At 58.6% G+C, this 55,979-nt stretch carries 59 protein-coding genes (1 of these 59 cut by a window edge); 41 read left to right on the top strand and 18 right to left on the bottom strand.

Translation table 11 applies throughout. The features are described from left to right. The 3 genes from CLM58_RS06125 to CLM58_RS06135 all read left to right on the top strand — a co-directional run. On the top strand, nt 1-921 hold a 921-nt coding region (locus CLM58_RS06125), incomplete at its 5' end, for an ABC transporter permease (protein ID WP_233133007.1). Continuing rightward, a complete protein-coding gene (locus CLM58_RS06130) occupies nt 918-2,519 on the top strand; it encodes an ABC transporter ATP-binding protein (protein WP_095595047.1) in 1,602 nt (533 codons plus the stop codon). The genes CLM58_RS06125 and CLM58_RS06130, both read left to right, overlap by 4 nt. A gap of 4 nt (nt 2,520-2,523) precedes the next feature. After that, complete coding sequence (locus CLM58_RS06135; RefSeq protein ID WP_095595048.1) at nt 2,524-3,738, top strand: glycosyltransferase; 1,215 nt, start codon at nt 2,524-2,526, stop codon at nt 3,736-3,738. Here CLM58_RS06135 and hemN read toward each other — a convergent pair. Beyond that, on the bottom strand, nt 3,731-5,086 hold the full coding sequence (gene hemN / locus CLM58_RS06140; protein ID WP_095595049.1) for an oxygen-independent coproporphyrinogen III oxidase: 1,356 nt from the start codon (nt 5,084-5,086) through the stop codon (nt 3,731-3,733). The genes CLM58_RS06135 and hemN overlap by 8 nt on opposite strands. 55 nt (nt 5,087-5,141) lie before the next feature. Here hemN and fnrL point away from each other — a divergent pair, with 55 nt between their 5' ends. Beyond that, nucleotides 5,142-5,891 carry a transcriptional regulator FnrL gene (gene fnrL / locus CLM58_RS06145; RefSeq protein WP_095595050.1) on the top strand — a complete coding sequence of 250 codons (750 nt, stop codon included), beginning with the start codon at nt 5,142-5,144 and terminating at the stop codon, nt 5,889-5,891. Between the two features lie 3 nt (nt 5,892-5,894). Here fnrL and CLM58_RS06150 read toward each other — a convergent pair whose 3' ends face one another. Next, nucleotides 5,895-6,725, bottom strand: a complete 831-nt coding sequence (locus CLM58_RS06150) for a universal stress protein (protein ID WP_095595051.1) — start codon at nt 6,723-6,725, stop codon at nt 5,895-5,897. A 189-nt stretch (nt 6,726-6,914) separates the two neighbouring features. Between CLM58_RS06150 and ccoN the strand changes: the two genes are divergently transcribed. From ccoN to ccoS, 8 genes are all read left to right on the top strand, one after another. Next, complete coding sequence (ccoN, locus tag CLM58_RS06155; protein WP_095595221.1) at nt 6,915-8,513, top strand: cytochrome-c oxidase, cbb3-type subunit I; 1,599 nt, start codon at nt 6,915-6,917, stop codon at nt 8,511-8,513. Between the two features lie 11 nt (nt 8,514-8,524). Beyond that, nucleotides 8,525-9,250 (top strand): cytochrome-c oxidase, cbb3-type subunit II, encoded by a 726-nt coding sequence (gene ccoO / locus CLM58_RS06160; RefSeq protein ID WP_095595052.1) that lies wholly within the window; start codon nt 8,525-8,527, stop codon nt 9,248-9,250. Between the two features lie 11 nt (nt 9,251-9,261). Then, nucleotides 9,262-9,459 carry a cbb3-type cytochrome c oxidase subunit 3 gene (locus tag CLM58_RS06165; protein ID WP_095595053.1) on the top strand — a complete coding sequence of 66 codons (198 nt, stop codon included), beginning with the start codon at nt 9,262-9,264 and terminating at the stop codon, nt 9,457-9,459. After that, entirely contained in the window at nt 9,456-10,322 is an 867-nt protein-coding gene (ccoP, locus tag CLM58_RS06170) for a cytochrome-c oxidase, cbb3-type subunit III (protein ID WP_095595054.1), read from the top strand. The genes CLM58_RS06165 and ccoP overlap by 4 nt, the downstream gene beginning before the upstream one ends. 314 nt (nt 10,323-10,636) lie before the next feature. Then, the gene (gene ccoG / locus CLM58_RS06175; RefSeq protein WP_095595055.1) at nt 10,637-12,067 is read left to right on the top strand and encodes a cytochrome c oxidase accessory protein CcoG; all 1,431 of its coding nucleotides are present in this window, start codon (nt 10,637-10,639) and stop codon (nt 12,065-12,067) included. Continuing rightward, nucleotides 12,067-12,522, top strand: a complete 456-nt coding sequence (locus tag CLM58_RS06180; protein WP_095595056.1) for a FixH family protein — start codon at nt 12,067-12,069, stop codon at nt 12,520-12,522. Before ccoG ends, CLM58_RS06180 begins: the two co-directional genes overlap by 1 nt. 3 nt (nt 12,523-12,525) lie before the next feature. After that, nucleotides 12,526-14,709 carry a heavy metal translocating P-type ATPase gene (locus CLM58_RS06185; RefSeq protein WP_095595057.1) on the top strand — a complete coding sequence of 728 codons (2,184 nt, stop codon included), beginning with the start codon at nt 12,526-12,528 and terminating at the stop codon, nt 14,707-14,709. Nucleotides 14,710-14,713: 4 nt separating this feature from the next. Further along, the gene (gene ccoS, locus CLM58_RS06190; protein WP_095595058.1) at nt 14,714-14,872 is read left to right on the top strand and encodes a cbb3-type cytochrome oxidase assembly protein CcoS; all 159 of its coding nucleotides are present in this window, start codon (nt 14,714-14,716) and stop codon (nt 14,870-14,872) included. On the opposite strand, the gene CLM58_RS06195 is transcribed toward ccoS, so the two are convergent. Continuing rightward, nucleotides 14,869-16,257: a D-alanyl-D-alanine carboxypeptidase family protein gene (locus CLM58_RS06195; protein WP_095595059.1), complete on the bottom strand. Its 1,389-nt coding sequence runs from the start codon at nt 16,255-16,257 to the stop codon at nt 14,869-14,871. The genes ccoS and CLM58_RS06195 overlap by 4 nt on opposite strands. Before the next feature lie 191 nt (nt 16,258-16,448). Then, nucleotides 16,449-17,153, bottom strand: a complete 705-nt coding sequence (locus CLM58_RS06200; RefSeq protein WP_095595060.1) for an HAD family hydrolase — start codon at nt 17,151-17,153, stop codon at nt 16,449-16,451. 114 nt (nt 17,154-17,267) lie between these two features. On the opposite strand from CLM58_RS06200, the gene clpS reads away from it, so the two are divergent. The 3 genes from clpS to CLM58_RS06215 are packed head-to-tail and all read left to right on the top strand — an operon-like array spanning nt 17,268 to nt 19,439. Then, nucleotides 17,268-17,597, top strand: coding sequence for an ATP-dependent Clp protease adapter ClpS (gene clpS / locus CLM58_RS06205; protein ID WP_095595061.1), 330 nt, complete (start codon nt 17,268-17,270; stop codon nt 17,595-17,597). Nucleotides 17,598-17,606: 9 nt separating this feature from the next. Next, on the top strand, nt 17,607-18,599 hold the full coding sequence (locus tag CLM58_RS06210; RefSeq protein WP_095595062.1) for a class I SAM-dependent methyltransferase: 993 nt from the start codon (nt 17,607-17,609) through the stop codon (nt 18,597-18,599). Nucleotides 18,600-18,629: 30 nt separating this feature from the next. Then, nucleotides 18,630-19,439 (top strand): SDR family NAD(P)-dependent oxidoreductase, encoded by an 810-nt coding sequence (locus CLM58_RS06215; RefSeq protein ID WP_095595063.1) that lies wholly within the window; start codon nt 18,630-18,632, stop codon nt 19,437-19,439. Here CLM58_RS06215 and CLM58_RS06220 read toward each other — a convergent pair. Further along, complete coding sequence (locus tag CLM58_RS06220; protein ID WP_095595064.1) at nt 19,436-19,831, bottom strand: hypothetical protein; 396 nt, start codon at nt 19,829-19,831, stop codon at nt 19,436-19,438. The genes CLM58_RS06215 and CLM58_RS06220 overlap by 4 nt on opposite strands. A gap of 128 nt (nt 19,832-19,959) precedes the next feature. On the opposite strand from CLM58_RS06220, the gene hemF reads away from it, so the two are divergent. Next, the gene (hemF, locus tag CLM58_RS06225) at nt 19,960-20,850 is read left to right on the top strand and encodes an oxygen-dependent coproporphyrinogen oxidase (protein WP_095595065.1); all 891 of its coding nucleotides are present in this window, start codon (nt 19,960-19,962) and stop codon (nt 20,848-20,850) included. A gap of 13 nt (nt 20,851-20,863) precedes the next feature. Here the strand turns inward: hemF and CLM58_RS06230 are convergent, their stop codons facing one another. Next, nucleotides 20,864-21,127, bottom strand: a complete 264-nt coding sequence (locus tag CLM58_RS06230) for a hypothetical protein (RefSeq protein WP_095595066.1) — start codon at nt 21,125-21,127, stop codon at nt 20,864-20,866. 189 nt (nt 21,128-21,316) lie between these two features. Then, nucleotides 21,317-21,631, bottom strand: coding sequence for a divalent-cation tolerance protein CutA (gene cutA, locus CLM58_RS06235; protein ID WP_095595067.1), 315 nt, complete (start codon nt 21,629-21,631; stop codon nt 21,317-21,319). A 93-nt stretch (nt 21,632-21,724) separates the two neighbouring features. Here cutA and CLM58_RS06240 point away from each other — a divergent pair, with 93 nt between their 5' ends. The 5 genes from CLM58_RS06240 (at nt 21,725) to CLM58_RS06260 (ending at nt 24,088) form a co-directional block, all read left to right on the top strand. Continuing rightward, the gene (locus tag CLM58_RS06240) at nt 21,725-22,198 is read left to right on the top strand and encodes a DUF2938 domain-containing protein (protein ID WP_095595068.1); all 474 of its coding nucleotides are present in this window, start codon (nt 21,725-21,727) and stop codon (nt 22,196-22,198) included. 78 nt (nt 22,199-22,276) lie between these two features. Next, the gene (locus CLM58_RS06245) at nt 22,277-22,705 is read left to right on the top strand and encodes a thioredoxin domain-containing protein (RefSeq protein WP_095595069.1); all 429 of its coding nucleotides are present in this window, start codon (nt 22,277-22,279) and stop codon (nt 22,703-22,705) included. 64 nt (nt 22,706-22,769) lie between these two features. Further along, nucleotides 22,770-22,973 (top strand): YgaP family membrane protein, encoded by a 204-nt coding sequence (locus CLM58_RS06250; RefSeq protein WP_095595070.1) that lies wholly within the window; start codon nt 22,770-22,772, stop codon nt 22,971-22,973. Between the two features lie 126 nt (nt 22,974-23,099). After that, nucleotides 23,100-23,483, top strand: coding sequence for a BrnA antitoxin family protein (locus CLM58_RS06255; protein WP_095595071.1), 384 nt, complete (start codon nt 23,100-23,102; stop codon nt 23,481-23,483). 59 nt (nt 23,484-23,542) lie between these two features. Continuing rightward, nucleotides 23,543-24,088 (top strand): REP-associated tyrosine transposase, encoded by a 546-nt coding sequence (locus CLM58_RS06260; protein ID WP_095595072.1) that lies wholly within the window; start codon nt 23,543-23,545, stop codon nt 24,086-24,088. A 73-nt stretch (nt 24,089-24,161) separates the two neighbouring features. Here the strand turns inward: CLM58_RS06260 and CLM58_RS16990 are convergent, their stop codons facing one another. After that, entirely contained in the window at nt 24,162-24,713 is a 552-nt protein-coding gene (locus CLM58_RS16990; RefSeq protein WP_143226531.1) for a hypothetical protein, read from the bottom strand. 53 nt (nt 24,714-24,766) lie between these two features. Next, nucleotides 24,767-26,422 carry an energy-dependent translational throttle protein EttA gene (ettA, locus tag CLM58_RS06275; protein ID WP_095595075.1) on the bottom strand — a complete coding sequence of 552 codons (1,656 nt, stop codon included), beginning with the start codon at nt 26,420-26,422 and terminating at the stop codon, nt 24,767-24,769. Between the two features lie 72 nt (nt 26,423-26,494). On the opposite strand from ettA, the gene CLM58_RS06280 reads away from it, so the two are divergent. Continuing rightward, nucleotides 26,495-26,965, top strand: coding sequence for an MOSC domain-containing protein (locus CLM58_RS06280; RefSeq protein ID WP_095595076.1), 471 nt, complete (start codon nt 26,495-26,497; stop codon nt 26,963-26,965). A 61-nt stretch (nt 26,966-27,026) separates the two neighbouring features. Here CLM58_RS06280 and CLM58_RS06285 read toward each other — a convergent pair whose 3' ends face one another. Beyond that, nucleotides 27,027-28,496 carry a serine/threonine protein kinase gene (locus tag CLM58_RS06285; RefSeq protein ID WP_143226532.1) on the bottom strand — a complete coding sequence of 490 codons (1,470 nt, stop codon included), beginning with the start codon at nt 28,494-28,496 and terminating at the stop codon, nt 27,027-27,029. A gap of 170 nt (nt 28,497-28,666) precedes the next feature. Next, complete coding sequence (locus tag CLM58_RS06290; protein ID WP_095595078.1) at nt 28,667-29,542, bottom strand: bifunctional helix-turn-helix transcriptional regulator/GNAT family N-acetyltransferase; 876 nt, start codon at nt 29,540-29,542, stop codon at nt 28,667-28,669. A gap of 76 nt (nt 29,543-29,618) precedes the next feature. Between CLM58_RS06290 and CLM58_RS06295 the strand changes: the two genes are divergently transcribed. The 4 genes from CLM58_RS06295 (at nt 29,619) to CLM58_RS06310 (ending at nt 33,221) form a co-directional block, all read left to right on the top strand. Then, a complete protein-coding gene (locus CLM58_RS06295; protein ID WP_095595079.1) occupies nt 29,619-30,227 on the top strand; it encodes a nicotinate-nucleotide adenylyltransferase in 609 nt (202 codons plus the stop codon). A gap of 57 nt (nt 30,228-30,284) precedes the next feature. Beyond that, on the top strand, nt 30,285-31,781 hold the full coding sequence (gene dacB, locus CLM58_RS06300) for a D-alanyl-D-alanine carboxypeptidase/D-alanyl-D-alanine endopeptidase (RefSeq protein WP_095595080.1): 1,497 nt from the start codon (nt 30,285-30,287) through the stop codon (nt 31,779-31,781). Between the two features lie 339 nt (nt 31,782-32,120). Beyond that, on the top strand, nt 32,121-32,600 hold the full coding sequence (locus CLM58_RS06305; RefSeq protein WP_095595222.1) for a peptidase associated/transthyretin-like domain-containing protein: 480 nt from the start codon (nt 32,121-32,123) through the stop codon (nt 32,598-32,600). Nucleotides 32,601-32,609: 9 nt separating this feature from the next. Continuing rightward, the gene (locus tag CLM58_RS06310; RefSeq protein ID WP_143226533.1) at nt 32,610-33,221 is read left to right on the top strand and encodes a ferric reductase-like transmembrane domain-containing protein; all 612 of its coding nucleotides are present in this window, start codon (nt 32,610-32,612) and stop codon (nt 33,219-33,221) included. Nucleotides 33,222-33,231: 10 nt separating this feature from the next. Here CLM58_RS06310 and CLM58_RS06315 read toward each other — a convergent pair whose 3' ends face one another. Next, entirely contained in the window at nt 33,232-33,654 is a 423-nt protein-coding gene (locus CLM58_RS06315) for a tellurite resistance TerB family protein (protein ID WP_095595081.1), read from the bottom strand. Nucleotides 33,655-33,770: 116 nt separating this feature from the next. On the opposite strand from CLM58_RS06315, the gene CLM58_RS06320 reads away from it, so the two are divergent. The 3 genes from CLM58_RS06320 to CLM58_RS06330 all read left to right on the top strand — a co-directional run bounded on the left by CLM58_RS06320 (nt 33,771) and on the right by CLM58_RS06330 (nt 38,302). Beyond that, nucleotides 33,771-35,417, top strand: a complete 1,647-nt coding sequence (locus CLM58_RS06320; RefSeq protein ID WP_095595224.1) for a lysine--tRNA ligase — start codon at nt 33,771-33,773, stop codon at nt 35,415-35,417. A 66-nt stretch (nt 35,418-35,483) separates the two neighbouring features. Then, a complete protein-coding gene (locus CLM58_RS06325) occupies nt 35,484-35,867 on the top strand; it encodes a DUF4864 domain-containing protein (protein ID WP_095595082.1) in 384 nt (127 codons plus the stop codon). A 143-nt stretch (nt 35,868-36,010) separates the two neighbouring features. Further along, nucleotides 36,011-38,302, top strand: a complete 2,292-nt coding sequence (locus CLM58_RS06330; protein ID WP_095595083.1) for a glycosyl hydrolase family 28-related protein — start codon at nt 36,011-36,013, stop codon at nt 38,300-38,302. 12 nt (nt 38,303-38,314) lie between these two features. On the opposite strand, the gene CLM58_RS06335 is transcribed toward CLM58_RS06330, so the two are convergent. Further along, the gene (locus CLM58_RS06335; protein ID WP_095595084.1) at nt 38,315-38,974 is read right to left on the bottom strand and encodes a hypothetical protein; all 660 of its coding nucleotides are present in this window, start codon (nt 38,972-38,974) and stop codon (nt 38,315-38,317) included. 138 nt (nt 38,975-39,112) lie between these two features. On the opposite strand from CLM58_RS06335, the gene parA reads away from it, so the two are divergent. From parA to CLM58_RS06350, 3 genes are all read left to right on the top strand, one after another. Beyond that, a complete protein-coding gene (gene parA / locus CLM58_RS06340) occupies nt 39,113-39,745 on the top strand; it encodes a ParA family partition ATPase (RefSeq protein WP_095595225.1) in 633 nt (210 codons plus the stop codon). Between the two features lie 63 nt (nt 39,746-39,808). Next, complete coding sequence (locus CLM58_RS06345) at nt 39,809-40,216, top strand: universal stress protein (RefSeq protein ID WP_095595085.1); 408 nt, start codon at nt 39,809-39,811, stop codon at nt 40,214-40,216. A gap of 60 nt (nt 40,217-40,276) precedes the next feature. After that, nucleotides 40,277-40,594 carry an antibiotic biosynthesis monooxygenase family protein gene (locus tag CLM58_RS06350; protein WP_095595086.1) on the top strand — a complete coding sequence of 106 codons (318 nt, stop codon included), beginning with the start codon at nt 40,277-40,279 and terminating at the stop codon, nt 40,592-40,594. On the opposite strand, the gene CLM58_RS06355 is transcribed toward CLM58_RS06350, so the two are convergent. Together CLM58_RS06355 and hemE are read right to left on the bottom strand one after the other, a co-directional pair. Beyond that, nucleotides 40,588-41,157: a CatB-related O-acetyltransferase gene (locus CLM58_RS06355; protein ID WP_095595087.1), complete on the bottom strand. Its 570-nt coding sequence runs from the start codon at nt 41,155-41,157 to the stop codon at nt 40,588-40,590. The two genes, CLM58_RS06350 and CLM58_RS06355, sit on opposite strands and share 7 nt — an antisense overlap. Nucleotides 41,158-41,170: 13 nt before the next feature. Next, complete coding sequence (gene hemE / locus CLM58_RS06360) at nt 41,171-42,199, bottom strand: uroporphyrinogen decarboxylase (RefSeq protein WP_095595088.1); 1,029 nt, start codon at nt 42,197-42,199, stop codon at nt 41,171-41,173. A 103-nt stretch (nt 42,200-42,302) separates the two neighbouring features. On the opposite strand from hemE, the gene hemC reads away from it, so the two are divergent. The 9 genes from hemC to sseA all read left to right on the top strand — a co-directional run bounded on the left by hemC (nt 42,303) and on the right by sseA (nt 52,698). Then, nucleotides 42,303-43,247, top strand: coding sequence for a hydroxymethylbilane synthase (hemC, locus tag CLM58_RS06365; RefSeq protein ID WP_095595089.1), 945 nt, complete (start codon nt 42,303-42,305; stop codon nt 43,245-43,247). Between the two features lie 104 nt (nt 43,248-43,351). After that, a complete protein-coding gene (locus CLM58_RS06370; protein ID WP_095595090.1) occupies nt 43,352-45,124 on the top strand; it encodes a sensor histidine kinase in 1,773 nt (590 codons plus the stop codon). Beyond that, nucleotides 45,121-46,347, top strand: coding sequence for a sigma-54-dependent transcriptional regulator (locus tag CLM58_RS06375; RefSeq protein WP_095595091.1), 1,227 nt, complete (start codon nt 45,121-45,123; stop codon nt 46,345-46,347). Before CLM58_RS06370 ends, CLM58_RS06375 begins: the two co-directional genes overlap by 4 nt. Before the next feature lie 238 nt (nt 46,348-46,585). Continuing rightward, nucleotides 46,586-47,587, top strand: coding sequence for a TRAP transporter substrate-binding protein (locus CLM58_RS06380; RefSeq protein ID WP_095595092.1), 1,002 nt, complete (start codon nt 46,586-46,588; stop codon nt 47,585-47,587). Nucleotides 47,588-47,678: 91 nt separating this feature from the next. Next, nucleotides 47,679-48,365: a TRAP transporter small permease gene (locus tag CLM58_RS06385; protein WP_095595093.1), complete on the top strand. Its 687-nt coding sequence runs from the start codon at nt 47,679-47,681 to the stop codon at nt 48,363-48,365. 5 nt (nt 48,366-48,370) lie between these two features. After that, the gene (locus CLM58_RS06390) at nt 48,371-49,765 is read left to right on the top strand and encodes a TRAP transporter large permease (RefSeq protein WP_095595094.1); all 1,395 of its coding nucleotides are present in this window, start codon (nt 48,371-48,373) and stop codon (nt 49,763-49,765) included. A gap of 180 nt (nt 49,766-49,945) precedes the next feature. Beyond that, nucleotides 49,946-51,226: a serine aminopeptidase domain-containing protein gene (locus tag CLM58_RS06395; protein ID WP_095595095.1), complete on the top strand. Its 1,281-nt coding sequence runs from the start codon at nt 49,946-49,948 to the stop codon at nt 51,224-51,226. An 82-nt stretch (nt 51,227-51,308) separates the two neighbouring features. After that, the gene (gene smpB / locus CLM58_RS06400; protein ID WP_095595096.1) at nt 51,309-51,785 is read left to right on the top strand and encodes an SsrA-binding protein SmpB; all 477 of its coding nucleotides are present in this window, start codon (nt 51,309-51,311) and stop codon (nt 51,783-51,785) included. Nucleotides 51,786-51,849: 64 nt separating this feature from the next. Further along, entirely contained in the window at nt 51,850-52,698 is an 849-nt protein-coding gene (gene sseA / locus CLM58_RS06405; protein ID WP_095595097.1) for a 3-mercaptopyruvate sulfurtransferase, read from the top strand. 100 nt (nt 52,699-52,798) lie between these two features. On the opposite strand, the gene CLM58_RS06410 is transcribed toward sseA, so the two are convergent. The 3 genes from CLM58_RS06410 to CLM58_RS06420 form a co-directional block, all read right to left on the bottom strand. Next, nucleotides 52,799-53,587 (bottom strand): DUF6782 family putative metallopeptidase, encoded by a 789-nt coding sequence (locus tag CLM58_RS06410; protein WP_143226534.1) that lies wholly within the window; start codon nt 53,585-53,587, stop codon nt 52,799-52,801. Between the two features lie 58 nt (nt 53,588-53,645). Continuing rightward, entirely contained in the window at nt 53,646-54,464 is an 819-nt protein-coding gene (locus CLM58_RS06415) for a DUF2189 domain-containing protein (protein WP_095595099.1), read from the bottom strand. A 234-nt stretch (nt 54,465-54,698) separates the two neighbouring features. Continuing rightward, nucleotides 54,699-55,979, bottom strand: the 3' portion of a protein-coding gene (locus CLM58_RS06420; RefSeq protein ID WP_095595100.1) for an ammonium transporter. The gene runs 48 nt beyond the window's last position; only the last 1,281 of its 1,329 coding nucleotides appear in the window; its start codon lies off the right edge, out of view; its stop codon occupies nt 54,699-54,701.

Here is a 55,979-nt window from a genome sequence, read left to right on the forward strand (position 1 = left end):
CCGGAAACCACCTTTGGCGGTGACTTCAAAACCGAAGCTGTCTATGCCGATGTGGAAGTGCAATGCCTGATTATTTCGGGTGGGCTGGAAGATTGTTTCGACGATCCTGAAGACATCATCGAAGACGCGCAGGATGGCGAGGTTCTGGGCGAGCAAATCCTGAAGGGCAGCCTTCTGTGGCCGCTGATCCCTTATAGCTATAACACGATTGTCGATACGGGCGGAGTGGCACCGGGCCCACCGTCCGAGAAGAATATTCTGGGCACCGACGATACCTCGCGCGATGTGCTGGCGCGGGTGATCTATGGGTTCCGACTGTCAATCCTGTTTACGCTGATGGTGACCACGTTGGCCTCGGTCATCGGGATCATAGCAGGGGCCATTCAGGGCTATTTCGGTGGCAAGACAGACCTGATTTTCCAGCGAATTATCGAGATCTGGGGATCCACCCCGCAGCTCTATATCATCATCATCCTGTTCGCGATTTTGGGGCGCAGTTTCTGGTTGCTTGTCTTCCTGACGGTCCTGTTCGGTTGGCCTGCGCTTGTGGGCGTGGTGCGCGCCGAATTCCTGCGCGCGCGCAACTTCGAATACGTCCGCGCCGCTCGCGCCCTTGGGGTGTCGAACCGCGTGATCATGTTCCGGCACATGCTGCCCAACGCGATGGTTGCGACGCTGACCATGCTGCCCTTCATCGTGACCGCCACGATCGGTACGCTCGCCAGTCTCGACTTCCTTGGCTACGGGTTGCCGTCTTCCGCACCGTCTCTGGGGGAGCTGACCCTACAGGCGAAGCAGAACCTGCAAGCGCCCTGGCTGGGCTTCACCGCGTTTTTCACCTTCGCCATCATGCTGTCGCTTCTCGTCTTCATTTTTGAAGGCGTACGCGACGCCTTTGACCCAAGAAAGACCTTCCAATGAGCGTGCTTGAGGTCAATAACCTGTCGGTCAGCTTCCGTCAGGACGGGGCAGAAACGCACGCCGTGCGCAACGTGTCCTTTGACATCGCCAAGGGCGAGACTGTGGCGCTGGTGGGGGAATCCGGCTCTGGTAAATCCGTGACCGCCTTGTCGACCGTGGCCCTGCTGCCCGACAGCGCGACGATCTCTGGGTCGATCACCTATCACGGCGCGCAGATGGTGAACGCTGACGAAAAAGAACTGCGCCGGGTGCGCGGCAATGACATCAGCTTTATCTTCCAAGAGCCGATGACCTCGCTAAACCCCTTGCACACACTGGAAAAGCAGCTCAGCGAAAGTATCACGCTGCACCAAGGCCTAACCGGCTCTGCCGTGCGCGAGCGTATCCTCGAACTGCTGAACAAGGTCGGCATTCGCGATCCCGAAACACGGCTGTCGTCCTATCCACACCAATTGTCCGGCGGGCAGCGTCAGCGCGTTATGATCGCGATGGCTCTGGCAAACGGACCCGAGTTGCTGGTGGCCGACGAACCCACGACCGCTCTGGACGTGACCATTCAGGCGCAGATCCTTGAACTGCTGGCCGAGCTTAAGCGCACCGAAGAGATGAGCCTTCTTTTCATCACCCATGACCTTGGCATCGTGCGCAAATTCGCGGACCGGGTTTGCGTGATGAAAGACGGTGAGATTGTCGAGACCGGCCCCGCGACCGAGGTCTTCGCCAACCCGCAGCACCCCTATACCCAGATGCTTCTGGCGGCAGAGCCGTCGGGGCACCCAGATCCGGTTCCGGAACAGTCAGAAGAAGTCGTTTCCACAAAGGATCTGCGCATCTGGTTCCCCATCCACCGCGGGTTGATGCGTCGGACCGTGGGCCATGTGAAAGCGGTCAATGAGGCCTCGATCAGCGTGCGCTCGGGCGAGACGCTAGGGATCGTTGGGGAATCGGGCTCGGGCAAGACGACGCTGGCTTTGGCGATCATGCGGCTGATTAGCTCGCAGGGGGGCATTCACTACAAAGGGCAGAATATTCAGGGTTGGAAGTCCCGCCAGTTGCGCCCCTTGCGGCGGGATATGCAGATCGTGTTCCAGGACCCTTATGGGTCGCTGTCGCCCCGGATGACCATCGAGCAGATCGTTGCCGAAGGGCTGGGGGTGCATGGTGTGGAGCCGGGCAAGGACAAGCGCCAGATGGTGGCCGATATCCTTGAAGAGGTGGGCCTTGACCCCGCCATGATGCACCGCTATCCCCACGAATTTTCTGGTGGTCAACGCCAGCGGATCGCGATTGCCCGCGCCATGATCCTGCGGCCCAAGCTGATGGTTCTGGACGAACCAACCTCTGCATTGGATATGACCGTGCAGGTTCAGATCGTGGACCTGCTGCGTGAACTTCAGCGCAAATACGGGCTGGCCTATCTGTTTATCAGCCATGACCTGAAGGTGGTGCGCGCGCTAAGCCATAAGGTCATCGTGATGAAGCAGGGCGATATCGTCGAAGCGGGAAGTTCGGATCAGATATTCAACGACCCGCAGACCGATTACACCCGTGCGCTGCTGGCCGCAGCCTTCGATCTGGCCGAGCACCCTGCGGCCTGATCCAGTGAAGGTCCTTTTTGTTCATCAAAACTTTCCCGGGCAGTTCCCGCATCTGGCGGCCGAACTTGCACAACGTGGGCATGAGATTACCGTCATCACCCGGGCAAACAACGGACGCCCAATTCCCTACCCGACCTACCGTTATCGCTATGACGAGCCTGACCTGAACGTCCTTGGCAGCAACTATGCCAAGATGGCGATGCGCGGCGGCCGTGTGGCGGGGTTGGCGGATCGGATGCGCGAAGAAAAGGGCTATGTCCCCGACGTGATCGTAGGCCATTGCGGGTGGGGCGAGACGCTGTTTCTTAAAGAGGTCTGGCCCGAAGCGACATTGCTTGTCTATTCAGAGTTCTTCTATCGGACGCGTGGTCTGGATGTCGGGTTCGACCCCGAATTTGCGGACGAACGGCTTGAAAAACGCGTGCGCTCGGTCGCCAATCAAGCGCATCTTGCGCATGCGCTGATCAATGCAGATGTGATCCTCTCACCGACCAAGTGGCAGGCCAGCACGCATCCCCAGCCATTCCGCGACCAGATCAATGTGATCCATGACGGTGTGGATACGGATCTCGTTTGCCCGAACCCAAAGGCGCTCGTGAAGCTGGGTGAGGACGGGCCCGAGTTTCGTGCCGGAGATGAGGTCCTGACCTTTGTCAGTCGCAAGCTAGAGCCTTACCGCGGGTATCACAGTTTTATGCGCGCCCTTCCGAAGGTGCTGAAGGCTCGCCCGAACGCGCAGGTCGTGATCGTCGGCGAAGATGGGCGCGGTTACGGGCCAATCCGGGTCAATACGGGCGGATGGAAAGACGAGTTCTTCGCCCCGCTGAAAGACACACCCTTGGCCAAGCGGATCCATTTCACGGATCGTGTAAGTTACGCCGATTACCTAAGCATTCTACAGGTCGCACGTGTTCACTGTTATCTGACCTATCCGTTCGTTTTGTCCTGGTCGATGTTGGAAGCGATGAGTGCAGGCGTGCATCTAGTCGCGTCGGCCACACCGCCGGTTGAAGAGGTCATTACGGATGGGATGAACGGGACCTTGGTCGATTTCTTCGACACAGACCAAATCGCAGATGCCCTGATCGAGGGGCTCGCCAATCCGCAGGCCTTTGACTCTTTAAGGCAGACGGCAATAAAAACCGCGCAGGATCAATATGATCTGCGCGGTCAATGTCTGCCCAAGCTTGTGCAGCTTTTGGAAGGGTTGGCTACATAGCGGGGCTGTGCCCCGCTTTGGACAGATTATAAGCGTCGAAGGTTCTTGCGATCATGCGTGTCAGGGCTTGCCCTTTCTTTTTGATCTGCAATCCGGCTGGGGAAATCTCCAGCATATCGGGAAACGCGGCGCTAACCTCGGCGAACAAGGCATCCAGTTGACCGGGCTTGGGGTTGAAGTCACGCAAGATCTCGGCGCGATCAATCTGGAAGTCGCACATCAGCGCCTCGATCATTCGGGACCGCATCAGGTCTTCGCCAGCAAATACGTGGCCGCGACTGGTTGCGAAGCGTCTTTCTTTTACGCGTTTCACATAGTCGGCTGTCGCGGGGGCGTTTTGCGCAAACCCTTGGGGGAATTTCGAGATTGCCGAGGCTCCTAGACCGATCAGCGCTTCGGCTGTGTCATCGGTGTAACCCTGAAAGTTCCGACGCAGTCGGCCTGTGCGTTGCGCGATGTCCAACCCATCGCCGGGCTTGGCGAAATGGTCGATCCCGATCTCGCGATACCCGTCCCACAGGAACAGGCGCCGCGCGGTTTCGAACAGCTGCAACCGCTGAACAGGGGTGGGCAGCGCGTCGGTCGGGATCAATTGTTGACGCTTGGCCATCCACGGGACGTGCGCATAGCCGTAAAGCGCAACCCGATCCGGGGACAGTGACAGAAGTTTCTGAACCGATTCCGCGATTCGCTCTTTCGATTGGTGCGGCAGACCAAACAGGATATCGGCGTTCACGCTGCGAATGCCTCGGTCACGCAGCATGTCGATGACATCACGTGTGATTTCGAAGCTTTGGATACGGCCGATGGTTTTCTGGATATCGGTGTGAAAATCTTGAATGCCAACCGATGCACGGGTCATCCCCTTGCGCATCAGGGCGTCCAGCCGGGCCTCGTCAATCTGGTTGGGGTCAATCTCGACCGAGAACTCGGCCCCTTTGGACAGCGGTAGAATTTCGAAGACCGCGTCGGCAAGTTCTTCGATCATATCCGGGGCCATCAGCGTTGGTGTGCCACCGCCCCAGTGCATTCGGCTAAGCGTGATTCCCTTGGGAAGATTTTGGCCCAAAAGGGCGATTTCTTGCTTCAGATGAGTCAGATATCCGCGAACGGGAGAATCTGTTTGAGTACCTTGCGTGCGACAGGCGCAAAACCAGCACAAGTTCCGACAAAAAGGGATGTGCAGGTACAAAGATACCTTGCCCCCGTCGGGAAGTGCTGTAACCCATTGCTGAAAATAGCTATCTTGCACCGCGTCAGAAAAATGTGGCGCGGTCGGATAGCTAGTGTAACGTGGTACGCGTGCGTCGAATAGGCCCAGTTTAGCCAGTTGTTCCTGATGTTCCATGGACCTAGCTATAGGCGCGCGACGGAAACGCGACTTTGATTGAGGTCAAAAAGTAATGACTGCCCCGGGAATGATTTTCACGCACGTTGACTGTGCGAGTTGTCCAATTCGCCACCGTGCGGTTTGCGCGCGTTGCGATGCAGACGAATTGGCTGAGCTGGATTCTATTAAGTACTACCGAACGTTTGAAGCTGGTCAAACCGTGGTCTGGTCCGGTGATCAGATGGACTTTGTGGCCTCTGTCGTCGACGGAATCGCAACACTGAGCCAAACGATGGAGGACGGGCGCACCCAAATGGTCGGTCTGCTATTGCCGTCCGATTTCGTGGGCAGGCCAGGCCGTGAAGAAGCGGCTTATGATGTTACGGCGACAACCAAGTTGACCATGTGCTGTTTCCGTAAGGGCCCGTTCGAGAAGCTGATGGTGACAACGCCTCATATTGCGCAGCGCCTTTTGGAGATGACCCTTGACGAACTGGATGCGGCACGTGAATGGATGCTGCTTCTTGGGCGCAAAACCGCGCGCGAGAAGATTGCCAGTCTGCTTTCGATCATCGCGCGGCGTAACGCCAATATCAATGCGCCGGGTGGTGGGCTACCGGGGGTCACTTTTGACCTGCCCCTGACCCGAGAGGCGATGGCAGACTATCTTGGACTGACTCTGGAAACGGTCAGCCGTCAGATCTCGGCGCTGAAGAAGGATGGCGTCATTCATTTGGAAGGCAAGCGTACAGTCACCATCCCCGATTTCGATCGCTTGTTGGATGAAACCGGGGATGACGCAGACGGTGGTATCCTTGCCTAGCCACTAGTGGGCTAGGAAGACCGGAACTTCCGACGCTTCCAAAGTGTGGCGGGTCGCTCCGCCCAGAATTGCTTCGCGGAAGCGCGAATGGCCGTAGGCGCCCATTACAACCAAATCCGCACAGATATCAGTTGCGTGCCGTGCCAGCACATCGGCGACGCGGGGCATTGTCTTGGCCAGCACAGAGATTTCGGGGTGCACGCCTTGGCGCGACAGCCATTGCGACAGCGCTCCTCCGGGGTCCGACCGTTCCGGCCCATGGGGCGGCGGGTCGATGATGGCGATGTTCACCATGTCGGCAGCCTGTAACAGGGGCAGGGCGGCTCGAATGGCTGTCATTGCCTCGTTGCTTTGGTTCCACGCAACGACGACGTTTTTTCCGAAATTCGTGTTCGAAGGCAGGACAATCACAGGGGCCTGACCGTCGAACATGGCGGCTTCGATGATGGTCTCATCTTCGGGGCCGCAGTTTTCGCCATAGGGTTTGGGAAGAATCACTAGGTCCGAAAAACGGGCCCGTTGCGACACGATGTGCCCCATCCCACCAAGCTGCGCGACGATGGTCTCGCTGCTCCAAGGGATTGTTTCGCCCTGCATCCGAGCTTTGATCGCCGTTTCGATCGCCATCGCCTCGTCCTGCGCGCGGTGCAGGTTTTCCTGCATTACGACGGCGTTCGCCCCGGCATAGTAATAGCCCATTTGGGTCTGATCGACGCCAATAGCCAAAATATCCAGATGTGCATCCATTTTGGCAGCAGCCTGAATCGCGGCGTCCAGCGCCGAGGTGGCAAGGTCCACCCGATTGACGATTGTTAGAAGTGACTTGAAGCCCATCGGTGCCTCCTTTCGGTGAGTGATGAAAAAGAGCGGCGACTCCGCTCGTTGTTCACAGTGTGCGCCAAACCGAATTTGTGCGTCTTGACTTGGATCAAGGAAGCGCACGCCGCAACGCCGCATACCGAACCTGCCGAACTAGGAACCGCACGGTCGATTCGTGTTGGAACAAAAGAAGGGGACGCAGGAATGTGGGACTATGTAAGGATGGCCGCCTTTGCGGTAATCGCGCTTCTGGCAGCGATTGCAGCAAACTATGCGCGCGACGCGGCTTATCTTGTAAATGCGCTAACTGTCATGCTGGTGGCTGCCGGCATGTTTGTCTGGGAGCTTCGCCGTGCCGGCGAGCCGCGCCCAGCACCTGAAACGGGATATATGGACGGTGTCGTCCGAGCAGGTGTCATCGCCACCGCCTTCTGGGGCGTTGTCGGTTTCCTTGTCGGGACGTTCATCGCCTTTCAGCTGGCGTTTCCGTCGCTGAACTTTGAATGGGCTGAAGGCTATGCAAACTTCGGTCGCCTGCGTCCGCTGCACACGTCAGCGGTCATTTTTGCCTTTGGTGGTAACGCGTTGATCGCAACGTCGTTTTACATCGTGCAGCGTACCTCGGCCACGCGACTGTGGGGTGGGAACGCTGGCTGGTTTGTCTTCTGGGGCTTCCAACTGGTAATCATCCTGGCTGCAACCGGCTATCTTCTGGGGGCGACCCAGTCGAAAGAATACGCAGAGCCTGAGTGGTATGTTGACTGGTGGCTGACCATCGTTTGGGTCGTCTATCTGCTGGTTTTCCTTGGTACCGTCATGAAGCGGAAAGAGCCGCACATCTACGTGGCAAACTGGTTCTTCCTTGCGTTCATCGTTACCGTTGCAATGCTGCACGTGGTGAACAACCTGTCGGTTCCGGTCTCGATCTTCGGATCAAAATCGGTTCAGGTTTTTGCTGGTGTTCAAGACGCGATGACGCAGTGGTGGTATGGCCACAACGCTGTGGGCTTCTTCCTGACTGCGGGCTTCCTGGGCATGATGTACTACTTCGTGCCGAAACAGGCTGAACGTCCGGTCTTCTCGTACAAACTGTCGATCATCCACTTCTGGGCGCTGATCTTCCTGTACATCTGGGCTGGTCCGCACCACCTGCACTACACCGCGCTGCCGGATTGGGCTTCGACCCTTGGCATGGTGTTCTCGATTGTCCTGTGGATGCCGAGCTGGGGTGGCATGATCAACGGTCTGATGACCCTGTCTGGTGCCTGGGACAAGCTGCGCACCGACCCGATCATCCGTATGATGGTGATCTCGATCGGCTTCTACGGCATGTCGACCTTTGAAGGCCCGATGATGTCCATCAAAGCCGTGAACTCGCTGTCGCACTACACTGACTGGACCATTGGTCACGTGCACTCTGGTGCGCTTGGTTGGAACGGTATGATCACCTTTGGTGCCTTGTACTTCCTGGTTCCCAAACTGTGGAACAAGGAACGCCTGTACAGCCTGAGCTTGGTCAACTGGCACTTCTGGCTGGCGACCATCGGTATCGTTCTTTACGCATCCTCGATGTGGGTGACCGGTATCATGGAAGGCCTGATGTGGCGCGAAGTTGATGCGCAGGGCTTCCTTGTGAACTCTTTCGCAGACACTGTTGCCGCGAAATTCCCGATGTATGTCGTACGTGGTCTGGGCGGTGTCCTGTTCCTGAGCGGCGCAATCATCATGTGCTTCAACCTCTGGAAAACTGTCACCTCGGCACCGGCGAAAGCCAGCGACGCGGCTGCAGTTCCTGCTGAATAACGGAGGCGATTATGGGAATCCTTGATAAACATAAGATCCTGGAAACCAATGCCACGCTTCTGCTGGCAGGAAGTCTTCTGGTGGTCACGGTCGGTGGCATCGTAGAGATCGCACCGCTCTTCTACCTCGAAAACACAATCGAAGAGGTCGAAGGCGTGCGCCCCTACTCGCCGCTGGAGCTGGCTGGACGTGACATCTATCTGCGCGAAGGCTGCTATGTCTGCCACAGCCAGATGATCCGTCCGATGCGCGACGAGGTCGAGCGTTACGGTCATTACTCACTGGCGGCAGAGTCGATGTACGACCACCCGTTCCAGTGGGGTTCGAAGCGGACAGGTCCTGACCTGGCGCGCGTCGGTGGCCGTTACTCGGACGACTGGCACATCCAGCACCTGCGCGACCCGCAGTCGGTGGTGCCAGAGTCGGTGATGCCGAAATATGCCTTCCTCGAAGATAAGCTGATCGACGGGGAATACATTGAAGATCTGCTGAAGACCCACAAATTCGTGGGCGTGCCCTACACCGATCAGATGATCGAGGCCGCCTATGAAGACTTCCACACCCAGATCGACCCTTGGGCCGATACCGATGGGCTGCTGGAACGTTACCCGGGTGCTCAGGTTCGGAACTTCGACGGCAATCCGGGGATCTCGGAAGCAGATGCTCTGATCGCTTACATGCAAATGTTGGGTACTCTGGTCGACTTCTCGACCTTCGAACCTGACCCGAACCGCTAAGGGAGGTCGAGATGGACACATACACGATCACCCGCGCATTCGCAGATAGCTGGGGACTGCTTGGGCTGTTCATGTTCTTCATTGGTGTCATCCTTTGGGTTTTCCGCCCGGGTTCGACCAAAGAATACCGTGATACAGCTGGCATTCCGTTCCGTCACGAGAACGCCCCTGCCGACGATCAAATCAATGCAAAGGAGGTGCAGGCATGAGCACCGACGACAACAAAGATCCGAACGGCGTCGGCACCACGGGCCATTCGTGGGACGGCATCGAAGAGTATAACAACCCGCTTCCGAAATGGTGGCTGTATACTTTCTACGCCACCATCGTCTGGGGCATCGGTTATACCATTGCCTTCCCGGCATGGCCGATGATCAGTCAGGCAACACAAGGTGTGCTGGGTTACGATACCCGCGCCGAGGTTGCTGCCGACATCCAGCGTTACGAAGACGCAAACGCCGGTCTGGTTGCTCAGCTAGAGCAGACAGAACTGACCGAAATCGCGGCAGACCCTGCGCTGCACAACTACGCGGTTCAGGGCGGTGCGGCGGTCTTCAAGACCTGGTGTGCCCAGTGTCACGGGGCCGGTGCGGCCGGGGTTCAGGCCTCGGGGTATCCGAACCTGCTGGACGATGACTGGCTGTGGGGTGGCTCGATCGAAGAGATCCACTACACCGTCTCGCATGGTATCCGGAACGACAGCGACGATGCCCACTACTCCGAGATGCCGGCTTTCGGTGAGATTCTCGAAGAAGAGGAAATCGGCCAGGTGGTCAGCTATGTCATGACCCTTGCTGGTCAGGACGCTGACGCAGAGATGGCAGCTGCGGGTGAGGCTGTTTTTGCCGACAACTGCTCGTCCTGCCACGCCGAAGACGGCACTGGCGACCGCTATCAGGGCGCTCCGAACCTGACGGATGCGATCTGGCTTTACGGCGGTGATAAGGATGCTCTGACCGAGACCGTTACCAACTCGCGCTTCGGCGTGATGCCCAACTGGAACGAACGCCTGACAGAGGCCGAGATCCGGGCGGTCACCTCGTATGTCCACCAGCTTGGTGGCGGCGAATAAACACAAGGCTTCCGGGGCAGTCTCTGCCCCGGTTGACTGCACCGGCGCCCTTTCCTGTTCGCGCGTTTCCAAAAAGGGAGCCGGTGCTTTTAACTCCCCCTGAAATTTCTACGATTTCCCGCCCCCGTCCCAACTTTCCGGGTGCCGCTGGACCGATAATTTCTCAGCGGTTTACTGCGTCACCTACGGGCAAGGACAGACCGCACAAAGTTTTCCTGCATTTCCGGTATAGGTTTGATCCACGTCAAAGTGGACGCGAACCCTCTCTGCGACAAGGATCACAGAATTCTACCTAGTGACCGGAGCTTTCGGCTATGTCCTCTCAGGATCAAACACCTCCTGAACTTTATGCCTCGCGAGAGCCTATCTTCCCCCGTCGGGTAAGTGGTTGGTTTCGCAACCTAAAATGGGGCATCATGATTGTGACCCTTGGCATCTATTATCTGACGCCTTGGATTCGCTGGGACCGGGGCCCGAATCTGCCGGATCAGGCGGTTCTGGTCGATCTTGCAGGCCGCCGTTTTTATTTCTTCTGGATCGAGATTTGGCCGCACGAGTTTTATTTCGTCGCAGGCTTGCTGATCATGGCCGGTCTTGGGCTGTTCCTGTTCACATCGGCGCTTGGGCGAGTCTGGTGTGGCTATGCCTGTCCGCAGACCGTCTGGACCGACCTGTTCATCCTTGTTGAGCGTTGGGTAGAGGGTGACCGCAATAAACGGGTAAAGCTTTGGAACGCGCCGATGAGCGCCCGCAAACTGCGGCTTCGGATGACAAAGTGGACCCTTTGGTTCCTGATTGCCGTCGCAACCGGCGGCGCTTGGGTCTTCTACTTTACGGACGCGCCGACGTTGTTCGTCGACCTGTTCACTCTGAATGCACATCCGATTGCCTATACGACCATCGTCGTTCTGGCGGCATTTACCTTTGTCTTCGGTGGCTTCGCGCGCGAGCAGGTGTGCATCTACATGTGCCCGTGGCCGCGCATTCAGGCCGCGATGATGGACACCGACACGTTGACGGTTGGCTATCGTGATTGGCGCGGCGAACCGCGGGGGAAACACCGCAAGGCTGCCGGGGCCGAGAACCTTGGCGACTGCATCGACTGTAATGCTTGTGTGAATGTCTGCCCGATGGGTATCGACATCCGCGACGGGCAGCAGTTGGCCTGTATCACCTGTGCTCTTTGTATTGACGCTTGCGACGACGTGATGACCAAGATCGGCAAGCCTCGTGGCCTGATCGACTATATGGCCTTGTCCGACGAACCGAGGGAGCGTGAAGGCAACCCGCCCCGCCCAATTTGGAACCATATCTTCCGCGTGCGGACGATGCTTTACACCGGGCTTTGGTCGGCTGTCGGGATTGCGCTGGTGGTGGCCCTGTTTATCCGCCCGGACATTGACCTGACGGTCTCGCCGATCCGCAATCCGACCTTTGTGACCCTGTCGGATGGGACCATCCGAAACACCTATGACGTCCGGCTTCGAAACAAACACGGCGAAGCGCGCCCCTTCCGCATCACGGTGCACGGAAGCGACTTCCTTCATGCAGAACTTGAGGGCTCTGTGTATGAATCTGTCGAAGTTCCGGCGGATACCAGTAAACTGCAGCGTGTCTATGTGATGGCGCCGCCCTCTTCGGAACCTGCCAATAGCGACCGCACAGAATTCCGCTTCTGGGTCGAGGATCTGTCGAACGGCGAACGGGCCTATGCAGACAGCGTATTTAACGGAAAGACGAACTGATGACCAAAGAACTGACCGGACGCCATGTTTTCCTGATCACCGCCACGGCCTTTGCCATAATCATCGCGGTTAACGTGACTATGGCTGTGAACGCCGTGAAAACTTTCCCGGGACTTGAGGTGAAGAACTCTTATGTCGCCAGCCAGCAGTTCCAGACGCGTCGTGACGCGCAAGAGGAACTGGGGTGGGCGGTTCGCCCAATCTATGAAGGTGGTTACCTGACCCTGGCCTTTACCGATGCCGAGGGGCAGCCAGTAAACGTCGAGAACCTGCAGGTTCTGGTCGGCCGAACCACCGTATCGCAGGACGACGTCGAGCCAGAATTCCATATGGAAAGCGGCCGCTATGTTACAGAGCTTGAGCTGGGGCAAGGCATGTGGATGTTGCAGGTTCAGGCCGAAGCTGCGGATGGTACGCTGTTCCAACAACGCCTTGACCTGCAGGTGCGGGGCTAGGCGATGACGATGGTGGAACACGCGCGTCCTGCGGCTTGTCCTGCGTGCTCGGTCTCTGGGCTGGCCGAAGATGTGGCGCAGGCGGATCTGGACAAGGGGCAAATTCTGCTGTCCTTGCCGACGATCCACTGCGCGGCCTGTATCTCGGCGGTCGAGCGTGGGTTGTCCGGCGTTCCCGGTGTCAAATCGGCGCGTGTGAACCTGACGTTGAAACGCGCCAGTATTGAAGCTGCAGCCAATGTCACCACCGAACAATTGATCGATGTGCTGGATGGGCTTGGCTACGAGGCGCACGAACTGGACGCCGGCCTTCTGTCGACCACCGCATCTGAAAAAGCGGGCAGGGACCTTTTGCTGCGTCTGGCGGTCTCTGGTTTCGCCATGATGAACGTGATGCTTCTGTCGGTATCGGTGTGGTCTGGAGCGGTCGATGCGACCCGCGACCTGTTCCACTGGATTTCGGCTGCGATTACCCTGCCGACAATTGCCTTTTCGGCGCAGCCATTTTTCAAGAACGCGTGGACGGCCCTGTCCAAGGGGCGTCTGAATATGGATGTGCCGATCTCCTTGGCGATTGGCTTGGCGGTTGTCACCTCGCTTTGGGAGACGATGCTGTCTGGCGAACATGCCTATTTTGATGCGGCCCTAGCGTTGACCTTCTTCCTGCTGACAGGTCGCTATCTTGATTATCGCACCCGGTCGATTGCGCGCTCTGCAGCAGAGGAACTGGCGGCACTTGAAGTGCCGCGCGCGTTTAAACTGGTGGATGGCGAACCGATCGAGACACCGATTGCCGAATTGACCGTGGGCGATCATATCCTTGTTAAACCCGGCGGGCGGATGCCTGTGGATGGTGAGATCATCGAGGGTCAGTCCGAAATTGACCGCTCGCTTCTAACCGGGGAAACCCTGCCGGTTTTCGCTGAGCAGGGTTTGCAGGTAAGCACGGGTGAGATCAACCTGACCGGTCCCCTGATCATCCGCGCCACCGCGGTCGGCAAGGAAAGCAGTCTTTACCGGATGGCAGAGCTTGTCGCGGTCGCGGAAAGCGGTCGCAACCGGTACACCTCGCTGGCGGATGGGGCAGCCAAACTATACGCGCCGGGGGTTCATATCCTTTCTGCGCTTAGTTTTGTGGGCTGGTACCTTTATTCCGGCGACATGCGCACCGCGTTGAATATTGCTGCGGCGGTTCTGATCATTACCTGCCCCTGTGCCCTTGGTTTGGCCGTTCCGGCGGTGACGACTGCGGCCTCTGGCCGTTTGTTCAAGAAAGGGATGCTGATCAAGGACTCCACCGCACTGGAACGTATGGCCGAAGTGGATACGGTTGTCTTCGATAAGACCGGGACCCTGACCTCGGGCTTCCCCGTTTTGCAGGACATTGGCACCTATGGTGATCAGGACTTGTCCGTGGCCATGGCGCTTGCTTCCGGGTCCAGTCACCCTCTGGCCAAATCGCTGGTCGAAGCATCAAAGCAGTCCGGTCTGACGCCTGCATCGGTTGAGGATCTGCGCGAAGTTCCGGGCTACGGGACCGAGGGTCTGCTGAACGGCCAGCGTGTGCGACTGGGGCGTGCTGTTTGGGTTGGTGCCAAGGCACTGCCGACCACGGCGACCTACTTGCAGATCGGGGATGCTGCACCTGTGGCCTTCCGTTTTGTGGATGCTTTGCGTCCCGGAGCGGCCGAGACCGTTGCTTCGTTGAAAGCTGCGGGCAAGGAAGTGATCTTGCTCTCGGGCGACACTGCGCCCGCAGTCGAAGCGCTTGCCACCCAATTGGGTATCGACCAATGGGCGGCCGAAGCGCTGCCGGAAGACAAGGTGAACCGCGTTCAGAACCTGTCGTCCAACGGCAAACATGTTTTGATGGTTGGGGATGGCTTGAACGATACTGCCGCCTTGGCGGCCGCGCATGTTTCGATCTCGCCGGCAACCGCGCTGGATGCCGCGCGGGTGGCTGCAGATATCGTCCTTCTTGGCAATGATCTGGAGCCGATCGCCGAGGCCGTTGAAACTGCGAAATCAGCGACCCGACGTATCCGAGAGAACTTCCAGATCGCGACGGTCTACAATGTCATCGCGGTGCCGATCGCGATCATTGGTCTGGCGACACCGCTTGTTGCTGCATTGGCGATGTCGGCCAGTTCGATTACAGTTTCGCTGAATGCGCTGCGGCTGAGGTAACCCTATGGAAATGCTTGTCTACCTGATCCCGATTTCGCTCTTTCTGGGCGGGCTTGGTCTGTTGGCATTCTTGTGGACGCTGAAGAACCGGCAATACGAAGACCCCGAGGGCGACAGCCAGCGGTTCCTCAGCGGTGATTGGGACGATAAGCCGAAACCTTAAGAGGGCGGGCCAACCTGCTTGCACAGGTTGCCGCGCGATTCCAGGCGGCGACAGGCCAAGGCGGCCTCTTCTTGGGTCATTCCAACAAAGTTCGCAGACCAGCCACGGCTGTTCTTGGTGACCTTGCGCAGCGCGCTGTCGAGCGTTCCCAACTCGCGCAAGGCGGTTTGCAACAGGACACGTTCGGCTTCGTACTGCGTGGTGAAGTGGCCGATGTTTACACCCCAGTGACGCCCACCGGACGAGGACATGCGGGTCACGACCTCTTGGACGGGATCGCCGTTCAAATCGGTATCAAGCGTGGCGTAACGCGCCGGGCGTGGCGTTGGGCGGATGTCAGCGTAGATCGACGCATTCACAGGTGCCAATCGAGCGACCACCGGTTCCTCTGCCGGGGCTTCGGTTTCGGGTGCCGTTTCAAGCTCTGCCAATTCGGTTTCGGCTTGGGGCACCTGCGCTTCCTGCAATGCTTCCTCAACCCCTTCTTTCAGGGCCAGAAGCAACTCTGTCGATGGGGTCGCCAGGTTGGCGGGGCGCGCTGTGGGGCGGATGGAAACGGTTACGATGTTCCCACCGCCAGTGCGATAGTTCGGCTTAGAGGGTTTGCGGACCGCGACCCGCGACGGCGCGCGGTTGAACCCCATGTTAAGCAACTCGGCCACGCGGGCGTTGCGGGTGGCCGAAGACCGCCCGCCAAAGACGGTGGCAATGATCCGTTCCTGACCACGCTGAGCCGAGGCAACAAGGTTGAACCCCGCCGCCCGGGTATAACCGGTCTTGATGCCATCCGCGCCGCGATAGCTGTTCAGCAGGCGGCGGTTCGTGTTCGGAACGTTCTTGATCCCCGCATGTGTCGAAAGCCGAGAGAACAGGTTGTAGTACTCGGGGTAGTCATAGAATAGGTGCCGCCCCAATGTGGTCATGTCGCGGGCCGTGGACATATGGCCGCTTTCCGTCAGACCGTGCGCGTTCTTGAAGGTCGTGCGGCTCATCCCCAAGGCCTTGGCTGTGCGGTTCATACGGCGGGCAAAGGCGGCTTCGCTGCCCTCCAGCGCTTCGCCGATCGCGGTGGCGGCGTCGTTCGCAGATTTCACAGCGGCGGCGCGGATCAGGTACCGGAAGGCAATCCGCTGCCCAGAGCGCAGGCCGAGCTTTGACGGCGGTTCAGCGGCGGCTTTCTTGGAAATCCGGACCTTCGTATCCAGCGAAATTTCACCATTCTCCACCGCTTCAAAAGCGATGTAGAGGGTCATCATTTTGGTCAAAGAGGCGGGGTGAAGCCGCGTATCTGCGTTTCGAGAATGCAAAACCTCGCCCGAACGGGCGTCTATCACCATCGCCGCATAGGGAGCCGCCTGCGCTGTTGTCGCGATGGACGCCAGCATCAAAGCCACTACAAATACCCCATGTCGGACGTACTGCCCCAAGATGTGCACGTCGCTAACCTTTACTCTGCCTCATGCCCCCGGATTTTTCCGGTGAGCTTTTTAATTATTGGGCAAGGGTAACATAGCGCACCCATTCCGAGAACGCCTAATTTCAACAAGATAGCGATTTTTCTTAATGTGTGCTGGGTCTAGCTTTCGATCTGTTGCAAAAGATCGGGCAGCGCAGACAAAGTTTCGAGATCCCGAAAACGCGGATGTTTGTCCGGTTTGGGGGCGTGTTCCAATTCCCATGTCAGGTCGTGGGGCACGTAAACACCCCAAGCGCCAGCCTCTAGCGCGGGGACGACATCCGACTTCATAGAGTTGCCGACCATCATCGCCGACGTCGCCCCGTCACCGTGATAGTCGAAGATTCGAATATATTGGTCCGAGGTCTTGTGAGAGACGATTTCGACCCCGTCGAAATGGTCGCCCAACCCCGACTGCGCCAGCTTTCGTTCCTGATCCAGCAGGTCCCCTTTGGTGATCAGCAGAATACGGTGGCTTTCGGCCAGTTGGCGCACGGTGTCCTCGGCGCCGGGCAGCAGGTGGATGGGATGGGCCAGCATCTCTTTGCCGGCTTCCATCAATTCGTGGATGACGCGGGCAGGGACCTTTTCATCGGTCACTTCGATGGCCGTCTCGATCATCGACAGGACGAAGCCTTTGATGCCAAAGCCATAGTGCCCCACATTGCGACGCTCTGCTTCCAGCAACCGTTCGTGCAGGTGGTCGGGGTCGGTGAAATCGGACAAAAGCTCTGCGAATCGCTCTTGGGTTAGGCGGAAGAACTGTTCGTTCTGCCACAGCGTGTCATCCGCATCGAAGCCAATTGCCGTTAGCTTGTGGGTCAAAACCTGCCTCCTTAACCTTTGAGGGTCTTTTCAGATGCCCCAGCTCGCTTATATATAGCGGCTCAGGCCAACCAAAAGCCATTTCAACGGAGCACCCATTTGACCGATTGGCAGATGCATAAGTTGTCGGATGACGATCAGGGGAACGAGGGGGATACCTCTGTCGTTACCAAGACCAAGCCGAAGACAGCCCGCCCGCCGATGTACAAGGTGATGCTGTTGAACGATGACTACACCCCGATGGAGTTTGTCGTTCATGTGTTAGAGCGTTTCTTTGGCTTGAACCACGCTCAGTCGTTCGAGTTGATGCTGACAGTTCACAAGAAGGGGCTGGCTGTGGTCGGTGTCTTCTCGCATGAGGTGGCCGAGACCAAGGTAGCGCAGGTCATGGATTTTGCGCGCCGCCATCAGCACCCATTGCAATGCACCATGGAAAAGGAATAGGCGTACGCGATGAAAGCGTCCCGCCTAACACTTGCAATCGAGGCCGGTTACGACCTGCCCGAAGATGGCCGCATTGCCGTAATCGGCGCGCGGGCCAGCGATGATCTGTCGGCTTTGCCCAAAGACCGTGTCCAAGTCATTCAGGGTTTCAAACCAGATTACGACTATTGGCGCGGGCTGGGCTATGACTGCGTGGCCGAGCCCGACGGGACCTATGCCGCTGCGATCCTGTTCCTGCCGCGCTCTAAGGCGCAGGCGCAGGAACAGATTGCCGATCTGGCAACGCGGGTAGAGGGGCCGATCTGGGTGGATGGGCAAAAGACCGACGGCGTGGATTCCCTTTTGAAACACTGCCGCCAGCGGGCCGACGTGGACGCGCCGCTTGCAAAGGCGCACGGCAAGCTGTTCGCCATGCGCGCCGAGGCCAAGGATTTCTCTGATTGGCAAGCGACCGCGACAGAAATCGGAACCTTCACGACGTTGCCGGGCGTGTTCTCGGCGGATGGCGTGGATCGCGGATCCGAACTGCTGGTCGAAGCGCTGCCCGAAATGATGAAAGGTCGGATCGCCGACTTGGGCGCTGGCTGGGGGTTCCTGTCGTTCCATGCGTTGCGCAAAGGCGGCGTGACAGAGGTGCATTTGGTCGAAGCGGACCACCTTGCCTTGGAATGTGCTCGTCAAAACGTCCATGATGCCCGCGCGCAATTTCATTGGGCGGATGCCACCAGCTTCAATGACGGCGCGCCTTTTGACCATGTCATCTGCAACCCGCCGTTCCACACGGGGCGTGCGGCAGAGCCGGAACTTGGACAGGCTTTCCTGAAGAATGCCGCGCGTATCCTGACCCCAAGCGGGCAGCTCTGGGTCGTGGCCAACCGCCAGCTGCCCTATGAACAAACACTCGCCCAGCTTTTCCGCAATGTGGAAGAGATCGGTGGGGATCGCGGGTTCAAACTCTTGCATGCGACCCGGCCCTTGGCGCAGGGTCGTCGCAAACGCTGACGAACCGCCGTAGTTAACGGAGAGACGAACATGAGCTTTTCCATCGAAGGTAAGACCGCCATCATCACCGGCGCGGCCAATGGTGTCGGCCTGTCCGTGGCGCGTCATTTCGCGAAAGCAGGGGCAAATGTCATGTTTGCGGACCGGGATGAAAAGCGCCTGAAGGACGAAACTCACGGTCAAGACGGCGAAGACAGCAACATCCGCTATTTTGCCGGGGACCTGCGTCAGCGTCTGACCATCGCGAACCTTCTGTCGGCAACTATCGACGCGTTCGACCGCGTCGACATTCTGGTGAACTGCTCACGCCAGTTGGTGACTTCGGACCCGCTGGATTCAAAAAGCACCGCCATGTCGGAAATGATCGAGCAGAACTTGATGGTCAGCCTGCGCCTTAGCCAGCTGGTCGCTGAGCGGATGATCAAACAGGCTGCCGAAGATGGCCGGGAAGACAGCTGTGTCGGCTCGATCATCAATCTGTCTTCTATAGCGGCACGCCGCGCGAACCCGCAGTTGCTGGCCTATTCGGTGTCCACGGCGGCATTGGATCAGATGACGCGTTCGCTGGCAGTGGCGCTGGCAGAGCATCGTATTCGGGTGAACTCTTTGGCCTTTGGGTCGGTCCTAAGTGCCAGCCTGAAGGGCGCGCTGAAGGAAAACGAAGAGTTCCGCGACCAGATTTTGGACAACACGCCGATCGGCCGCATTGCTCATGCCCGCGAGCTTGCGGAAGCAGCGCAATTCCTTGCCTCAGATGCCTCGGGCTTCATGACGGGGCAGGTGTTAACGGTCGACGGCGGTCGGACCTTGCTGGATCCGGTCTGCGTGCCGGCGCATTAACCCTCGGGGTGTTGCTGGCGGCACATCGCCACCGCGCGCGCCGCTTCTTTTGCCGTAGACACACGTTTTGCCCGCAATGAGCGAAGCTTGGCTTCTTCGTCTGCCAGATCCAACGCTACCGGTCGCTCAATGGTTCGGAATTCGGGCTCGTTGCAGAAGATCATGCCGATGCTCGTATTGCCGCCGCTCCGACGCCCCAGGCAATAGCGGAAAGTGGTCGACCGCACGGTTTCCACTTCGATCCCATAGCCCCTTGCGATGTTTTGCTCTGTCTCTGCGATCAGCGCATCGATCGTTTGCAAATCCTTTAGCGCGGCAGTCTCGCAGTTTTGGCGCGGGGTCGCGCACGCGGCAAGGATCGGTAGAAGGGCAAGCAAAGCAAAACGGGACATTTGGGCACTTTAAGTTAAGAATATGCCCCCATTATAAGTGCGGCACCATGATGCGCCAATGGTAGTCTGCGGTGACTGGCAGAGCTTCGCCAAAACTGCTAGGTCGAGACAAAAGAGAAAGGCCCCAAATGACCGACCCGTTTGACGACCGCAAGTCCCGCGCCTCTGCCTGGTTCCGCGAACTTCGTGACCAGATCGTAGCCGCTTTTGAGGCCCTAGAAGATGGCCCCGCAGCAGGTCCGGCTGCCGATAATGCGCCGGGTCGCTTCGAGGTTACCCCGACCAAACGTCAGGGAAATGATGGCGAAGATGCAGGTGGCGGTCTGATGAGCGTCATGCGTGGCGGTCGCGTGTTCGAGAAAGTCGGTGTCAATGTTTCGACCGTCTACGGCACCTTGGGAGAACGCGCGCAAAAAGCGATGGCCGCTCGCGGTATTCCCGGTGTCGCTGAAAACCCGCAGTTCTGGGCCTCGGGCATCTCGCTGGTGGCGCATATGCAGAACCCGCATTGCCCTGCCGTCCACATGAACACCCGTATGTTCTGGACCCCGGCAGCTTGGTGGTTCGGGGGCGGGTCTGACCTGAACCCCTGTCTGGAATATGACGAGGACACAGCCCACTTCCATCAGGTGCAGAAAGACCACCTCGACCCCCATGGGGAAGACCTCTACCCGCGTCTTAAAGAATGGGCGGATGAGTACTTCTATATCCCGCACCGCCATCGTGCGCGGGGCGTCGGCGGCATATTTCTGGACGATCACAATACTGGCGACTGGGAAAAGGACTTTGCTCTGATCCAAGATATCGGACGCGCCTTCCTGCCGGCCTTCTTGCCAATCACCGAAAAACGTCGCGAGACCGAATGGTCCGACGCCGACAAAGAGGCGCAGTTGGTGCACCGCGGCCTCTATGCCGAATACAACCTTGTCTATGACCGCGGCACCAAGTTCGGGCTGGAAACCGGCCACGACGCCAACGCGGTACTGATGAGCCTACCGCCGCTGGCGAAGTGGGTCTGATCAGGTCGGGCGCTTAGCGGCGCCCACCACCACCTTTTCCCTCGCCGGAGCCTTGGCTACCACCGCCGCCGCTTCCGCCGTCTAGTTTGCCGTTCGCGTTCTGCTCCATCTCACCGCGCATTTCGTCTTCGCCGGGTGTGTCGATGCTCTGTTCTTGGTTTGCATCGTGATACTGCTCTTTCAGGATGCTCAGATCGTCGGTCCAAGGATTGTTGTGACCGGCGAGCGCCGGGCTGGCTAGGCCTGCACACAGAGCAAGAATTACTGCCTCTTTCATTCTTCAAAATCTCCTTATGGGTTCGGAGATTTAAACATATGCAGCTTTTCGAATATTTCATTCGGTGGGAGGTTCCGACAGCGAGAAACCGCTTAAAGGTGTGTTTGTCAGTGATTTATTGAAGGGTAACCTTTGCGGTGTTTTCGTTGGAGCGACGTTAGTGCCCTAATTTAACAACCACTAAAGGGGTTATCCCCCGGTCTCGACCCGCACCCAGTCCTCGTAGGCGGCATTGGCCGAACAGGGCTCGTGGATGATCGGCGGGACGTCATAAGGGTGCAAAGCGTTAACGACGGCCTCGACCTCTTTTCGCAGTGCCGGACGGGTTTTCACGATCAGGGGCACCTCTGTCGTTCGCTCAACCGCACCATTCCAGCGATAGCGGCTTTCAATGGTCGGACCGATGTTAGCGCAGGCGACAATACGCTGGCTTAGAAGCGCCTCGGCAAGATCAGAGGCGGTGTCGTGATCGGGGCAATTGATGGTGAAGCTTAGGATCGACATGCCCCATTGGGCCCGGGCTGAAGCACGCTGGCAAGAGGAATCTAGCGGAATGCCGGGGATTGTGTCGTGCTTCGCCGATTGCTAGTTGGGTTTATGGACCTGATTTTAGTCGGAATTTTGATGGGCATTGGCGGCACCTTCGCCATGGATGTGCTCGCCTGGACGCAGTCGAATCTGGGCGTCGCGCCCTTTCCCAATTGGGCAATGCCGGGGCGGTGGGCTGTGCATGTGACGCGTGGCACCCTCTTTCACGAAGCGATCGCAGAGGCCGAGGAAGTGCCGAATGAGCTGACCATCGGCTGGCTGTTTCACTATGCCGTCGGCATTGCCTATGGGCTTGTTTTCATAGCGATCGCGGGAGCAGGGTGGCTGGCCGCGCCGGGGTTCGTTCCGGTGTGGATCTTCAGTCTGATCACCATCGCGGCGGGGTGGTTCCTGTTGCAGCCGGGGATGGGGCTGGGCTGGGCGGCTTCAAAAACGCCTTCACCGTGGAAGGTGCGCGGGCTGGGTTTGCTGGCTCATACTGTGTTCGGTCTTGGTATGTGGGTCGTTGCTTTGCTGGCCTGATCCGGCGCGACGTTTCGCCCCTCTTTTACCGGTAAAACAAGCGCTTATGTCGGTGGAAACCATAAACAGGAGGCTGCGATGGCCGGGCTGAAAATGACCTGCTTTGATTGTGGGCAGGGGAACCGGGTTCCCAAAGAAAAACTGAGTGCAGGGCCGAAGTGCGGCAGCTGCGGGGCGGCGCTTTTTGCTAATAAACCCAAGGAGGTGACGCTGGACTGGCTGCGCAAGGCGCAGCGGGTGGATGACGTGCCTTTGGTGGTGGATTTCTGGGCCGCGTGGTGTGGGCCTTGTCGTCAGATGGCGCCGGAATTTTCCAAGGCTGCCAACGAGTTGCAGGGCCGCGCGCGGTTTGTGAAGCTGGATACAGAGGCCGACCCGAAGGCGGGACAGATCTATGGCATCCGGGGAATTCCGCTGCTGGTGAAATTCCAAGGCGGCAAGGAGCGCGCGCGTCAGGCGGGTGCCATGCCCGCCGCTGGGATCGTGAATTGGGTCGGGCGGGGATAAGCCCCGCTTTGCCATATAAGTAGGTTACGGGTAAATTCCCGTGCAATTATAGGAGTTTAGAACAATGTCTCTTGATCGTGCAGTTTTGGCTTTCGCTGGCGTGATGGTTCTGTTGAGCGTCCTGCTTACGGCGTTCGTACATCCCCTGTTTGTGTGGTTTACCGTCTTTATCGGGCTGAATTTGCTGCAATCGGCCTTCACGGGTTTCTGCCCGGCGGCGATGATCTTCAAGAAGCTGGGGATCAAGGAAGGCTGCGCGTTTCAGTAATCCTTAACGCCGTTTGGGTCGTATGACTGGCAGATGACCTGCATATGAGTTCCATATGACGCCGCGCGGACCGTCCGTGCGGCGTTAACTTTTGCGCCGCAGGGTCAGGGCAAAGGAGATTTGCCCATGCCCCTGATCGATCCGCAGCACCTGCTGGACCCGCAGCCGATGGAACACCCGCGCGGCCGCAAGATGACCCGCGCCGAAAAGCGCAAGCTGGAGCAGGCCAAAGAGTCGATCATGCGGATGCACATGCATGTCTATGGCCGCGAGATGCAAAGCCTGCACATCCCCGAAGAATGGCAGCGCCTGACCGAGGGCTATCGCCCCCAACCCAAGAAGGTGCGGATCACGCTGTTGTTGGATGAAGACGTGGCCAAGTTCTATCGCAGCTATGGCAAGGGCTATGGGGCCTTCGTGAATGACGTGCTGAAATCCTATGCCCAGCTTCGGGCAGCAAAGATGCTGGAAGCGTCCGAGGAACGCGGGCCAAGGGGCGAGGCGTTGTGAGGGAGGTGTAGGATGGGTGATTTCACCCATCGTTAACCAACTTCGACCAACCTGCACCCATGACCAACTATCGACGCGCAGGCGTACCGGGTGCGACCTATTTCTTTACCGTCGCTTTGGCTAATCGCGGGGCGACGACCTTGGTCGAAAGGGTCGACCTGCTGCGTGACGCTTTCTTTCGTACGTATTCAGAACGACCGTTTCATTGCGACGCTTTCGTGGTGTTGCCGGACCACCTGCACGCCGTGTGGACGCTTCCTGAGGGCGACGCGGATTTCTCGACGCGATGGAGATTGATCAAGGCGCGGTTTTCGCGGTCGCTGTTGGAAGAGATGGGTGCAGAGCACCCATCCTACGGACGATCGGCGTCGAAGGTGGAGAAAGGAGAGGTTGGAATTTGGCAACGCCGGTTTTGGGAACACATGATCCGGGACGAGGCCGACTATCGGGCGCATGTGGAATATTGTTGGGGCAACCCAGTGAAACATGGGTTGGTCGAGCGGCCCGCCGATTGGGTGTTTTCGTCGATCCACCGGGATGTGCGGTTGGGGTTGGTGCCGGACGATTGGTCCGGCGGGCAGAGCGACAGCAATTTCGGAGAGTAGGATGGGTGATTTTCACCCATCATGTTGATGTGTTTGGTGGGGTGATGGGTGCGGAGCACCCATCCTACGCCCCTCACATCAACAACGGCCGAACGTCGGTTTTAGGGTGAGCGAGCAATTCTTTGTCATGTAGGTAAATTTCGACTTTCTGACGCAACCGCTTCTTTTGTTCGAAACGTTCAATCTCCGTTACATTGCTAAACACCCGTTTTGAGACTTCTTCTTCTTCCGCGTTTGCTAGTTTGTCAGGATACATTGCATAGTACCAAACCTGAAAAACTTGAGCCCCGATTGGAAGGGGGTATCCAGCTTTTGCGTAGTCATACCAAGTAACAAATAGATAGTGATCATTCGTAGTGTCAGAGAATCCTTCCAATGCGCTTGGCAACTCAAAGGGCTGTCCCGACTTATCTTTCGAGTGCTTTAGAGCGACCCAATATTGGTTTCGAAGTTTGTGGATTTCTTTCAACTGGCGTTCTGGAAAAACTTGCAGAATGTGGTCATTAAAGGTGGGAACACTGTTACTTTGTGCAAGAAAGCTAGCGTGTTCGGCTGCAGAGCAGGCCAGACTATGAACAGAAACTGGATCGCAATCATCGATGAACAGCTGCGTAGCAGTTCCCAATTGTCGCCGGACCAACTCTTCTCGAGACAGATCTAGAAAAACCGAAATAACGACTACCTCGTAAACTTCTTATACTTCACCCGTTTCGGCTCTAGCGCATCCGGGCCCAGACGGCGTTTCTTGTCTTCCTCATAGGCCTCGAAGTTGCCTTCGAACCATTCCACGTGGGCCTCGCCCTCGAACGCCAGAATGTGGGTACACAGGCGGTCAAGGAAGAAGCGGTCGTGCGAGATGATGACGGCGCAGCCGGCGAAGTCTTCCAGCGCGGCCTCTAGCGCTTGCAGGGTTTCGACGTCCAGATCGTTGGTCGGTTCGTCGAGCAGAAGGACGTTGCCGCCCTCGCGCAGCAGTTTGGCCATGTGGACGCGGTTGCGTTCACCGCCCGACAGCATGCCCATCTTTTTCTGCTGGTCGCCGCCTTTGAAGTTGAAGGACGAGCAATAGGCGCGCGAGTTGACTTGGGCGTCGCCAAGTTCAATCAACTCGGCCCCGCCAGAGATTTCTTCCCACACGGTTTTGTTCGGGTCCAGGTCGTCGCGGGACTGGTCGACATAGGACAGCTGTACGGTGTCGCCATAGGACAGGGTGCCCTCATCCGGTTGTTCCTGACCGGTGAGCATTTTGAACAGGGTCGATTTACCGGCGCCGTTGGGGCCGATGACGCCGACGATGCCGCCGGGGGGCAGCGCGAAGGTCAGGTCTTCGATCAGCAGGCGGTCGCCGTAGCCTTTTTTCAGGTTCTCGACTTCGATCACCTTGCCGCCAAGGCGCGGGCCGTTGGGGATGACGATCTGGGCGCGGGTGAGTTTCTCGCGCTCGGACTGGCCGGCCATTTCTTCATAGGCGTTGATACGGGCCTTGGATTTGGCTTGGCGGGCTTTGGCGCCGGCGCGGATCCATTCCAGTTCGCGTTCAAGGACTTTCTGCTTGGATTTGTCCTCGCGCTGTTCCTGCTCAAGGCGTTTGGCTTTCTGTTCCAGCCAGGCCGAGTAGTTGCCCTCGTAGGGGATGCCGCGGCCGCGGTCGAGTTCAAGGATCCAGCCGGTGATGTCATCCAGGAAGTAACGGTCGTGGGTGACGCAGAGGATGGTGCCTTTGTAGTCGATCAGGTGCTGTTGCAGCCACGCGATGGTTTCGGCGTCCAGGTGGTTGGTCGGTTCGTCGAGCAGCAGCATGTCGGGCGCTTCGAGCAGCAGTTTGCACAGGGCAACGCGGCGTTTCTCACCACCGGACAGGGTTTCGACGGGGGCTTCATCCGGCGGGCAGCGCAGGGCCTCCATCGCGACGTCGATCTGGCTGTCGAGGTCCCACAGGTTGTTGCTGTCGATCTCGTCCTGAAGCTCTGCCATTTCCTCGGCGGTTTCGTCCGAGTAGTTCATGGCCAGTTCGTTGAAACGGTCCAGCTTGGCCTTCTTCTCGGCCACGCCCAGCATGACGTTTTCGCGGACGGAGAGGTTTGCGTCCAGCTCGGGTTCCTGCGGGAGATAGCCGACTTTGGCGCCCTTGGCGGCCCATGCCTCGCCGGTGAAGTCCTTGTCGATGCCGGCCATGATGCGGAGCAGGGTCGATTTACCCGCGCCGTTGACGCCGACAACACCGATTTTCACGCCGGGCAGGAACGACAGGCGGATGTTCTCGAAACATTTCTTGCCACCGGGATAGGTCTTGGAAACACCATCCATGTGATAGACATATTGATACGAAGCCATCGCGCGGGTCCTTGAGCTGATTGCATGTTTGCGGGACTGAATAGCGGAGCAGGGAACAAGGGGCAATCGGGGATGAGTGCTTTGCAGGGGTTAACTAAAGGTTATGCCAAGCCCGGGCGGGTGACTTGGATCGGGTTGCGGCCAGAGCGGCGGGCAGATGTTGCGCCGGTGTCAGAGGTGTTCGTGGGCGAGGATGGGTTGCAGGGCGACCACGGGCGGCCGGGCAAACGGGCCGTGACGCTGGTGCAGGCAGAGCATCTGGGCGCGATCGGCAGTTATCTGGGGCAGGGCGCTGTGGACCCCAAAATTTTGCGCCGGAATATCGTGGTCGAGGGGATCAACCTTGTTGGGCTGAAACGCAGGGTGTTCCGGGTCGGTGAGGCCGAGCTGGAGCTTGCGGTGATCTGCGCCCCTTGTTCACGGATGGAAGAGGCGTTTGGCAAGGGCGGCTATTCCGCCGTTCGTGGTCATGGGGGTTGGTGCGCCAGCGTCGTAACGCCGGGGCGGGTCGCAGTTGGCGAAGAGGTGGTGCCGATTGGCTAACCTGTGACGTGCGGCCTGCTGCGATCAGGTGTAAAACCCGGATGGCGAGGCTGCGAAAGGTCTAGAAGCCCGTGAAATAGAACATCGCGCCAACCGTGATAACGAGGCCCGCGTAGGCGCGTAGGGTCCAGTTTGCGCGAGACGCCGCGGCCGGGGTCGGGACCGCGTCAAAGGTCGGGTCTTCCGGGTTCTGAGGCTGGTGAAGGCTTTCTTCGATGTTTTGCTCGCGCCCCAGCAGTTCTCTTTCCCGTTTTTCCTGCGCGCGCTCAATCCAGTTCACTTCCTGGTTGGCTGGGCCGATTCCCATCCCGATGTCTGCGCCGCCTGCTTGCGGTGTTGCGGCCTCTTCCTGTGGTTGGGGTGCAGACCGGCGCTTTTTCTGCTCGGCGCGACGGGCGTAGGTTTCCTGATTGAATTCCTCGACCCATTCGGGCTGTTTGCGCGGCTCGGGTGCCTTGTCGACAGGTTTCTTCTGCTTGCGAAGTTTCTTGCTTTTGCGAACTTCTTCGTTGGTGCGTTCGACAATGCGCGTAAGCTCTCTTTCGAAATCTGCACCCAGTTCGGGAAGGGGTTTGCGTGGCGCCGAGGTAGGGCGCTGAAGCTCGGTCACGCTGCCTGCGATCATGTCACGCCATTGGCTTGCGGATTGCATGCGGTCTTTGGGGTGGACCTGCATCGCCTTGTCGATGGCTTCAAGGAAGGCTTGGTCATAGCCCGAGATACGGCCCGCAAGCGGCGGCGAGGGGTCCGGCTGGTCCCCGGCCAGTTCAAGCAGGCGCAGCTGGCTGTTGGCCGGCGCTTTGCCTGTCAGAAGGTGGTAGAACGTGGCGCCAAGGGCATAGAGGTCACTGCTTTGGTTTTGATCGCGGCCGGCTTCGTAGAATTCGTAAGGCGAGTAGCCGTCCTTGACCACCATGACAGAGGTGGCCTTGCGCGTGTGATGGTTGGCGTCCCCTTTGGCGGCACCAAAGTCGATCAGCACCGGCGCACCTTTGGAATCAAGTAAGATGTTGTCCGGCGCGATGTCGCGATGAAGCAGCCCGTGCTTGTGCACCTGATCAATGGCGTCCAGCAGCTGAAGCAGGATTCGCTTGATCTCATTCGTCGGTGGGGGATTTTCCGTCAGCTCGTAGAAATCGCTGCCTTCGATCAGGTCCAGAACCATGTAGGCGGTTCCGTTTTCTTCAAAGACGCGGTGCACGCCGACGATGTTCGGGTGGCGCAGCTTGGCGAGGCTTTGGGCCTCTCGCATGAACATTTTGACGATTGCGCGGATCGACTTTTCAAACGTCGCGCGCAGGGGGAGCACCTGATTGTCTTCGCGATAGCAGTAATCTTCGAAGAAGCATTCCTTGATGACGATATCGCGGCCCAGCGCATTGTCCGTGGCGCGATATGTTATCCCGAAGCCGCCGGCACCAAGGTGCTCGGTGATCGTAAACTGGCCTTCCAGCATCTCTGTGCCAATTGGTAGGGCCTGTTCAAAGTTCTCAGGCCACTCCTCGGCTTCGGTTTTTGCTCTTAACTCCAAACTTGAACCTCAAGTTCCATCATCCCACGTTAATTTCACCTAGAAATTGTGTCGAATTTGAGTTGGAGGTAGGGAAAACCTTAGTCCTTCAGTAATTTAGCAGGATTTGGGGGCGCTCTATCTTTAAGGGGGGCGAGCTGAATTCAGGCGGTTTTGAGGCGCCGGAGCAGCTAGTTTAACTGCTTTTCAAAGAAGTGATCGGGGTTTGGATCGTCGTTGTAGCGGTCGATCTCGGTCCAGCCGGTTTTGCGGTAAAGCGCGATGGCCTCGGGCAGGACAGAGTTCGTGTCGAGGCGCAGCAGGGTGTAGCCAAGAGCGCGGGCTTCATCCTCGGCGGCGTCCATAAGGCGGCGGGCAAGGCCCAGACCGCGAGCGGATGGAGACACCCAGAGGCGTTTGATTTCGCCGAAGCCGTCATTGCTGCGGACAGAGACGCACCCGATGGGCAGCCCATCGAAACTGGCGACAAGGAAGGCGCCATGCGGGGGCGAGACGCGATCCGCGTCGGCGGCCGGGCCTGCGCCGATTTCAAAGGCTTTGGTGAAGCGGGATTTCAGTTCGGCGAAATACTGGTCATGGCAATAGGCGGCCGTGTCGCTGAGGGGATCACCGGGGGCGATTTCGATCCGGTCGCGACCAAGGGCGCAGGCGACAAGGTCCATCGCGTCCAAAAGCGCGGTTGGGTTGGCGTGGCGCGACAGGGTTTTGGCGGCGTGATCGTTGGACAGGCTGTCATAGGCGGCGCGTTCGGCCTCGCCCGCCTCGGTCAGGTGGACCAGCCGTTTGCGGCCATCGTTGGGATCGGGGGCGAGGGTCAGCAGGCCTTCTTCCTCGAGCTGTTTGAGGATGCGGGACATGACCGCCTTATCAAGGTTCAGCGCCTCACGGATGGTCGAGACATCCTGACCAAAGTGGCCCACACCATGCAGGACGCGGGCGACGCCCAAGGGGCGGCCCCGGCCAAGAAAGGACAGGTCCAGCGCGCCAGCCTCGGATGTGACAGCGCGGTTGAAGCGGCGAATGCGGGCAATTGGGTCTAAGCTCATATGGTTGACGTAAGTCAACTATTTGACCGGGTCAAGACGATTGACACTGGCTGCCGGGCGTAAGATGCATTGGCGGATGCGCTATGAGCTTCCATTTGCCACCCCCGGCCAGACCGTTGGCCTGTTGGGCGGGTCGTTTGACCCGGCTCATCATGGGCATGTGCACATCAGTCTTGAGGCGATGAAACGCTTTGGGTTGGATCAGCTGTGGTGGCTGGTAAGCCCCGGTAACCCGTTGAAAACGCATGGCCCCGCCCCGCTAGAGCAGCGGATGGCCCATGCGCGTGAGGTGATGCAGCACCCACGGATAAAAGTGACCGATATCGAGGCGAAGATCGGCACGCGTTACACCGCGGCGACCTTGCAGCGGTTGCAGGAGCTGTATCCGCAAGTCAATTTCATCTGGTTGATGGGGGCCGACAATCTGGCGCAGCTGGACCAATGGGATAACTGGCGCTGGATCATGGAGAACGTCGCGGTGGGTGTGATCGCCCGGCCCGGACAGCGGTTGACGGCGCGGATGTCGAAACCTGCGGATGTCTATGCGCGTTATCGGATCAAGGGACGCGTGTCGCACCGGTTGTCGCGCGCCAAAGCACCGGCTTGGTGCTTCGTGAATGTGCCGATGAATGATGCGTCATCCACTGCGATCCGGGCGCAGGGCGGCTGGAGCCGTTCACAATAGGGCGTGCAAGGCTTTTGACGCTTGCCCCGGCTTGGCCGATTTGTTTCACTCCGCCCCATGACGCGAGATAGCTTCATCTGGACACGACGGTCCGTTCTGGCGGGCCTTGGCGCAGGGGCCGCAGGCAGCGCCTTTGCAGCAGCGCCAGAGGTGTCTGTGCGCCCAACCGCGCGTCCCGCGGGTTTGGTTCGCCGGCAGGCCCCTGGCGCGGAGTCCCTGATCGCCAAGGCGAAACTGGGGGGAGAGGTCGCCTATGTCGTGGCCGACGCCCGCAGCGGGACGATCCTTGAGGCGCGCAATGGCGACATGGCGCTGCCACCGGCCAGCGTGACCAAGGCGATCACCGCGCTTTATGCGCTGGATCGGATGGGGATGGGTTATCGCTTTCGGACTCGGCTGTTGGCCACGGGGCCGATTGCGGGCGGAAAGCTGGAGGGCGACCTGATCCTTGCTGGCGGCGGCGACCCCACGCTGGATACCGACCATCTGATGGGGTTGGCAGCACAGCTGAAGGCTGCGGGCGTGCATGAGGTTACGGGCAAGCTTCGGGTGTATGACGGCGCCTTGCCGACGCTTGAGGCGATCGAGCCCGACCAGCCTGAACATGTGGGCTATAACCCTGCGGTGTCGGGGCTGAACCTGAATTTCAACCGTGTTCATTTCGAATGGAAGCGGGCCGCGCAGGGCTATGCGATCACGATGCAGGCGCGGGCGTTGAAACACCGCCCGGATGTGAACCTGACCCGAATGCGGATCGCGGATCGTGGCGCGCCGGTTTACACCTATGACCGGAACGGCAAGACAGAGGACTGGTCGGTTGCCCGCGGAGCGCTGGGCAAGGAAGGCGGCCGATGGCTGCCCGTGCGCCAACCCGGTCTCTACGCCGCAGAGGTGTTCGAGACCCTTGCCCGTTCGCATGGGATCGTGTTGCGGCGGGGGCCGAAGGCGACCCATGTACATGGTCAGGTGATTGCCGAGCACCTTAGCCCGCCGATGCCCGAGATGTTGCGTGCGATGCTGAAGTATTCGACCAACCTGACCGCCGAGGTGATGGGGTTGATGGCCACCCGTCAGGCCGGGAGCAACCCGGGGTCGCTTGAGGCCTCGGCGCGGACGATGAACAGCTGGTTGCATAGGTTCTGCGGTGCCGAGACGTCGAAATTCGTGGATCACTCGGGGCTTGGATCGGGGGCAAAGGTTGCCCCGACAGAGCTGGTAAAGGCGCTGGTACGCGCGGGGCCGGATGGGCAGCTGCGCGGGTTGATGAAACCTGCCTACCTTCAGAACGAGCGCGGTGCGCCCATCAAGGATGGCCCCGTGGATATCCGTGCCAAGACCGGCACGCTGAACTTTGTCTCGGCCTTGTCTGGTTATCTGCGCAATGGGCAGGGGCGGCACATGGCCTTTGCGATCCTGACCGCGGACGAGCCGCGCCGGGCCGCGCTGAGCGTGGAAGAGCGCGAGCGCCCCTCGGGCGGGAAGTCGTGGTCCAAACGGTCGCGTCGCTTGCAGGCACAGCTGTTGGATCGGTGGAGCACGCTCTACGGGGCCTGATCGCTGGTTTTTCCCCTAAAACTTTTGCGAGTGATCCCTCATATTCAAACGCATAGGAAGACCAACTTCTTTTTAGCACTACCGCGCCCAATTAGGCGCAATAAAACTTCCTTTCTTTGGAAGACCCCAAACTCTCTCAGTCTATCGTTATGGATGCCACGGGCAGCACGCTGGTTGGTGTCGTTGTGTTTTAGGAAGCCCAAGATCCGGCTTGCGTTTGGCGAAAGCTCACAAAGCTTTGAGCGGATTTCCGACGGTCCGGTGCTGCTGTTCCTCGGAATTTCGGGATTTGGTGCTAAATTGCTGGGTAACCGCCTTTGTCAGACCGGAGATCACCAAATGTCCAAGCTTTTGATGACACGCCGAGGGCTGATCGCCTCGGGAAGCGCCGCATTGGCGACCAGTTGGACTGTGCCTGCCCGCGCTGCCGGGGTTGCGCCGACGCGGTCGATGCGCGGGGGATCGAACAACTACCGCCCCGGAGCACCGATCGTAGACCGTATCGGTGGCGGCGGTTTCTGGATGAGCGGGACCGTGCGCCGGGCTGGCGACGGGGCGCCCCTGGAAGGGCAGCGCATCCAGATTTGGGCGCACACGACCGAAGGGCACGAGCGGGACGCGCGCAGTCATGGCGCGACCCTGACCAATGCCAAGGGAGAGTTCCGGCTGGAAATGCCCCAGATCGTGCCGGCCTTCGGGCAGGCGCACGGACATCTGGCCTATGACAGTGGCTATTTCAAAACCGTGTTCCTGCGCCCGCTGATGGATAGTTCTCGTGACACCAGCCTAAGCGCGCATTTCGTGCTTGAGCCCGCGTAATTTTCGAAGATGAACCGCCTGCACCACGCCTTGATCTGGGCCGGGTTTCTGGCCGTCATTGGTGTGCCACTGGTCCTTGCCGCGACCAGCCCGCTGTTGGCATGGCGACAGCCGATCTATGTCGCGGCTGGGTTTGCAGGCGTGTTGGGTATGGCAGTCCTGTTGGCGCAACCCCTGTTGGTGACGGGCGTCTTGCCGGGTCTGTCGGGCTTAAAGGGGCGCCGGGCCCACCGTTGGGTTGGTGGGCTATTGGTCGGGTTGATTGTGGTGCATGTCGTCGGGCTGTGGATCACCAGCCCGCCCGATATGATCGATGCCCTGACCTTTACCTCGCCCACGCCGTTTTCGCCTTGGGGTGTCATTGCCATGTGGGCGATATTTGGTGCTGCGGGTCTTGCGATCTACCGCGCGCGGATGCGGCTGCCGATCTGGCGGATCGCGCATTCCGCCTTGGTCGTGATCGTCGTTATCGGCAGCGTCGTGCACGCCATGCTGATCGAAGGAACGATGGAGATCGTCTCGAAAGCCGCTGTCAGCGCCATCGTGTTGATTGTGACCGGTCTGACCATCGCCAAGCGGCGGGCATGGGCACCGTTTATGCCCAAGAGGACGCGCCGCTAAGTGCCTTTGGTTACAGCGTCATGTGCCGGGCGCGTGCGCCTCGTTCGATGGCAGCGCCATGCAGGCGGTCGATGTTGAGCTGATAGCGGATCTCGGCCAGCATCTCTAGCTCTTCCTCACCCAGCTTGCCGTCGGCCGCGGCCACGTCGCAGGCCATTGCATAGGCGGTCTCGTACAGTTTTTCGGGCAGCGGGTCTTTGACCAGACCGAATAGCGCGTCCAGCCCGTCTTCCTCTTCCATCAGGTCGAACACGGTCTGTGACACGGTGCTAAGGCGGTCTGCGTCGTAATCTGCAAAGACCGGCAGGTGATTCACGATGCGCTGAATCGTCACCAGTTCCGAGGTGCGGATGTTCAGGTCCGAGACCGAAACCGCCATCATGATGGCCACAAGGGCGTCCTGCGGGGTCAAAGACAGGGGAGTATCGGGCATTCTTGGTCCTTTGCGGGCTGATCGTTGTGGTCAGATTATTGACGTGGGCGCGGGGGAGCAATAGGAACCGAGCCTTGTCGGGGTATAGGACCCCAATCGTTATGAAAGCCGAAAAAATGTCTGATCTGCGCGAAGTTGCACTGTCGTCGAAAGCCTGGCCCTTTGAAGAGGCGCGCCGGGTTCTCAAACGCTATGCTAAGGGTGCGCCCGAGAAGGGCTATGTGCTGTTCCAGACCGGCTATGGTCCGTCGGGTTTGCCGCATATCGGAACCTTTGGCGAGGTTGCGCGGACCACGATGGTGCGTCGCGCGTTCGAAATGATCTCGGATATCCCGACCAAGCTGATCTGTTTCTCGGATGATATGGACGGGTTGCGCAAGGTGCCGTCCAACCTGCCGAACCAGGAACTGCTGGCCGAAGACCTGAACCTGCCGCTGACCAAGGTGCGTGACCCGTTTGGTACGCATGAGGGATTTGCCCAGCACAATAACGCGCGCCTATGTGCTTTTCTGGACAGTTTCGGGTTCGAGTACGAGTTCGCCTCGGCCACCGATTATTACACCTCGGGCAAGTTCGACGAGACGCTGCTGATTGCGCTGGAACGCTTTGACAAGATCCAAGAGATCATGCTGCCGACGCTGGGCGAAGAGCGCCGCGCGACCTATTCCTGCTTCCTGCCGATCAGCCCGAAGACAGGCCACGTGCTGCAGGTGCCGACGCTAGAGCGGAACGTGGCAAAGGGCACGATCGTGTATCAAGAGCCCGATGGAGAGAAGATCGAAATTCCCGTCACCGGCGGCCATGTGAAGATGCAGTGGAAGCCTGACTGGGCGATGCGCTGGGCCGCGCTGGGCGTGGACTATGAGATGTCGGGCAAGGACCTGATCGACTCGGTCACGCAATCGACGAAAATCTGTCGTGCGCTGGGGCAGCGCCCGCCGGAATCGCTGTCGTACGAGCTGTTCAATGACGAGCAGGGCCAGAAGATTTCGAAATCCAAAGGCAACGGCCTGTCGATGGAAGAGTGGCTGACCTATGCCGCGCCTGAAAGCCTGCAGTACTTCATGTACCAGAAGCCGAAGACTGCGAAGCGTCTGTATTTCGACGTGATCCCGAAGGCGGTGGACGAATACCATCAACAGCTGCGCGCTTATCCGGGACAGGATGAGAAGGGCCAGTTGAACAACCCGGTTTTCCACATCCATGGCGGTGACGTGCCGGAATCCGATATGGTCGTTCCGTTCGCGATGCTGCTGAACCTTGCGTCGGTCGCTTCGGCCGAGGACAAGGACGGGCTGTGGGGCTTCATCAAGCGCTACGCGCCCGAGGCCTCGCCCGAGACGCACCCGACGCTGGATGCCGCCGCGGGCTTTGCCGTGCGCTACTTCAAGGATTTCGTTGCGCCGACGCGTCAGTTCCGTCTGCCGACCGATCAGGAGCGCGCCGCGCTGGAGGATCTGGTCGCTGCGTTCAAAAGTGCAGATCGGGCCTTGGAAGAAATTGCCAAGAAAAACAAGATGATGGGCAACGACGATCCGCTGCCCGAGGCTGATTTCTCGAGCGACGATTTCCTGCAGTCGGTGGTCTTTGCGATCGGCAAGAACCACGGGTTCGAGAACCTGCGCGACTGGTTCAAAGCCCTGTACGAGGTTCTTTTGGGCGCAAGCCAAGGACCGCGGTTCGGTGGCTTTGCCGCGCTTTATGGCGTCGAGGAAACCGTCGCACTGATCGAAAAAGGTCTGGCGGGCGAACTGGCTGCCTGATCCCCTGATTTTGACGAACCCTTCTGGCGGGCTACCTCTTTTGAAGGTCAGCCGGGAGGGTTCATCATGCGGTCTATTCTGTTCACGTTTGTTTTGCTGTTTGCGGCGCCCTTTGCCGTGGCACAATCGACGGAACCGCAAAAGGTCATCGCCGCGCAGATCGACGCCTTTCAGGACGACGATTTCGACCTTGCCTTTACCTTTGCGTCCCCGACCATCCAATCTATTTTCCTGAGCTCCGAACAGTTCGGGAACATGGTCGTCAACGGATACCCGATGGTCTGGCGACCCAAAGCGGTACGTTATCTGGATACGCCGCTTACCAATCGACCCCGGCTGCTGATCACGGACCAGCAAGGGCGGTTGCATCTGCTGGAATATGACATGGTTCAGGGCGCCGACGGGTGGCGGATCAACGGCGTTCAGATCGTGCCTGCGTCCGGTGCGTAAAGGCGCGGGTAACGCTTTGGCGTAACCTTTTCCCCTGATCCCGGCGCGTAAGCCCCGGGCGATTTTCACCAAGGAACGACAACCGAGCATCTGGTCACGCCTGTCAGGCGCGCCCTTTGTGCTGTGGGGAAAGAGGTATTGCGATGAACAAGGCGATCACCGAGGGGCTGGCTTTGATGCCGCCCGCATTTGTGGATGGTCTGGGTGTTTGGTCCAGCGGCAACGGCACATCCGGCACGGCGACTTATGCCGGGGCGGGCAACGCGGCGATTGTCGCGGCGGATCAGGATTTTGGCGGCTGCCTGGAGCTTTTGAAAACCCAGACCACCCAATACCTGCGCTGGATGGGGCAGGTGCCGGTGCAACCGGGCTGCTATCTGCGGATCCGGGCCAAGGTGAAAGCGGTCAGCGGCAACCTTCCTGCTGTGCGGATAGCTGCCACTCCGATCGATGGACTGGGCGCTGCGATTACCGGTCTGACCGAATCCGCGACGCCGGTCACGCTGACCTCTTACGGCGAGGTCGTGACGATCGAGGCGATTGTTGGCTCGGGCAACCGCACGGGCAATGACATGGTCTGGGGCACCGGCCCGTCCTTTGCCCATGTCGGTCTGGACCTGACCGGTCCCGATGGCGGCACGATCCGCATCGACGACATCGAGGTCGAAGACGCGACCGAGGACTTCCACCGCACGATGATGGACTGGATCGACGTGCGTGACTATGGCGCCATCGGGGACGGGGTCACCGATGACACGGCGGCCTTCGAGGCGGCGGATGCGGCGTCGACGGGCGAAGAGATTCTGGTTTCGGACGGCACCTATTATCTGGCCGACCACGTGACCTTTGAAAGCCGGGTGCGGTTCGAGGGGACGGTGACCATGCCTGTCGACAAGCGCCTGACCATGACGCGGAACTATGACCTGCCCAGCTACATCGACGCATTCGGCGATGAGGCCGAGGCGTTCAAGCGTGCGCTTGCGGTGCTGTTCAATTTCTCGGACCACGCGGGGCTGGACATGTGCGGTCGCCGGATCGAACTGGACGGCCCGCTGGACGTACAGGCGGCCGTGGCCAACAAGACCACCCATGCAATCCGTAAGGTCATCCGAAACGGCGAGATCGCGGCCAATGCCAACAGCAACTGGGATCTGGTTACAGCCAGCTCTGACGGGACTTATGCGACGTCCAACCCACTGCAGCTATCTGGTGTGGCGAATGTCGCCAATATCGAGGTCGGCTCTTTGGTCGAAGGGTTGGGCGTCGGGCGCGAGGTCTATGTGCTGGACAAGAACGTGGGTGCGCAGACGTTGACGCTTAGCAAGCCGCTGTTCGATGCGGTGGGGACGCAGCCATACACCTTTACGCGCTTCAAATACCTTCTGGATTTCAGTGGGTTCGCTTCGATCAGCCGTCTTGTGTTCGATGATGTCGACTTCCGATGCGAGGGCAGGGCAAGCGCTGTCATGCTGCCGCCCGCGGGCCTGATCCTGCATTTCCGCGATTGCTTTTTCACCAAGCCCAAGGACCGCGGGATCACCTCTATCGGTTCGGGCTGTCAGGGTCTTTTGGTGGACCGCTGCCAGTTCATCTCGAACGAACAGTCGGTGGACGCGCAGGATCGGACCTCTATCGGGCTGAACACCAACGCCAACGACGTGAAGCTGCGTGACAACCGGGCCGCGCGGATGGGGACTTGGGCCGTGATTGGTGGCTCTGGCGGAATCATCTCGGGCAACCACTTCTTTCAGGGTGACGACACCACGAACGGGTCACGCAAAGCGGGGCTGGTGCTGACCCAAAGCAACGTCAAGACGCTGGTCGTGTCGAACTACATCGACAATTGCTTTGTCGAGTGGACGAACGAGCATGACGATGATCCCGACCACAATAACGAGGCCAGTTTTGGCGGGCTGACCGTCACGGGCAATACGTTCACGGCCAATGATGTGGCCGCGTGGTTCCGCTGGTTCGTGATCAAGCCACATGGGTCGGGCCATTACATTCAGGGGCTGAACCTGTCGGGCAACGTGTTCAAGGCGTTGAACGGCAACGTGGACCGTGTTGAGGCTGTTGATACCACTCACGCGACGCTTGATCTGGGGCGGATGCGAAACTGTGTGGTCGAGGGCAACACGTTTAACGGGATTGACCAGTGGTGCATGAACCCGGTCAGCCTTGAGTTTACGCAAAGCTCTTTCCAACAGGTCTGGACCTGTGATTTCAGCGGGTATTTGCCTTTTGGTGGGCGAACGCGCCGGGTTCAATCGGTTGTGGCGGAAAGCGAGATTTTCAGCAGTTCGCTGCAAACCCTCTATGAGATGCCCTATGTCAGCACGTCTGAGGGCGCCTCGCAGGATCAGGTCACATTGCACTGGTCCAGCCCGTGCAGCGGGGCGGTCTATGTCACCACGCGGATGGACAACCCGACCTGATCGGCGGGCCGCTTAAAACTGCAGCCAGGTGCCAAGTTTGAGCCCCTGGCTGTTTTCGCCTGACAGCCCTTTGCGTAGGCCAAGTTCTAGATAGATGTCGGGGCGGATTTCATAGGTCAGCGACGGTGTGAAACGCGAGTAGAAGGTGTTGTCCTCGGTCGTACCATTCTGAAGCTGAAGGATCAGCTTGGTGTCTGGTCGCAGGTCCAACCCAAGGGTCAGGTCTGCTGTGCCTCGCGTCTGAAGGGCCTGCTGTTCTACTGATACCTCTATGTTGGTCCAGCCATGGCCAAATCGCGTCTGCAGCCCTTTGCCCCAAGCGACGGTGCTGCGCATTAATTGCTGGGTCAGATTGCCGTCCTGAGCTATTCCGACACCGAATTCCAGACTGAATTTATCGTCGCCTGAAGTCTTGAAGAGCGGCGTCCGCAGGGACAGAAGCGCCCGATTTTTATCGAAATTCTGGCTGCGACTGACCTCTCCGACCAAGGTGAAGCTCTTGGATAGCCCGTGTTCAAGATAGAGCTTTGAAAAGCGATCATCATAGCGATCCACGCTGTAGTCTTCGTGCTGCAGGATGATCAGAGTGTCCCCCTTGTCGCGCAGCCAGGCGCCGGCCTGAACGGGGGTGGCGGCGATCAGAAGGATCAAAAGGGCAGGCAGTCGAACCATGGCGGACCTCTGCCCGTCACTTTGCGCCTCATGTATTAATGCGCGATTAACCAACTTTGCCCCAAGTGCCGAAAAGAATCCGTGCATTTTGCGGTGCAGCATGTAATGCTGCGTTGCAGAAAAATCACGAGGGTCGAGATGGCTGGCAAAATCATTACCGTGGCACAGCAGAAGGGTGGATCTGGCAAGACGACTGTCACCGCCAACCTTGCGGTCGCGTTTGTGCGGCAGGGATTGCGCGTCGCGCTGCTGGACACCGACCCGCAGGGCAGCCTTGGCCGTTGGTTCATGACCCGGATCGAAGGAATGGACACCCCGGATATGGAGTTCTCGACTTCTTCGGCCTGGGGGGTCAGCTATGAGACCACGAAACTGGCAAGAGAGTTTGACATCGTCTTGGTCGACACGCCTCCGAAGGCCGACAGCGATCTGCGCCACGCATTGCGCGCGGGTGATATGGTTCTGGTGCCTGTGGCCTCTAGCCATGTGGACCTATGGGCGACCGAGGGTGTTCTGGAGCTGGCTGAACGCGCCGGGACAGGTGTCGCCGTTGTGATGAACCGGACCCGTCCGGGTACGCGGCTGAGCGCAGAGGTTTCCGAGGCAGCGGCAGATATGAGTCTGAACGTGATGGACACGGCGCTGGCCAACCGCGTGATCTATGCCGAGACATTGGGACAGGGGCAGGGCGTGCAAGAGGTCCGCAAAACCCCGGCGCGCGAAGAAATCGACGCGCTTGCTGCCGAGGTTCTGGCGTTTCTGAACGACTGATCTGAATCAAGGTGCGCTTTCGCCGTTTTTGCCACTCTGACAGGCAGAAAAGGAGGAAACGTCATGTATAAACATATCCTTGTTCCGATCGCGCCGGACCATAACCCGCAGACCGGTGAGGCCATGGAAATCGCCCAAAGTCTTCTGGCGGACGGCGGAAAAATTACCGCCATCACTGTGATTGAACCCATTCCCGGTTATGTGGCGACCTACATTCCCGAAGGAATGGCCGAACAACAGCGCGAAGACATGGTTGCGCAGCTGAAAGCCGATCTGGGTGGGGTCAAGAACGCGGATGCGCATCTTGTGACGGGCCACCCGGGTACTGTGATTGTCGACTATTCCAACGAGCATGGCATCGACTGTATCGTCATCGCGTCGCACAAGCCCGAGCTGCAAGATTTCTTCTTGGGCTCCACCGCGGCGCGGGTGGTGCGCCACGCACGATGTGCGGTGCATGTGATCCGCTAGGACGCAAAATCTTTTGACCAGAGGTGTTCCCCCTGCCAGACTGATTGCAGGGAGGACACCATGCCAAGCATTGATAAATCCACCAATTGCCAGACAGTTATCACGACATTCGAAACCACGCCCGGAACCTGTCAGGACCTGCTTGAAGCCCTGCAAGACGCCTATGGACAATTCATCTCGAAGCAACCCGGTTTCCTTGGGGCCGGACTGCATGTGAATGATGCTCAGACCCGGATCGCCAACTATTCGCAGTGGGAGCGACGGGAAGATTTTCAGGCCATGCTGCGCAGCGAAGAGATGCGCAAGCGTAACCGCGCAATCAACGAGTTGTGCAAAAGCTTCGAGCCCGTGATGTACGACGTGGCCGAGGTCTACTGAAGCTTCAAGGTCTTAACCAATCGTTCTAATTCGTTAAGTGCTTCGTTTGTAGGCGCTTGACTAAGCCTTTTTGAAATTTCTCGTACTTCCGAGTCTGGCAAGGCCCACCATTGTAGGTCGAGCAACCTTTTTATGACTTCGTCTGCAAACCTTTTTCTGATCAATTTGGCTGGATTCCCGCCCCAAATTTCATACGGTCCAATATCTTTCGTCACAACTGAGTGAGCTGCTACTACCGCTCCGTCCGCAATCCGCACTCCTGACATAATTGTTGTTCCCATACCAACCCAAACATCGTTGCCTATAACGACGTCTCCATTGGAACTTGGATGGCCTTCAATACCTTCACCCCCCAATGTTTCCTGGTTTATGTGCCCAAATGGGTAGGTGGTTATCCAGTCAGTTCGATGGTTACCACCGAGCATGATGGTAATGTTGGAGGCAATTGAACAAAAAGCACCTATACTCACCCTTGCACCTTCACCCCATTCCAACAGGTGAATGTTTCGCACGCCATATGTGTTGCGACCTACGGTTAAAAAACGTCTTTGCCGTTTATTCATAGGTGGCTCACATTTAACCTTTTCGTAACGTTTCGATCATCAGGGCCACGTTTTCCGGGTCAGCATCCGGTGTGATGCCATGGCCGAGGTTGAAGATGTGCGGGCCTTTGCTAAAGGCCTCGCGAATGCGCAGAACCTCGTCAACCAATGCCTGACCGCCCGTGACCATGTGGCTGGATGCAAGGTTGCCCTGAACGCAGCCATCAACCTGCACATGTTCCGCCGCCCATTCCGCAGAAACGGAGTTGTCCAAGGCCACACAATCAGCGCCAGTTGCCTTGGCGAAGCCGACATAGCCTTCACCGGCTTCGCGCGGGAAGGCGATGATGGGGATGTCGGGGTGAAGCACCTTCAGGGCCGCGATGATTTTCTTGGCCGGTTCCAGCGCGTATTTCGTGAAGTCTTCGCCTTTCAGTGATCCCGCCCAGCTATCGAAGAGCTTAACAACCTCGGCCCCGGCCTCGATCTGTTTGGACAGGTATTCGATGGTGGATTTGGTCAGCAGGTCCAAAATACCTTCGAAGGTCGCGCGGTCGGCCTGTTTCAGCGCATGCGCCGGACCTTGGTCCTTGGTGCCACGACCCGCGATCATATAGGTCGCGACGGTCCACGGGGCACCGGCGAAACCAATCAGCGTCGTCTCTTCGGGCAGTTCGCGCGACAGGATGCGGACTGTTTCGTACACCGGGTTCAGTGTCTCGTGAATCGCATCCACGGGATTCAGTTTTGCCAATTCCGCGGAGGTCGTCGTGGTTGACAGGCGCGGGCCTTCGCCGGTGACAAACCACAGGTCCGCCCCAAGCGCCTGCGGCAGCAGCAGGATATCGGCAAACAGGATCGCCGCGTCGAACCCGTAACGGCGGATCGGCTGCAAGGTCACCTCGGCCGCCAGTTCGGGGTTGTAGCACAGCGACAGGAAGTCGCCTGCCTGCGCCCGCGTCGCCCGGTATTCGGGTAAATAGCGCCCTGCCTGGCGCATCATCCAGATCGGGGGGACGGCCTGGGTTTCCCCGGCCAGCGAACGCAACAGCTTCTTGGTCATCTCTGCCTCTTCTTTCGGTCCTAAGGGTGGTCGCCTTGATGCGTCCCCATGTCAACCCATTGCCATGTTGTCAGCGCCGGGCGCGGCGATTAGAAGCGTTTGCATGGCAGATATTTTTCCTTCCCCGACCGATCCCCTTAAAATTGGGACACGTGGCTCTCCGTTGGCGCTGGCGCAGGCCTATGAGACTCGCCGCCGCCTGATGGAGGCGCATGGCCTTCCCGAAGAGGCCTTCGAGATCGTGGTCATCACCACGACTGGCGACAGGGTGCTGGACCGCGCCTTGAAAGAGATCGGGAACAAGGGCCTGTTCACCAAGGAAATCGAAGAGGCGATGCTGGACAAGCGTATCGACATTGCGGTGCATTCTTCGAAAGACCTGCCCAACGAACAACCCGAAGGGCTGATCGTGGATACGTTCCTGCCGCGCGAAGATGTGCGCGATGCGTTTGTGTCCTTCAAATACAGCTCGATTTCAGAGTTGCCGGAAGGCGCGACCGTGGGCTCTTCCAGCCTGCGCCGCCGTGCTCAGCTGGCAAATGTCCGTCCCGACCTGAAACTGGTAGAGTTTCGTGGCAACGTGCAGACGCGCCTGAAGAAACTGCAGGACGGTGTGGCCGAGGCAACTTTCCTTGCGATGGCCGGCTTGAACCGCCTGAATGCCCAAGACGTGCCCCGCACCGCGATCGAGGTCGAAGAGATGCTGCCTGCTGTGGCCCAAGGGGCCATCGGGATCGAGCATCGCATCGCGGATGACCGCGTCGCGACGCTGCTGCGGGCGATCCACCATACCCAGACCGGCCAGCGGCTGGATGCGGAACGGGCGTTTCTGGCCGGGCTTGATGGCTCTTGCGAGACACCCATCGGCGGTTTGGCAGAGCTTGACGGCGATACGGTTACCCTGCGCGGGGAAATCCTGCGGCCGGATGGATCAGAGCGCCTGGCAAAGTCCACATCCGGCCCCATCAGCGAGGCCAAAGAGCTTGGCGCGGCACTTGCAAAAGAACTGCGTGAACAAGCGGGCGACGGGTTCTTCGAGGTCGACTGACCCCTTTGCCGCCCTTGGTGGCCGCAGTCTCGGTCGCGGCTGCCTGTGCTGAGGCACTGAAAAGTTTCGTGGCAAAGGAAGATGTTATCTCCTAGGTTTTTCAGATGACCTTCTCTTGGCGTGTGACCTCTTTCATTCTGGCTGTTGTCCTGCTGGCACTGTTCAGTGCCGGGGTCTGGGTCTTTGCCTATCGAAATGCCGTCGACCAGATTTCCCAACGCGCTGACCTTGACCTTGTTCTTGCCTCTGACCGCCTGACCGGGCACCTGATGCGATACCGGGAGCTTGCCGTCGTCCTGTCAAGGCATCCGGTTCTGATCGCTCAGCTGGAGGGGAATGATCTGGCGCAGGAGACTGAACTTCTGTTGCGTTCCATGGCGGATATGACAGGCGCTTTCGCGATCAAGCTGGTCGATACGAACGGGAATGTCCTGCCGGAAACAGAGGTTTCCGATCCAGAGGAAACGGCTTTGGATCCCACACTCCCACCGCTGGCGCGGGCTTTGAACGGGGCCTTGGGCTTTGACAACAGGGTTCAACTTGCTGGAAGCGGGCTGAACCAACGAGTGTTTACCTTTGCCGCCCCGATTTTCAAAGAAGGGGGTCCTGCGATCGGAAGTGTCGTGGTCGACGTGGATATCTGGCTGTTCGAACAGAATTGGCCGACCTCTGCCGCTGCGATCTTCTTCACCGATACGCGCGGGCGGATATTTGTTTCGAACCGCAGTGAACTAGTGCTGACAGACAGGTGGTCGGATGAGGGCTATATCAGCCAACGCAAGATCAGCCATTGGACCGGCCATGAAACCTGGAAGCTAAAGGCAGGACCCTACCTGCCGGAAACCGCGTTGCATATCGAACGTGATCTGCCGGTCGTTAACATGAAGGGGTCGATCCTGATCAGCATTGCGCCTGCTGTTTCGGTTGCCCTTTCGGCAAGCGCGGTTGCCGCTGCGCTAGGCTTTGCCTTTGTTGCCTTCCTGTTTGTTGCCTCGGAACGGCGCCGCACGCTGGCCGAGAAACTGCAGATCGAGGAAGCCGCGAACGCGCGTCTGGAAGGGCGGGTTGCCGCGCGGACCAAGGCGCTGTCAGAGGTGAACATCAGCCTGCGCCACGAGATCAAAGAACGTGAAGATGCCGAGGCTGCCCTACGGCGGGCGCAGGCCGATCTGGTGCAGGCCGGGAAGCTAAGCGCGCTTGGTAAAATGTCGGCCGGTATCAGTCACGAGCTGAACCAGCCACTGATGGCGATCCGTTCATTTGCTGAGAACGGCCAGCAGTTTGCCAAACTCGGCAATACCGAGGCGATGGGCGATAACCTGTCGCGCATCTCGGAGCTTGCGCGGCGCATGGGGCGGATCATCAAAAACCTGCGCGCGTTTGCGCGGCAAGAGAGCGAACCAATTACGAATGTAGATCTGGCAGAGGTTGTGGATGCCGCGATCGAACTGTGTTCCGCCCGTCCCAATCGAAATGGATTGCAGATTGATTGGTCCAAGCCCGCGGACCCTGTGATGGTGCGCGGGGGCGAGGTTCGCCTACAGCAGGTGGCGGTGAACCTGATCTCGAACGCAATAGACGCAATGGATGGCATCGAAGACCAACGGGTCGAAATCGACATTCAGCAGGCCGGTGACATCGTCAGGCTGCGGGTGCGCGATACCGGGCCCGGCCTGAAAGAACCCGAGCGCGTGTTCGACCCCTTCTATTCGACCAAGAATGTAGGAGCTGCCGAAGGGATGGGGCTGGGCCTGTCGATCAGCTATGGTCTGGTGCAAAGCTTTGGTGGGGATATCCGTGGGCAGAACCACCCAGAGGGTGGCGCACTGTTCACGGTAGAGCTAAAGGCTGCGGAAGCTGAGAGAGAGGCATCATGACGCGGCAAGTTCTTCTGGTCGACGACGATTTGGCGGTGCGCGAGGCCTTGGGGCAAACGTTCCAGTTGGCCGGGCTCGAGCCGGTGCTGACCGGCAGCTATATCGAGGCCAAGGATCACATCACGAAAACTTTCGACGGGGTGATTATCAGCGACATTCGGATGCCGGGCAAAGATGGGTTCGAGCTGCTGACATATGCGCGCGGCGTCGATCCGGACCTGCCGGTCATCTTGCTGACCGGCGAAGGCGACATCCCTATGGCCGTGCGCGGGATGAGCGAGGGCGCGTTCGAGTTTCTGGAAAAACCCTGCGCGCCAAGCGAGATTCTGGCGATCGTCGAAAAGGCGCTGCGGACGCGGACCTTGGTTTTGGAAAACCGTCGTCTGCGCCGGATGGCAGAAACCGGTGACGCGGCTGCGCGTATCCTGATGGGGGACTCCGCCAAGGCGCATGACCTGCGAAACCAAGCCCGTCTGGCGGCAAGGACGCAGGCCTGGGTTCTGATCACGGGCGAACACGGCACGGGTATCTCCAAGGTCGCCGAGGTGATCCACCTTTTGTCCGGCGCCGCCATGCGCCCCTTTGTCAAATGCTCGGCCGCGGCGTTGGACGCCAGCCAGTTGGCAAAAGAGATCGAGAAGGCCGACGGCGGCACGCTGTTTCTGGACGAGGTGACGGGGCTAAGCCCGGCGCTGCAGAATGCGCTGTTGGAACGGGTCGAGGATATCCCTCGTTGCCGGATCATCGCAGGGACCCACCGCGATCTGGATTACGAAGTCCAAGAGGGGCATTTCATTTCGGATCTTGCGTTTCGATTGCAGGCGATCCGCATCGCCATCCCCGCGCTGCGCGAGCGGGCCGAAGATATCCCGGCACTGTTCCGTCACTATGTTTCACTGACCTGCGAGCAGGCCGACCTGCCAAAACCCGATATCCCGCAAGAGTATCTAGCCCGCATCATGGTCGAGAAATGGCCGGGCAATGCGCACGCCCTGATGAATGCCGCCATGCGCTTTGCCATGGGCTTGTCGGAACCGGTGGAAAACGAGGGTTTGGGCTTGGCTGAACAGATGGCGCAGGTCGAAAAATCCCTGCTTATCGACGCTCTTAGGCGCAATGACGGCGCCGCGTCGGCGACCGCGCAAATGCTGAAGCTGCCCCGTAAAACTTTCTACGATAAGCTGGCGCGCCATGGGATTCGTCCCGAGGACTATCGCAGCTGACTGTGTGGAAATCCGCACAGTGCTGAAATTACCCTGTGTGGAAATTCGCCCACCCCCTGTTTTCCGGCGCAGTTTTGACGTCCTGTGCCGACCCTTAGTTTATTGTAAATAAAAAGAAAAATTCGCCTCCAGAAGGGGCGAAAAGTTTTCTCTTGAGTGACTGGCCAAATATCGGGCGAACTAGAGATAGTTGCCCGGAGGGGGCAATGCGACATCAAAAAATCTCTGGGAGGAGAATATGAAGTTTCTCACCGCAGCCGCGACAGCTCTGGCGCTGTCCGTCACCGCGAACGCCGCGTCCGCCGCGTGCGACGCTGGTGAAATGGTCATCAAGTTCAGCCACGTAACCAACACTGACAGACACCCGAAAGGGATCGCAGCCACCCTGTTCGCAGAACGTGTGAACACCGAGATGAACGGCAAGGCCTGCGTCGAAGTCTACCCGAACTCGACCCTGTACAACGACGACCAGGTTCTGGAAGCCATGCTTCAGGGTGACGTTCAGATGGCGGCCCCGTCGCTGTCGAAGTTCGAAACCTTCACCAAGCAGTTCCGCATCTTCGACCTGCCGTTCATGTTCAAGAACATGGATGCTGTAGACGCATTCCAGAACTCGGACACCGGTCAGGCCATGAAAGAGTCGATGGTTCGCCGCGGCCTTCTGGGTCTGGACTTCTGGCACAACGGCCTGAAGCAGTTCTCGGCCAACAAGCCGCTGATTTCGCCGTCTGACGCGTCGGGCCTGAAGTTCCGCGTTCAGCCTTCGGACGTTCTGGTTGCCCAGATGGAAGCCCTGGGTGCATCGCCGCAGCCGATGGCCTTCTCGGAAGTTTATGGCGCCCTGCAGACCGGCGTTGTTGACGGTCAGGAAAACACCTGGTCGAACATCTACGGCCAGAAGTTCTTCGAAGTTCAGGACGGTATCACCGAAACCAACCACGGCCTGATCGACTACATGGTCGTGACTTCGGTTGACTGGTGGGAAGGTCTGGACGCTGACGTTCGTGACCAGCTGGCCACCATCATGCACGAAGTAACCGCTGAGCGTAACGCAGCCATCGGTGAAGTTGACTCGAGCAACCGTCAGGCGGTTCTGGACGCCGGTGGCGTTATCCGTGAGCTGACCGCAGAACAGCGTCAGGCATGGGTTGATGCAATGCTGCCCGTTTGGTCGAAGTTCGAAGCTGACGTAGGCGCAGACAACATCGCAGCCGCTCAGGCGTTCAACGCGTCCAACTAATACCACTCACAAGAACAGCCGGCCCCGAGATTTTCGGGGCCGGTCACTTTCCGGGCAAAGAGACCGGTACCATCGAGGGGAAGGGGTCAAGATGTCATCTCATCATGATGCACCGCAATCTGGTATCGCACGCTTCATCGACAATTTCGAAGAAACTCTGATCGCAGTCCTTCTGGGGCTGATGACGGTCATCACCTTCGTGAACGTTGTGCTGCGCTACCTTTTCAACAGCCAATTGATCTGGGGGCTAGAGGTCGTGTTGATCCTCTTTGCCTGGTTGGTTCTTTTGGGAATTTCTTATGGGTTCAAAAAGACCTCGCACCTTGGGGTGGATGCAGTCACGAACCTTCTGCCTGACCGGCCACGCCGGATCGTCGCTTTGTTGTCGGCCTTTGCGTGTTTCGCTTATGCGTTCCTGCTGATGAAAGGGGCCTATGACTATTGGGCACCGTTCGCCGCGCTTCAGCCGACAGAGGGCCGCTGGTTCCCGCTGGGCTTTACCGAAGGGGTCCGCGACCGCGCCTTTTATGTGACCGATCAGGTGCCGATGCTGGGCATCTTCCGCTGGCTGGAAGACGCGATCAACTATGGCGAGGCCTACGACAAGCTTCCGCGCGTCATTCCCTATGCCATGATTCCGTTCGCCGCCGCGCTGATCCTTCTGCGCGTGGTACAGGCAACAATCCGTATCATCAGAGGCACGCAAGACAGCCTGATTGTCAGCCATGAAGCCGAAGAAGAAGTCGAGCGCGTAGCGCACGGCGAATACGAGGAATAAGACCGATGGATGTTGTCTTTCTATTTACAATGGTCGTCGGCCTGCTGCTGATCGGTGTGCCGATCGCGGTCAGCCTTGGCCTGTCTTCGATGATCTTCCTGCTGATGTTCTCGGAGACATCGCTCGCCTCGATCGCTCAGTCGATGTACCAGGCGATGGCCGGGCACTATACCCTGCTGGCGATCCCGTTTTTCATCCTCGCGTCGAGCTTCATGTCGACCGGTGGGGTTGCGAAACGGATCGTGCGGTTCTCGATCGCCTGTGTTGGTCACTTCCCGGGTGGTCTGGCGATTGCGGGTGTCTTCGCCTGTATGATCTTCGCCGCCCTGTCGGGGTCGTCCCCGGCAACCGTTGTGGCCATTGGTACCATCGTGATCGCAGCCATGCGCCAGGTGGGGTATTCCAAGGACTTCGCAGCGGGTGTCATCTGTAACGCCGGTACGCTGGGCATCCTGATCCCGCCGTCGATCGTGATGGTGGTCTATGCCTCGGCAACCGACGTGTCAGTGGGCCGTATGTTCCTTGCGGGTGTGATCCCGGGCCTGATGGCGGGTGGTATGCTGATGCTGACCATCTACCTGATCGCCAAGATCAAGAACCTGCCCAAAGGTGAATGGGCCGGATGGTCCGAAATCGGTGCGTCCTTCCGCGAAGCTTTCTGGGGCCTGATGCTGATCGTCATCATCATGGTTGGGATCTACGGTATCCCGGGCATCACCAAGGCGATCTTCACCCCGACCGAGGCGGCGGCTGTGGCCTCTGTCTATGCGTTCATCGTGGCAAGCTTTATCTATCGCGACATGGGACCGCTGTCGGCCGGAGAGGGCAATGCCCCGACCCCGCTGATCAACAAGCCCCATGCCCTGTTGACCGCGCTTTGGCACAAGGACACGCGCCACACCCTGTTCGACGCGGGCAAGCTGACCATCATGCTGATGTTCATCATCGCCAACGCGCTGATCCTGAAGCACGTTCTGACCGACGAGCAGATCCCGCAGCAAATCGCCGAAGCGATGCTGTCGGCTGGTTTCGGCAAGATCATGTTCCTTGTCATGGTCAACGTGATCCTGCTGATCGGTGGCCAGTTCATGGAGCCCTCGGGCCTGATCGTGATCGTTGCACCGCTGGTGTTCCCGATTGCTATCGAGCTGGGCGTCGACCCGATCCATCTGGGTATCATCATGGTCGTGAACATGGAGATCGGGATGATCACACCGCCGGTGGGTCTGAACCTCTTCGTGACCTCGGGCGTGGCAGGGATGCCGATGATGAAAGTGGTCCGGGCGGCGCTGCCGTTCCTGGCTGTCCTGTTCGTCTTCCTGATCTTGGTGACTTACGTGCCGTTCATATCGACATGGTTGCCGACCACGTTGATGGGGCCGGAAATCATCACCAACTAGCGGTTTCGTCCTTAAACGGGATGAAACTAAAGGCGGCGCACTGCACGGTGCGCCGCCTTTTTCTTTGAAACGACCCACAGGGTTTTTGGCAGCACTTCCCCTTTTCAGACGCCGATCTTTTGAGTTTAGCCCCAAAAATGATACGGTCGGTCTCGACCATCTCTGGGGATGGAGGGTTGATTGCGTCATTTTTGGTTCAAACTAATCACAGTATTATCTTTGGTTTTTTCCTCTCCGGCCTTCGCTTTGGAGGAGGGCAAGGTCTTCCAGACAGTCGTCCCGCTGTACTCCGAGGATGCGCCTTGCAGCCCTGAATTCGCAGAGCCCTTCTGGGCGCGGAAATCCGTGGCGAACCCCGCTGACGACTATGTGGTTCGATACAGCCGTTTCAGCTGTGTGATCGGAGATAGCGGCGCCATTCTGATCGCCCCGGGACGGACCGAACCGGCTTACGAGTATTTGGAAACAGCCCTGGATTTCATCGCTTTGGGATATGGCCCGATCTACGCGGTGGATCACCGTGGGCAGGGACTGTCGCCACGTATGCTGAAGGACCCGCTTAAGGGGCATGTCGCACGTTTCGAGGACTATATCAGTGATCTGGACGTTGTGGTTTCAGCCATGCAGGCCGACCTTTCGGCACTTGGCGCACCGGCCGATTACCCGCGGTTTTTCACATCGAACTCTTTGGGTGGGGCCATCGGCATTGGGTATTTCCAAACCAACGGTGCAGAGACGCCATTCGCGGCCGCAGCCCTTCTTGGGCCGATGATCCATGTAAACTACATCAGCTTCGTGGATACGGATGCGACTTGGTTGGCCCTTCGCACCTTCTCGGAATTTGGGGCCAATTCACAAGCCAACCTGCGATGTGGCGTGCTTTCTTGGTTCAACACGGAAAAATGCGCCGAATATGCGAATGAGGCAGACTTTGGCCCCTATGTCACGGGAAGCCGAAGCTTTGTGCCGGACACCGAAAGCATCATGACGCATAGTCGGACCCGATATGATCTGCGGACCCACATGTGGGACGCCTTTGATTGGGCGAAGATTGCGGCTGAAGAATACGCCGAGGGCGAATTCTGGACCGGCCCCCAACTTGGCGGGTCGACCAACGGTTGGGTGAAAGAGGCCTCAAGGTTCAACAGACAAATGCGAAAGTCGAAGAACCTTGAAAAGATGCCGGATATGCCCGTCTTGCTGATGACCGGAACGCGGGATCTGCGCGCGTACAGGCAGTTCCGCAGTGGCAGCGGGAAAGAGCCGGACCTGAAGCGCCACAGTGATTTCTGTGACGACATGAATGCCGAAAGTCTGGTCACTTTCGGCAACTACAATTGCCTGTTCATCCCGATCAAGGGCGCGTTCCACGAGCTGTACAAGGAAAGAGATGCCGAGAGGTCAGTTGCCATCTCAGCCGTTGACTGGTTCTTCCGCATGTCCACACGCCTACCGCGTTGAAGCGCCAAGACATATTCCCACAGATTAAAAGGTGTGGTGCTCACCTCTGGACAGCGCCCCTTGGACCCCATACATCCCCGTTATGGCCAAACCGAAGACAGATCCAAATTACAAGGTGATCGCCGAGAACCGGCGTGCCCGTTATGACTATGCAATCGAGGATGACCTCGAGTGCGGCGTCGTGCTGCACGGTTCCGAAGTAAAGGCCCTGCGTAAAGGTGGCACCAATATCGCCGACAGCTATGCCAGCGTCGAAGACGGAGAGCTGTGGTTGATCAACTCTTACATCGCGCCCTATGAGCAGGCAAAAACCTGGGGCCACGAAGAGCGTCGCAAGCGCAAGCTTCTTGTGTCCAAGAAAGAACTGTCGCGGCTGTGGAACGAAACGCAACGCAAGGGGATGACCCTTGTGCCGCTGGTTCTGTATTTCAACCACAAAGGCATCGCCAAGCTGAAGATTGGTATCGCCAAGGGTAAGAAAAATCAGGACAAACGCGCGACCGAGGCCAAACGCGACTGGAACCGCCAGAAACAGCGCTTGCTTCGCCACGGCGACTGACACCGTCTTGCCTGAACTGGCAAGCCTCTCTAAAACTGGCAGGAACGCGATGACGGAGGGCGCTATGCAGGACGATCCCAAGACACTGGTCTCGACCGATTGGTTGGCGGCGCATTTGCGCGATCCAGACATTCGCATTCTGGATGCCTCGTGGTTCTTGCCGGGATCAGACCGCGACGCCCATGCGGAATACCTTGCTGGCCACATCCCCGGCGCCCGTTTCTTTGATATCGACGCCATCGCTGACAAGCGCTCGGACCTGCCGCACATGGTGCCGCCGGTCGAGAAATTCATGTCCCGCCTGCGGGCGATGGGTGTGGGCGATGGCCATCAGGTTGTGGTCTATGACAGCCACGGGTTGTTCTCGGCCGCGCGTGTATGGTGGATGTTCCGCCTGATGGGGCAGATGAACGTCGCCGTTCTGGACGGCGGTTTGCCAAAGTGGCAGGCCGAGGGCCGTCCCTTTACCGATCTGCCACCGGTGATCCGTGACCGCCATATGATCGTCGACTTCCAGCCGCAGATGGTGAAGGACGTGACACAAGTCGCCTCAGCCTCAAAGCTGGGGGACTATCAGATCATTGACGCGCGCGCGCCCGAACGGTTCCGCGGCGAAGCGGTCGAGCCGCGCCCCGGCTTGCGGGCGGGTCATATTCCGAACTCGATAAACCTGCCTTTCGGCGAACTGCTGAATGCCGATGGTACGATGAAAGAGCCCGACGCCCTGCGCGCCCAGTTCGAGGCGGCCAAGGTCGATCTGTCCAAACCCGCGATCACCAGCTGCGGATCAGGTGTGACGGCCGCAATCCTGTGTCTGGCAATGGAGCGGATGGGTAAGACCGATCACGCGCTTTACGACGGGTCTTGGGCCGAGTGGGGCGCGTACCCAGGGTTGCGGATCGCAACTGGATAACTCTTTCTCACAGCGGCCTAACTTGCCGGGGGCCTGTCATGTCGGTCATGCTTGGCCTTGCGGTCGCGGCTCAGTTAGCTTGACCTCGGCCGACGTTACATCAGTTTTTGGACGACGTCGCGGGCTCGCGTAAAGCGCGGGTTGGAGCTGAGCAGGAATACCCTTTGCCGTCTGGAAGAACGCAAAGGTCTTCCAAGAAACCTTCGGGAAGCAGGTTATATCGAGGCAGCGCATGGCTTTCATCAATTCGGTCCAAATACTGGTGACATGCTGACAGGTAGTAGGATTCTCGGCGGTCTGGGGACCGATACCATTGATCAAACGCTGCCGTGGTCGCGGCAGCCAAATCCCCTGATTTCGTCATTTCCTCTTCAAACCTGACGGCAATGTCTTTCTGCGTCGGCCATGCTGACAACGCGGCCCAAACCCTGTCATTGCCGTGGTTCGCCATATTCCACGCGACCAACAATGAAATCGCGCTTGCGTCAGCCTCCATTGCAAAGGTCGCACGAGCGTACTCTTTCATGGCCAAGTCTTCTGAGGGGCAGGCACCGATCGCAAGCTGTTCCAGATGCCGGATTTCGTGCAGAAGCACACCGATCTGCATGCTTGTGTTCAGTCTCTGGCTTATGACAATCCTGTTTTTGTCGACATCCAAATAAGCATGGGCATTGTGCATCTGATCCGACAGGCAGAGTTCTGGTGTCATGTTCGAGACCGCAGTTTCCAGCGAAGGGAACCGTTTCAGCGTCGGTGCGACACCCCGAAAGATACTGACAATTTCGCGGTGCGCGGCTGTCGGCATGGTAGTATAGGGATGCGAAATGCAGATCTCCTTCGCACCTACAGAGGTCGCCAGTGATACCAATATCGCTAGGGTGAAACGCATCAGTTAAAAGCCCGCAGTCGAAATAGCATCCAGTCGATTTCTGTTAGGGCAGAATTCATCACGCCTCCGCCGGTACCACGGCCCGTTGATAAAGATGCCACGTGGTATGCCCAAGAATCGGAAGGGTGAAGATCAGCCCCAAAAATGCGGGAACCAGCGACAGCAGCATCGTGATCGAGATGATTGCCGCCCAGGTCAGCATGACCACCGGGTTTTCCTTAACGACTTGGATCGAGGTCAGCATGGCGGACACAAAGTTGGTTTCACGGTCCAGCAGCAACGGCATGGCCACGACGGTTACGGTGAACAGTACGGCTGACAGAAACGCTCCGGCGCAGGAGCCGACCAGAAGGAACGTCCAGCCTTCCGGCGTGAAAAATACCGTGTTCAGAAACCCCGAAAAGTCCGAGAAAGAGGCATCCCTTAGGATGATCGCCAACCAAAGCCGAACCTGATAGGCCCAGACCCAGAAGATGAACAGGGTGACAAATGCCATCCAGCCCATCTCGCGTTTGCGCTGGTTGGCTATGACAGTCAGGATTTCAGACCAGCCGAAACTCTCATCTTTCTGCATCCGGCGGGACATTTCATAAAGCCCGGCGGCGGCAAAAGGGGCGACAAGCGGAAAGGCGACGACCGCAGGAATGATCATCCAGATTTTGCCAAGCCAGACCAGTGCCCAGACAAACAGGATGCCGAAAACCGCGTAGAACAGGCCGAAGAAGCCGCTCATTAACGGGCGCGCCAGAAAGTCGGAAAACCCGGCCTTTAGCGATGCTTTGATATCTTCTGAGGTTACTTTGTTGACCGTCGGCATGACCGGCTGGTGCGGCGCCTGATTGTCCGAATGGATGGACCCTTCGGTATTGGATGTCATGGCACACTCCTCCCAAAGCATGGCGCCGCAGAGGTCCGGTTTCCAACAGACCTAGGGCTAAACAGACATCGCGCTTCCATGCCCAAGTCTGGAGCAGCAGAGGTCTTTGGGCAAGAGGGGAGAGTGTGGCGGGGTCTTCGGGCAAATTCGCCAGCGCGACATGCGGCACACTAAAAACGAAAAACCCGGGCGGAACCGCCCGGGTTAAGCTTCTCAAACTGACAGGAAGGGTCGTCAGCCTTTCGAGAACTCGGGATATGCTTCCATACCCAGCTCTGCCATATCCAGGCCGTTGATCTCTTCTTCCTCGCCGACACGGATGCCCATGGTGGCTTTCAGGATGAACCAAACAACACCCGAGGCGACGACGGTGAAGATGCCGACCACAACGATCGAGTACAGCTGGGTGCCAAGCGATGCGTCACCGTTGGTGAAGACAACCGCGATGGTGCCCCAGATACCTGCCATCAGGTGAACCGGGATCGCGCCCACGACGTCGTCGATCTTCAGCTTGTCCAAGAACGGAACCGCGAAGACCACGATTACACCACCGACAGCACCGATCAGGGTTGCTGCACCCAGAGACGGGGTCAGCGGTTCAGCGGTGATCGATACCAGACCGGCCAGTGCGCCGTTCAGTACCATGGTCAGGTCAGGCTTTTTGTACATGAACTGGGTCAGCAGCAGGGCAGCGATTGCGCCACCGGCAGCAGCCGTGTTGGTGTTGGCGAAGATGCGCGATACGTCGGCCACGTCACCTACGGTGCCCATTGCCAGCTGCGAACCGCCGTTGAAGCCGAACCAACCCAGCCACAGGATGAACGTACCCAGAGTTGCCAGCGTCAGGTTCGAACCCGGGATCGGAACAGTGCGGCCATCTTTGTACTTGCCGATACGCGGACCAAGGATGATCGCACCGGTCAGAGCGGCCCAGCCACCTACCGAGTGAACAACGGTCGAACCAGCGAAGTCCAGGAAGCCAGCTTCGTCCAGGAAGCCACCGCCCCATTTCCACGACGCCTGCAGCGGATAGATCACTGCGGTCAGGATGATGGTGAAGATCAGGAACGGCCACAGTTTGATGCGCTCGGCCAGAGTACCCGAAACGATCGATGCGGTGGTCGCACAGAACATCAGCTGGAAGAAGAAGTCCGAACCGGTCGAGGCATAGCCATAGTCGTCTGCGCCATCACGGCCAACGCCAACAGCTTCCAGAACACCGGGGCCCCAGACGCCAGACAGAACGCCTTCAACCGACCATGTGCCCAGCGGGTACATCAGGTTGTAGCCGATCAGGTAATAGAAAATCGCGGCCAGCGAGAACAGCGCGATGTTCTTGGTCAGCTGCATGGTCACGTTCTTGGAGCGCACCAGGCCTGCTTCCAGCATGGCAAAACCAGCTGCCATCCAGAACACAAGGAAGCCGCCGATCAGGAACAGCAGCGAGTTGAAAATAAAGACGCTGTCGGTCGAGGCATCGACGCCGGCGACAGTGTCCTGTGCAAGACCCATCGA

The sequence above is a fragment of the Actibacterium pelagium genome (assembly GCF_002285415.1).
GTDB lineage: Bacteria > Pseudomonadota > Alphaproteobacteria > Rhodobacterales > Rhodobacteraceae > Actibacterium_B > Actibacterium_B pelagium.

Coding starts and splice junctions, on each gene's coding strand:
- ccoN (WP_095595221.1), top strand. CDS start 6,915: ATGTGGGACTATGTAAGGATGGCCGCCTTTGCGGTAATCGCGCTTCTG.
- cutA (WP_095595067.1), bottom strand. CDS start 21,631: ATGTCGATCCTAAGCTTCACCATCAATTGCCCCGATCACGACACCGCC.
- CLM58_RS06305 (WP_095595222.1), top strand. CDS start 32,121: ATGTCCAAGCTTTTGATGACACGCCGAGGGCTGATCGCCTCGGGAAGC.
- CLM58_RS06330 (WP_095595083.1), top strand. CDS start 36,011: ATGAACAAGGCGATCACCGAGGGGCTGGCTTTGATGCCGCCCGCATTT.
- CLM58_RS06245 (WP_095595069.1), top strand. CDS start 22,277: ATGGCCGGGCTGAAAATGACCTGCTTTGATTGTGGGCAGGGGAACCGG.
- CLM58_RS06375 (WP_095595091.1), top strand. CDS start 45,121: ATGACGCGGCAAGTTCTTCTGGTCGACGACGATTTGGCGGTGCGCGAG.
- ccoG (WP_095595055.1), top strand. CDS start 10,637: ATGTCCTCTCAGGATCAAACACCTCCTGAACTTTATGCCTCGCGAGAG.
- CLM58_RS06215 (WP_095595063.1), top strand. CDS start 18,630: ATGAGCTTTTCCATCGAAGGTAAGACCGCCATCATCACCGGCGCGGCC.
- CLM58_RS06345 (WP_095595085.1), top strand. CDS start 39,809: ATGTATAAACATATCCTTGTTCCGATCGCGCCGGACCATAACCCGCAG.
- dacB (WP_095595080.1), top strand. CDS start 30,285: ATGACGCGAGATAGCTTCATCTGGACACGACGGTCCGTTCTGGCGGGC.
- hemC (WP_095595089.1), top strand. CDS start 42,303: ATGGCAGATATTTTTCCTTCCCCGACCGATCCCCTTAAAATTGGGACA.
- CLM58_RS06350 (WP_095595086.1), top strand. CDS start 40,277: ATGCCAAGCATTGATAAATCCACCAATTGCCAGACAGTTATCACGACA.
- CLM58_RS06415 (WP_095595099.1), bottom strand. CDS start 54,464: ATGACATCCAATACCGAAGGGTCCATCCATTCGGACAATCAGGCGCCG.
- CLM58_RS06165 (WP_095595053.1), top strand. CDS start 9,262: ATGGACACATACACGATCACCCGCGCATTCGCAGATAGCTGGGGACTG.
- parA (WP_095595225.1), top strand. CDS start 39,113: ATGGCTGGCAAAATCATTACCGTGGCACAGCAGAAGGGTGGATCTGGC.
- hemF (WP_095595065.1), top strand. CDS start 19,960: ATGACCGACCCGTTTGACGACCGCAAGTCCCGCGCCTCTGCCTGGTTC.
- CLM58_RS06325 (WP_095595082.1), top strand. CDS start 35,484: ATGCGGTCTATTCTGTTCACGTTTGTTTTGCTGTTTGCGGCGCCCTTT.
- CLM58_RS06195 (WP_095595059.1), bottom strand. CDS start 16,257: ATGCTGGCGTCCATCGCGACAACAGCGCAGGCGGCTCCCTATGCGGCG.
- CLM58_RS06210 (WP_095595062.1), top strand. CDS start 17,607: ATGAAAGCGTCCCGCCTAACACTTGCAATCGAGGCCGGTTACGACCTG.
- CLM58_RS06335 (WP_095595084.1), bottom strand. CDS start 38,974: ATGGTTCGACTGCCTGCCCTTTTGATCCTTCTGATCGCCGCCACCCCC.
- ettA (WP_095595075.1), bottom strand. CDS start 26,422: ATGGCTTCGTATCAATATGTCTATCACATGGATGGTGTTTCCAAGACC.
- CLM58_RS06410 (WP_143226534.1), bottom strand. CDS start 53,587: ATGCGTTTCACCCTAGCGATATTGGTATCACTGGCGACCTCTGTAGGT.
- CLM58_RS06390 (WP_095595094.1), top strand. CDS start 48,371: ATGGATGTTGTCTTTCTATTTACAATGGTCGTCGGCCTGCTGCTGATC.
- CLM58_RS06130 (WP_095595047.1), top strand. CDS start 918: ATGAGCGTGCTTGAGGTCAATAACCTGTCGGTCAGCTTCCGTCAGGAC.
- ccoO (WP_095595052.1), top strand. CDS start 8,525: ATGGGAATCCTTGATAAACATAAGATCCTGGAAACCAATGCCACGCTT.
- CLM58_RS06295 (WP_095595079.1), top strand. CDS start 29,619: ATGCGCTATGAGCTTCCATTTGCCACCCCCGGCCAGACCGTTGGCCTG.
- CLM58_RS06370 (WP_095595090.1), top strand. CDS start 43,352: ATGACCTTCTCTTGGCGTGTGACCTCTTTCATTCTGGCTGTTGTCCTG.
- CLM58_RS06260 (WP_095595072.1), top strand. CDS start 23,543: ATGACCAACTATCGACGCGCAGGCGTACCGGGTGCGACCTATTTCTTT.
- ccoS (WP_095595058.1), top strand. CDS start 14,714: ATGGAAATGCTTGTCTACCTGATCCCGATTTCGCTCTTTCTGGGCGGG.
- CLM58_RS06280 (WP_095595076.1), top strand. CDS start 26,495: ATGAGTGCTTTGCAGGGGTTAACTAAAGGTTATGCCAAGCCCGGGCGG.
- clpS (WP_095595061.1), top strand. CDS start 17,268: ATGCATAAGTTGTCGGATGACGATCAGGGGAACGAGGGGGATACCTCT.
- CLM58_RS06240 (WP_095595068.1), top strand. CDS start 21,725: ATGGACCTGATTTTAGTCGGAATTTTGATGGGCATTGGCGGCACCTTC.
- CLM58_RS06310 (WP_143226533.1), top strand. CDS start 32,610: ATGAACCGCCTGCACCACGCCTTGATCTGGGCCGGGTTTCTGGCCGTC.
- sseA (WP_095595097.1), top strand. CDS start 51,850: ATGCAGGACGATCCCAAGACACTGGTCTCGACCGATTGGTTGGCGGCG.
- CLM58_RS06220 (WP_095595064.1), bottom strand. CDS start 19,831: ATGTCCCGTTTTGCTTTGCTTGCCCTTCTACCGATCCTTGCCGCGTGC.
- CLM58_RS06385 (WP_095595093.1), top strand. CDS start 47,679: ATGTCATCTCATCATGATGCACCGCAATCTGGTATCGCACGCTTCATC.
- fnrL (WP_095595050.1), top strand. CDS start 5,142: ATGACTGCCCCGGGAATGATTTTCACGCACGTTGACTGTGCGAGTTGT.
- CLM58_RS06180 (WP_095595056.1), top strand. CDS start 12,067: ATGACCAAAGAACTGACCGGACGCCATGTTTTCCTGATCACCGCCACG.
- CLM58_RS06355 (WP_095595087.1), bottom strand. CDS start 41,157: ATGAATAAACGGCAAAGACGTTTTTTAACCGTAGGTCGCAACACATAT.
- CLM58_RS06290 (WP_095595078.1), bottom strand. CDS start 29,542: ATGAGCTTAGACCCAATTGCCCGCATTCGCCGCTTCAACCGCGCTGTC.
- hemN (WP_095595049.1), bottom strand. CDS start 5,086: ATGGAACATCAGGAACAACTGGCTAAACTGGGCCTATTCGACGCACGC.
- smpB (WP_095595096.1), top strand. CDS start 51,309: ATGGCCAAACCGAAGACAGATCCAAATTACAAGGTGATCGCCGAGAAC.
- CLM58_RS06315 (WP_095595081.1), bottom strand. CDS start 33,654: ATGCCCGATACTCCCCTGTCTTTGACCCCGCAGGACGCCCTTGTGGCC.
- CLM58_RS06150 (WP_095595051.1), bottom strand. CDS start 6,725: ATGGGCTTCAAGTCACTTCTAACAATCGTCAATCGGGTGGACCTTGCC.
- CLM58_RS06380 (WP_095595092.1), top strand. CDS start 46,586: ATGAAGTTTCTCACCGCAGCCGCGACAGCTCTGGCGCTGTCCGTCACC.
- CLM58_RS06185 (WP_095595057.1), top strand. CDS start 12,526: ATGACGATGGTGGAACACGCGCGTCCTGCGGCTTGTCCTGCGTGCTCG.
- CLM58_RS06230 (WP_095595066.1), bottom strand. CDS start 21,127: ATGAAAGAGGCAGTAATTCTTGCTCTGTGTGCAGGCCTAGCCAGCCCG.
- hemE (WP_095595088.1), bottom strand. CDS start 42,199: ATGACCAAGAAGCTGTTGCGTTCGCTGGCCGGGGAAACCCAGGCCGTC.
- ccoP (WP_095595054.1), top strand. CDS start 9,456: ATGAGCACCGACGACAACAAAGATCCGAACGGCGTCGGCACCACGGGC.
- CLM58_RS06255 (WP_095595071.1), top strand. CDS start 23,100: ATGCCCCTGATCGATCCGCAGCACCTGCTGGACCCGCAGCCGATGGAA.
- CLM58_RS06250 (WP_095595070.1), top strand. CDS start 22,770: ATGTCTCTTGATCGTGCAGTTTTGGCTTTCGCTGGCGTGATGGTTCTG.
- CLM58_RS06320 (WP_095595224.1), top strand. CDS start 33,771: ATGTCTGATCTGCGCGAAGTTGCACTGTCGTCGAAAGCCTGGCCCTTT.